We start from the raw sequence: 57,671 nt of genomic DNA on the forward strand, positions 1-57,671 counted from the left end.
GGAAACAAAACTCCTGAAGAAATCCATCAAACCAATCAAAAAACAGATCGATTGTGGAAAAACTATTACCCCAAAAACCGTACACTTGTAAACCAATAAAAGGACTAACAGAAATAGTCAATCAGTATCAGGATTTAAACAATAACCTGTAAACTATTTTTAGGACGAGTCAGTCTGACTTCCAAACTAGGGTCAATTTGAGGTGCACCAAGGTTATTGATATTTTTTTTCACTTGGGCATAGGGGTAAAATCCTTCTGAATTGTCCTATACCTGAAAACTAAACCTGAGACAGTCTGACCAGCCTTTAAATCAGGCTAGTTGGCTGTCAGACTTAAAAATCAAACACTATGAAACGATTATTCATTCTCGTCATCTTCTTTGCCACAGTGCAAGTTGCTTTTGCCCAGCGGGCAGATTCTTTTCGGTTCCAGATGGATTTGGGTGCTGCTGCTCCAGGTGGAGGTGGAATCGGAGCCTTGGTCAATTTGGAGCCCCAGATTTTGGTAAAAGACAATCTGGCTCTCGGGATGCGATTTGCCGCAGTGGGGATGGCCAAAGATGTCACTTACTACGAAATCCCTGATGACTATGACGGGGAGCTTGGCGCCAATTTCTCCTTCTCCGCCACAGCCAATTACTACTTCAATCGGGAGAATTCACGGGTGGCACCCTATGTAGGAGCGGGATTTGGCTACTATGTTTTGAGCAATCTGGATGTGGACAGTCGAGACTCCGATTGGGAGCAGTTGGATGAGTTGAAAGCTTCTTTTGCCTGGGCACCAATGGTCCGAGCCGGGGTAGAGGTGGGTAAGTTTCGGGCGGGTCTGGAATACAACTTTGTTCCCAATTCTGATCTTCAAAACTTTGATGGAGACATTGTAGGTGAAGCCACCAACAGGTATTTTGGCTTTACCTTGGGTTATTTTATTGGAGGAGGAAGATGGGGGAGAAAGGGCTGGAATTAATATTTCCCAAAAGTTTAGAAGGTTTTAATAGTGAAAAAACCTGTATAAATAGTAAAGCTGGTCACCTTGAGCGGAGTCGAAAGGTCCTCGACTCCGCTCGGACTGACCTAATTTTCGTTTTTAAATCAAATAATCGTTTGTAACGGCTAATTTCCGATTAGCCATGAAGTAAATGGGAAAATTGGGTAAAAAGAATTAATGAAGAATCTCAACAATTTTTTACGGCCTTCGAAAGGCTTGGCGGCCCAAGAGCTTCCACTTTCCCTTTTCCTTTACCCAAACCATCATCACTCCCAGTTTGAGGTTATTGAGGGTGCCATTGCTTTCGATGTCCGCATCCACTTCATGCCGGACAATAGCGGTAGTTTTGTTATGAATCACAATAAAGAGGTCTGACATGTCCCATCGCTGATAATCTGCGCTTTTCGAGGAGAATACTTCAAGAAATTCACTTTGGGTCTCAATAGTGCCTCCAGAATGCCCATAGCTCAGCGCCGGGGAAGTAAGCTCTGCTAGAGTAGCTGCATCACTTTCCAGCATAGCTACTTTCATTTTTTGGACAGCCTTTTCAATTTCTTCTGTGGATTGAGCCAAGCCGATTTGGCTAAAGAGTCCCAAAAAAAGGATCAATATGTATTTCATGGTCTCGGTGGTTAAGGTTTATTTTCTTTTTCCCTGAAATGTCCCTGTGGCCATTCCTGCCAAGTCCACCGAACCCTTGATTTCCTGTGCGGTCGCAGTTCCGTCATAGGTGATTTTATTGCCTTGGATCGAAAACTCAAGGTGAAGTACATCGCCTTTGAGAGTTCCAGTTACCGGAGCATCTCCCAAACTTCCGGTGTAGGTTCCGGTAATGTTTTCGCCTTCCTGCTTGAGGACAAAAGTCGGCGCCCCGCTTCCCATATCCGTATTCACATCCACGACCCAAGTGCCTGTCAGGTCGATTTTATCCTGAGCTTGGAGGCTGCCTGTGCCGATCACCAGGATAAAGAGAAAGAAAATAAGATTTTTCATGATTGTATAGAATTAGATTAAAAGGTTAAAACCATGAAAAAGATAGTAAAAAAGAAGAAGCGGTGGATACTTCAGAGCTAAAAGAGCGCGATTTGGTTTTTGTCCGCGGATGCTTTTACTCCTTCCAGAAGCAGCAGTTTTTTCTTGGCATCAAGACCTCCCGCATAGCCGACCAGACTGCCATCCGATCCGATAATTCGGTGGCAGGGGATGATAATCGAAATCGCATTCGCCCCATTGGCAGAAGCCACGGCCCGGATCGCATCCGGATTTCCCAATTGCTGACTGAGTTCCAAATAGGACGCGGTCTTTCCAAAGGGTATCTGAAGCAGGGCCTTCCACACTTGGTTTTGAAAAGGAGTGCCTACCGGAAGGAGAGGCAGGTCAAAGGTTTTTCTTTTTCCCTCAAAATACTCCTTAAGCTGATTGATAGCATCTGCAAATACAGGAGAATCTCCTTCGACAAACTCGGCATTTAACCCTGCCTGAATCCTTGCATCGATGGATTTTCGCATTTTTCTGTACTTCCAGTCGCAGAGGCAAAGCTGATTGTCGAAAGCCCCAAGAATCAGGTCCCCAAAGGGAGTTTTGAAGGTTTGGGTGTGGATTTTTTTCATCTTGAGGAAAGGAAATGCTTTGCTGCTAGTTAGACTATTTTGTCGGTAAAAACCCGAACCTTGGCTTATTCTACGACAGCTTCCGCCTCAATTTCTACCAAATACTCATCTCCGATCAAATCTGCCCTGACCATGGTGTTGGCAGGTTGGATTTCTCCAAACCGCTTCCCGTGAGCTCGTGAAATCGGTTCCCATTGATCTACATTTCGGATAAAAATCCTCGTGCGCACCACATCCTCCATTTTTCCTCCCAAAGAAAGAATCGCACCTTCGATCTTATCCAGAATGAAATTAGTCTGGGCAGCAGGATCTTTTCCTCCAATGGCCCTAGAACCATGCGTGGCCGTGGTGCCGGAGACCAAAATCCGGTTGCCTTTCTTCACTGCCCGGCTAAATCCTGCGATATCTTCCCAAATCGTACCGCTCAGAGCCTTGGTCCTTCCGTCCGAACCTGCCTTGGTAGGATAAGGGACTGGAAAGCTATCCAAATGATGACTCAGATCCCCTGAAGCAGTCAGGAAGGGCGGTTTTCGGTATTCATCTCCGCAATCTCCGGGGATTTTCTGGAGTTCGGTCAAAGCTTTTTGGATAGCGGCCTCCTCGTTTTCACTTAGGGAAAAGGAGAAAAGCTGCTGATTCTCTTCCAGATGTTGACTTTGGCCCAGCCTCGCGCCGATGATTACTCCTCCCACAGCAGGTCGGGTCATGATAAAATGACTCGCCAAGGTGGAAATGCTGACTCCTTTTGCTTTTGCAATGGGCTGGAGAACCTGCAAGAGCTGCTGGTAGCGCTCCCAACCCCCAGCCGAATCAATGTATCGCTTGTTCTTCATCTGAGACCAGGTCAGGGATTCATCCAGCTTGGGTTCGGATTTCCCCAGCCATTTTTCGGACAAAAATCCTCCGGCTAGCGTCCCAAAGGCCAGGAGTTTGACTCCGTGCTTTTGGCAGAGAGCGGTCATCTCTCCGGCAGCCCGCTGATCCAAAAGGGAATAGCAAACCTGATTGGAAACGACTTCAATGCCGGAATTGAGGACGATATTCAGATGAGCTGTGTCAAAATTGGTCAACCCCAAATGCCCGATCAGGCCTTCTTCCTTGAGTTCCTGAAGCCAAAAAAGCGCATCCAGCCAGCCCGGATGGGCATATTGCCAGGCATGAAACTGCATCAAATCGATCCGCTCAGACTGCATTCGGGATAATGCCGTTTGTACGGCTTCCCGAACTTGGGCCTTGCTCAGATTGCCAGGAGAAGGCACCCATTTGGTGAAGTGTTGGGCTAGGTCTTGCCCGTAGGTTTTTCGAAAAACCCCTGAAATTTCCTCTGCTGACCCATAATGATCCGCCATGTCAAAGGTATGAAAGCCGGCATCCACGTAGGATTTCATGGCTTGGGCAGCGGGAACCGGGTCCACTTTTTTGCCATCCCGCTCCATATCTGCGATTTGCCAAAGGCCGATCAATGCTCGGGAAATGCTCAGTCCGGGGGCAAGTTCTATCGTTTTTGAAATTGACATCTTATTCAGGGGGTAATTGGGAAAATTGATTTTTGAGCTCAGGGTTTTGGGAAAATTTGTTTTTCCAGCGGAAAATGAAATACAGGGTGGCCAAGGCCATCACCAAAAGCCAAATCCAGGTGGAGTGAAAGTACCATTCCGAAAGCGGAGTTTGTAAGTCTTTGACGATATGGATGATCAAAAATCCACTCAGGAAGATTACCCCGGCAAAGCCCACCATTCGCTGAAGGAATGGGCTTTTGAGCACAATAATCCGTTCGTACAGAGTGGGGTTCACCTTCGGGAAGAAAAGCAGGGAAAGGCACATCAGTAGGAAATTGACCAGCATGGAGGTGACCATAATGTCTATGCCGAGAAAGAAGTCTCCGGCGAAATGGCTTCCCAAAATCCCCAACGTAGAAACCAGCCCGCTGAGCAAAATGGCCAGATAGGGGCTTTGGTATTTCGGATGAACTGCCGAAAGTCGGGAAGGGAAAATGCCATCCTCTGCCCAGGAAAAGACCAGTCTGGAAACCGAAAGTATCATGGCCGGAAGATCGTTCAAGAGGGCAATGGCTGCTCCCAAAAGGATCAAAACGCCCAAGCCCGAAGGCAAAACATAGCTGAGCAATCCAGCTGCCGTGAGGTCCTTTTTGAGGGATTCCTCCGCCACAAACTGCCAAGGCACGGTATGATACACGGCGTAGGTGAAGGCAAAATAGAATAAGCCCACTCCGAAAATGGCCAAACCAATAGCTCGGGGGAGGTTTTTCTCCGGATTTTTCGCCTCTCCTCCTGCCTGAGCAATGGCATCAAAGCCGATAAAGCTGGAAAAAAGCAAGGCTGCGGCCGAGAGGAAGGTTTTCCAGTGGAAAGTGCCGGGATATAGGTCTTGGGTTTGTTGGTCTTTTTCCTGAAGGGCAAAAAGAAAATCACTTTGCTCGTAAGCCAAACCGCAAACAATCACAATGGCTCCCAGGCCAAACATCAATAGCATCAGAGGGATTAGAGTTTTTTCATAAAACTTGACTCCCAAAATATTGATCCCCACAAAAGCCCAAAGTAGGGCAAGAGAAAGCAAAACCCGGACGCTTCCGATTTCCAGGAAATCCGCAAAATCAGACCATCCCAAGGCCTGCGCCACATCCCGAAAGAAGGGCACTACTACATAAGCGATGACCCCAATGACGATGGACAGCCCAAACCACTGGGAAAAGCTGGCCGCAAAACCAAAATAGGGATGGATTGCCCGGCTGGCATAGAGATAGGATCCTCCCGCTCTGGGCATGGCAGAAGCCAAAATCGTATAGGCCAAGGCCGCAAATACCGCCGGAATCGCTGCAAAGAGAAAGGCAGGAAGCACGTAGGGGCCGATTCCCGGTACATTTCGCTGGATCATAAAGGGCACCACGTAGATCGAGGCTCCGATCATGGAGCAGATTCCTGTTGCAGCCAGGCCCAACAGCCCGAGTTGGCGGGAAAGGTGAGGGGGTGTTTGGTTCATCTTTGGCTAAAATGACAAGAAGCAGGAAACCCTGCAACTGGAAGCTTGAAATTTGGAAGCTTTTCGGGATTTATTCGGATATTTTTCCTTTCAGAACCTGATTTTGATCAGGCTTTTCGGGAGAAGTTTTCCGGACTTTTGTTAGCATAGAGTTCCCAATCAGCTTTTCATTATGACCAACGCAGTTTACCTCACCACTACAGAGCCATTTTCAGGGAAATCCATATTTGCCCTCGGCCTGGTTAACCTTTTGGCTTCCAAAACCGACAAAATCGCCTATTTCAAGCCCATCATCACCGTTCAGAAGGATCATCGGGATCGGCGACTTGAGCTGATCAAGCAGCACTTTAAGCTCGCTCTGCCCTATGAGGATATGTTTGCCTTCACCATCGAAAGGGCTTTCAAGGAGATCAACCGAAAGAATGAGGCAGCGCTGATCGATACGATTATCGACAAGTTTCAGCGCATCCGGGAGAGCTCTGACTTTGTGGTCGTGGAGGGGACGGATTTTGCAGGGATAGCGACCAATCTGGAGTTTGACGGGAACGTGTCGGTAGCCAAAAACCTGGGGATTCCCGCGGTGATTATCGTCAACTGTGCCCACAAGACCGTGATGCAGATCGTCGAGCAGGCCATCGCCACAGTTAATTCCTTCTTGGCCGAAGGGGTGCAGGTGCTGACTTTGGTAGCCAATAAGGTAGAACGCGGAAAAGAAGAAGAAATCAAAGCCCGATTACAGGAGGTTTTGTCCAGAGATATTCTGATCAGCACCATTCCTTCCCATATGGAGCTGAGCAATCCTACCATGGAGGAGATCAAGGATTCCATGGGGGCCAAGGTGATTTTAGGAGAAAAGCTCCTCACCAATCGGGTAGACCATACCATCGTCGGAGCCATGCAGCTGAGGAATTTCCTTCAGCGGGTGGAAAACAATACCTTGGTGATCACTCCGGGTGATCGGGGAGATATCATCATCGGAGCCTTGCAGGCCAATATTTCTAAGAATTTCGGGAAAATATCCGGGCTGATTCTTTCCGGAGGCATGCTTCCCGAGGATTCCATTGTGCAGCTGATTGAGGGTTTGGAGACGGTGGTGCCTATCCTTCAGGTGGAGGAAGCGACCTTTGAGGTGGTCACTGAGGTGAGCAATATCAAGGCAAGAATCGCCGCGGAGGACAAGGAGAAAATCGCCATTGCCGTCCGGCTTTTTGAAGAAGCCATAGATGAAAAGGCGCTAACAGAAAAGCTGATCGGTTTCCATTCAGAGGTGCTTACTCCGAGAATGTTCCAATACCAGTTGGTCAAGCGGGCCAAATCCTCCATCAAGCACATTGTCCTTCCCGAGGGCGAGGATGACCGGATTTTGATGGCGGCAGATCAGTTGATCAAGCAGGGCGTGGTCAAATTGACCCTTTTGGGCAATCGGGAGTCTATCGAGTTGGGAATCAAAAGGCTGAATTTGTCTTTGGACCTGAATTCCATAGCGATCGAAAGTCCCTTGGCTTCCGATCGGTACGAGACCTATGCTCAGACGCTTTTCGAACTGAGGAAAAACAAAGGAATCACGCTGGAGATGGCTCGGGATCTGATGCAGGACGTGTCTTATTTCGGGACCATGATGGTCTTCCGGGGAGATGCAGACGGGATGGTCTCCGGGGCGGTGCATACCACCCAACATACCATCCGTCCGGCCTTGCAGTTTGTGAAGACCAAGCCGGGAGTGAATACGGTTTCCTCGGTCTTTTTTATGTGTTTGCCCAATCGGGTTTCAGTTTTCGGGGATTGTGCAGTCGTGCCCAACCCCACTTCCGAGCAGTTGGCGGATATCGCGATCTCCTCGGCGGAGTCGGCTAGGATGTTTGGCATCGAACCCAAAATCGCCATGCTTTCCTACTCTTCCGGGACTTCGGGAGAAGGGGAGGAAGTGGAAAAAGTCCGAAAAGCCACCGAGTTGGTGAAAGTCCGGCGTCCTGACCTCAAGGTGGAGGGGCCGATCCAATATGATGCGGCCGTAGATCCAATCGTGGGAAAAAGCAAATTGCCCAACTCCGAAGTGGCCGGGCAGGCGAGTGTCCTGATCTTCCCGGATCTGAATACCGGAAACAATACCTACAAAGCCGTGCAGCGGGAAACAGGCGCTATCGCCATCGGTCCGATGCTACAAGGCCTGAATAAACCGGTCAATGACCTAAGCCGGGGTTGCACGGTGATTGATATCTTCAATACGGTGGTGATCACGGCGATACAGGCGCAAGAGCAATGAGCAATGAGCAATTTTCAATTACCAATGAGCAATGACCAAGGCGCAATTACCAATTATCAAAGTATTTACGATTTACGAATTTTGATTTACGAGATTCAATTGAACTCCAACCCTCATTTACAGATTTAAACTTAATAATCTCAAACTATTCACTTACCCTTCATCGGAGACGTAGGCTGCGGCTCACGAAACATTGAACACTTGTGCTGAGCTTGTCGAAGCATCTGACACCGGTCTTCCGTCTCCCGTCTTTTCAACCATGAACATCTTCGTCATCAATTCCGGCTCGAGCTCGATTAAGTACCAACTCATTTCCATGCCTGAAATGCAGGTCAAATGCTCCGGGCTCGTGGATCGGATCGGTTTGGAGGGAGCCAAAGTGGAACACAAAGCCTTTCTGCCGAGCGGAGAAGTGAAAAAGGTACTGGAAATGCCGGTTCCTACGCATGCGGTGGGTTTGCAGCAGGTAGCCCAACTCCTGACTGATTCAGAAGTCGGGGTGATTGACAGCCCTTCAGAAGTGGAAGTCGTAGGGCATCGGGTGGTGCATGGGGGAGAAAAGTTTGCCTCAACCCAAGTGATTACTCCCGAAGTCAAAGCCAAAATCAAAGAACTCTTTCCCTTGGCTCCCCTGCACAATCCGGCCAATTTTCTCGGAATCGAGGTGGCGGAGCAGATTTTTCCCCAAGCCCAACAGGTAGCGGTGTTCGATACAGCCTTTCATCAGACCATGCCTGCGGTGGCCTATCGCATGGCCATTCCGAATGAACTGTATGAAAAGGAAGGAATCCGCTCCTATGGATTTCATGGCACCAGCCACAAGTACGTCTCCGAGCAGGCGATCCAACTGTTGGGAAAGACCCATTCCAAAATCATCACCATTCACTTGGGCAATGGCTGCAGCATGACGGCGATTCAGGATGGGAAATGCGTGGATACCAGCATGGGCTTGGGGCCAATGAATGGGCTGATAATGGGTACCCGGGCCGGAGATATCGACCAAAGCGTGATTTTTCACCTGGTCAAGGAACTGGGCTACACGCTCGATGAAGTGAATACGATTCTCAATAAGAAAAGCGGGATGCTGGGCCTGACCGGATTCAGCGATATGCGGGATATCGGCAAGCGGTACGAAGCGGGCGAACCTGAGGCTATTCTGGCCTACGAACTCTACGCCTATCGGATCAAAAAGTATATCGGTTCCTTCGCTGCGGCGATGAACGGGCTGGATGCGATTGTCTTTACCGGAGGAGTAGGGGAAAATGACCAAAGAACCCGAAGCCTGGTCTGCACCCAACTGGATTTCCTAGGCATCCAACTCGATCCGGAGAAAAACAAACTCCCCAATTCCGGTCCTCGGGCTATCCAATCTCCCGATTCCAAAGTCCAAATCTGGGTGATCCCTACCAATGAGGAATTGGAGATAGCGAAGCAGTGTTTTGGGGTGGTGAAGAAGTAAATGAATTTTATTTTCGGACTCTTTTCCTTACAAACCAGATCAAAACCAAGAAGATGCCGCAGCCTATTGCGAGGTAAATAGCTATGCCATGTAAGGATAGGGGGGTGTTTTCGCCTTGAACAATAAATCCAGCCCAATAATAAGGGTGGGTTCGTAGTCCTTTGTTGTTTTCAAGATACCTAAGCTGGGCCAATTGCAGTGCCTCATCTTTTTCAAGGCCTTTACCCAATTCTTCATAGAAATAATCCATCAGTTCGGAAGTGCTTTGATCATTCACATCCCAAAGACTCATCACCAGACTTTTCACTCCTGCAAAAGAAAAAGCATTGCCTAGACTTTGGACACCTCTTCCGGTCTCGAAGTGTCCAAACCCTGTTTTACAGGCGCTCAATCCCAAGAAGTCCAAGGGGATATGCAGGTTGTAGATTTCGTAGGAATAGAGGTTTTTTGTCGAATCGTTTTGGTCAAAAGCTATCCAAGAGGGTGTTTCCCGTTCCCCCGGATAAAAGGCATGTGTGGCCAGATGAATCACCTTTTCGGATTGAGCAATGCTGATGAATTGTTTTTTTTCTGCTAAAGTGCCTGTGAAGGCATTAATTTTAAACGATTTGGACAAGTTGTCCACCTCAGCGCTAGTTCCAGGGAGGTTGCCTGATTCTCTGCGAGACAAAGCACCTGGATCATTGGAGTAAAAGGGTGCAAATACCTGAAGGGTAGGAGGAAGAATTCGGGTCGTACTCGTACTTTGCTTTAATAGACTTCCGATTGTAGGTTGATATGAAACTCGGTGCTTTGCCACTAAATAATCTCCCTGTGGATTGGAGTTTAGTGCATGAAATGGAATCATCTGAATTTTTCCATAAGGAATGAGCATAAAAGCAGATGCTCCATTCATCAGGTTTCCAATTAGACTTGGATATAGGTTGGCTCCAAGGATCAAATGTTTTCTGTTGTTGTCGGGAGAAGACAAGGCTAGGCTGAAATCAACCAGATTTTGATCAAAATTCTGAATGGGAACCGGGTCGAAAAATATCGTTTCTTCATTCTTTCCAATCCTGTAGATGAACCTTTCGTCATAGAAGTAGGTCAGGAAGTTTCCCTTCCATTGGGTGAGCTTACTCAGATCCTCTTTCCCAAAAGAATATCTAAATCTGTAGTATTCTGGGAATTTCTTTAAAATCATCTGATTCAACGAATCCTGCTGGAAGAATAGCTCCAAAAGAGCAGTCTCGTTTTCTTTGCTTGGGGTACTTTTAAGAATATATTGTTGCAGGAGAATCTTCGACCTTAGTTCTTTTTCTTTTTTGATTATCCTCCTGTCTATACCAAAATCCAATTGACTGGATTCGGGAATGAGTACGGTATTTGATTCAAAAGCTAAATTGAACTCGATCACTTTCAGTGCTGCCACCCAAAATTTTTCATCACGACTTTGATCAAAGGCGGTATGCATTGCCTCAATGCTTAGTGAATTTGCCACTTGGATGAGGTCTTCCATGGGTGGAAGAAAACTTATACCAAGCCGCTGGGAGATATCAACTAGAAAATCATAAAAGTCCATCCATAGTTCCAAGGATTCTTGGGGAGAACCTTGCTTGGCAATCTCCAGTAGCAGCTCAGCCTGACCCCGAGGATCTTTTGGTAGTGGAAGGACTGCTTGATTTAAGATATTCTGGATCACTTCTTTAGCTTCTTTTTCTTTTCCCGATTCCTGAAGTAATGCCAGGTTTGCGGCCAAAAATCCCGGAAAATCGGAAGTGTGGAGTGATTTGGCTAGGATTTGGGAATTGGCCTTTTCCACCCATTTTTGAGCCTCATCCCATTCCCCTAGGTCTGTAGTGATCCTAATCATCGCAGTGTAAGCTTTGATGCGTTCGACCAGATTAATTTGGTTGTCTGATTCCAGGATTTCGATTCGGTTCAGTTGACTACTTTTGGCAGAGGTCAGGTCTCCCCTCTTTGCTGAAAGGTCAGAAATAGAACCTAAAATACTCTGCTCTAAGGCTTTGGGCTTGAAGTCTGGATGGAGCATTTGGAATCCAGTTTGGGACTTTTCCAACCAAGATTTGGCAGGAACAAAAAGTCCGGCAGCTAAGTATACCTGTCCCAGATTTTTCTGTAAAGCGACCTTACGAAACTCAAAATGCTCCTGAGGACCCGGGTAGTTGGTTTTCCGGAGTTCATGGTTTTTGAGTTCTTCATTTGCCAGTTGAATGGCTTTGGTGTACTGTCCGGTTTTGACAGCCAGTAGTCCTGTGACGGTGAGTTCTTTGGTGGAGATCCCCAGTTTGTTCTTCAGTTGCTGTAGCTGATCCAATTGATCCTGAGCTCCCTCGAGATCTCCATATTCATGAAGAAAAACGGCATAATGCATGTAGATTTGTTGCCTTATTTCTTCATCCTGAAGCAATCCGGAATTTTCTTTTTCCTTCAATTCCAGAAAAATTTCGTTCGCTACAGCATAGTTGCCAGCAAATGATTCAATGATCCGCAGATTGAGCATATACTCTGCCCAGACATCAAACCAGCTTTGCCTTTCCGCGATTTCGATGATCTTTTTTAGGTATGCGTTGGATTCTTCAATTTGATTCTGTTGGTATAGCTCATAGCCTATTGAGTCATATTTCAGTAGGAGTAGCGTATCTTCTTCTGCGCTTTGGCCAATTGCTTTTCCACCATTTAGACAAAGAAAAATACCAAACAGAAGGCCGTTTACTTTTCTATACTTTCTCATTTGTTTGGGGCTTCCTTTTCCAATTGTTCCAAAAGCTTACCGGCATTGATGTATTCATAGCCTTGTCGCAGGAATAGGTTTCTGAGTTGCTGCTGAGCTTCTTCCTTTTTTCCAGAATAGAGTAAAGCCAGTGCCAGATACCAATCTTTGACATCTCCAAAGGATCCTTTCTCCTCCGAAGTCCAAGAGTGATTTTCCAGCAGTTTGATTGAATTGTCCCAATCCTGCAATTCCATATTTGACATGGCCTCGTAAAATACCCACTCATCTTTGGACTCAGTTTCATTGAGTTGATCAAAAAGCTCGGCAGCTTTTGCAAATTCTCGGTTTTCATAGGCCATAAATGCCTCCCAAGCCGGGTCTTCTTTTTCCTCTCCTCTTACAAAAGGCAATACCGTATTGGGGTAGGATTCAAAATAGCTAAGGTAGTCTGTAGCTGGCTTCTGAGCGGATTGTGTCCAGAATAGATATCCCAGTCCCAAAAGAAGAGGAATCATGGCAGCTGCTACCCAAGTTTTCCATTTGCTGGAAGCAGTCTCCTGATCAAGATTTCGGACTCGGATGCGAAGCTCCTCTCTTGATTGCCGATGAATCATTCGGCGGAGCCGTTTTTCATCTTCTAGCTGCATTCTCAGCGTTTCGGATTGGGATAAGGCTTGTTCCAATTCCGCCTTGGTTTTTGGGTCCAGTCTTCCCATCAGGTAGTCTGGCAGCATAGCAGCAAAATCAGGTTGACTCATATTATTTCATTTGTTTTTTTAGATGCTGCATGCAGCGATACTTTTGACTTTTTGCTGTTTCAGCATTGGGATAATTCATCTCTTTGCTGATCCTGGCCATGTCCCATCCCAGGTAATAGAAGGCTTGCAGGATTTTTCGGCATTGCTCACCAAGCTTTTCAAAGGCACTTCCGAGCTGTCTTTCCCGCTCATCTTCCTCCTCCAATTCTTCCCATTCCAAGGCTTCTGCATGGATATCAGGATTCCATTCTTCTGTTCGGTGCTGAATAAGCTGCCCGAGTTTACCTGCTACCAGGTGTCGGCAGATCCCGAGAAGGTAGCCATCCAGATCACCGCTTACAGCATCCAGTTTGCCTTTGAGTGCAGCTTCATATAGTCTGACAAAAGCCTCCTGATAGACATCCTGCAGGGAATCTCGATCCAGTTTTCCTCGATATATTTTTAGAAATCGCTCTTTTACAGCTTGGTAAAAAGGTCTGATTCCAGCATCATGATTTGTTTGGAAAGCAAGGATTAACCGTTGGCTAGCATTCATACAAAAAGGGGTACTTAAAAGGGAGAAAAAGTAAACCCTTAAAAAAAGGAAAATTTTTTTCAGTATCAGGGTTTACCTTTTTCTTTTTTGCCCTACCCCCTCCTGAAAGTCGACTTTTTCAAAACCAAATCAATCTCAAAATGAATGCAAATCTGCCTGGCAAAAGTCGGGTAGGGTCATCAAAAATTAAATTTTACTGTCATGAAGAAATACCTAATCATCGGGCTAATTGCCCTATTCCAACTGGGCAATAAACTACATGCCCAGGTTCTGATCAAGGATGAGATCAACTCAAAAGCGCTACAAGCTTTTCAAAAAGACCCGCAAAAGTTTCTGGTAAACTGGGATGAAGGGAACCTAATTGGCTATCGCTTGGAATTTGAAGAAAAAGAATGGGCAAAAAAGTACCCGGAAGGCATCCCGGTGGTCTTGCAGTCCAAAATTCTGAGAAAAGGTGAAGAGGTCTTTGTCTCCAATCCGGTGAAGGACACCCTTTTTCCTGGGAACATTTTCTTCCCGGGCAATATCCTGTTTCCCGGAAACATCTTGGACGGTTTGAGTCCGGGAAGCTATGAGCTGCAGATTCAGATGCAGATCAAGGATGAGAGCCTGAGCGAGTCGCTCAACAAATACCCCAGAGTCATTCCATTCAAATTTCAAATCCGATAACTATGAAAAGGTCTATACTACTGGTAGTCGGAACTGTCTTGCTCATTCACAGCGCTGAAGCCCAGTTTATCAAATCGCTAAAAGAGCGGGTGAAAATGGCTGCTGAAGAGACTGTGCAGCGAAAGACAGAGGAAAAAGTGGTCGAAAAAACCGATCAGGTAGCCGATAAGGTTTTGGATGCCCCATTTGCGCTATTGCGTGGAGGAAACAAAGAATCAAACGGAGACCAAGACCCCATGGCTATGCTGGAAGGCATGATGAGTGGGACTCGGGCCTCTTACGATGAGGAGTATCACTTCCATACCGAGGTTGTCATGGAGTTTAGCAGTACAGATCAGAAGATCGAGCGACAGCAGATGAGCCAGTTTTATGGAGAAAAAGCAATGATGACCACGCTTCCTCAGACATCCAATAAGACAATCGTGGATTTTGAAAATCGGTCTTCTTTGATTTTAAATGAAGAGAATGGATCCGGGATGGCCATTTCGCTGGATTTCATGTCTGGATTGATGAAAGATGCAGCAGAAGAGGATATGGATTCTCAACCCATGACTTTCCAAAAAACGGGAAATACCAAGGAAATTCTTGGGTACACTTGCTATGAGGTGGTTGGGGAAGACGAGGAGATGCAGTTTCAGGCTTGGTACACTCAGGAATTGGATCTGAAAATGAGTGCCTTGGCCGAAAACCTCGGAAACCTTTTTGGAAATACAGATATCCTCAAAGGTATGGGCGATGATGAAAAAGGGATGGCCCTGGAAATCAAAACACGCAGTAAGAAAAAGGGAGATGCCGTCACCATCAAAGTGCTGGACATCCACACTCAGCCTGTCACAGTCTCTACTTCAAATTATTCCTTCCCTTCAATCCAATAAGCCATGAAAAGAATATTTCAACTCACTATCCTGGCACTGCTAGTGCTGGGCTGCACTTCAAAAAATACAGATGATGTTTCCTTTAGTTCGGGGACTGCCAAAGTGGAATCAGGGGAAGATTACTTTACCCTTTCCATTGAGCGACTTTCCGACGGCAAGACCTTCGAAACTACCCGCACAGGGCCTCAGGAATCCGTATTTGCCAGTTTTGCCAATCAGGAAGATGATCAGGGAGTAAAATTCAGGCATGTGCACCTTTCCTTTCCGGTAGGACTAAAGAACTTCAAGATTGCCTTTCATGGGGATCAACCAGGAAACTATTCCATAGGCGAGGTGCGTGGTATCTACAAAAGTCATATCAACATCTCCCAAATGCTCGATGGGGAATTTGCATCGCTTGAAGCCAAAGAAGCAACTATTAATATCACAAGAATCAAAAGCAAAGAAGGGAAGGTAACTCAAGCTACTCTTGGAGTGACCGACGGCTATGTAGATATGGAGGGGAGTTTTGAAGGGGTTTTCACAGATGGCAAGCAGGACTATCACGTCTCCGGAACATTCAAAACCTGGAATAACCTAACCGACTAAATCTCCGAATCATGAAAACATTCACAGTAGTCTGCGGGCTTTGGCTAGCCTGTATGGGGCAAATTTTTGCCCAATCCAATCCTTGGGAAGGTAGCTGGAACACTACTTTTGGTTCCCTTCATCTGCAGCAGGATGGCAATCGCATCTATGGTGACTATGCTAAACTAGGCGTCATAGATGCCGCTGTAGATGGACAGAACAGAATCAGAGGCGAGTTTACCAATCGAGGAAAGATCGGTCAGTTTTCCTTTGTCCTTTCTGCCGATGGCAAATCTTTCACCGGGAAATGGTGGTGGATGGGTCAGGCTCAAAATCAGGGGGAATGGAAAGGCAGCTTGAGTAGTAAGACCAAACCCCAACTGGAAAGTCATTTTTGGACAGGTGAGTATGTCTTCCATATTCCTCAGGCATCTACAGAAAAGGTCAGAACCAGAAAACTCAGCATTAAACAACGGGGCCTGCAGTTGACGGGGACTTTCGAAGATGGGAAGGCATTTTCAGCCCAACTGAAACCTGACCTCAACAGTCTGGCCTCAGGATACTTCTACATCGGGGACAAAAAATTCTCCCTAGATGGCAAAACATCCAACCCCAACAAGAATACCACTTGGACAGGGGAGTATTGGACCAGAGTAGATCAGAAAAACAGCTACATCGTCAACCTGCAGGGCGTCCAAAATCTGGGCAGTTTCAAATCAAAAACTTACTAAAGGATCCTCAGGGGGACAGGCCTTTTTTAGATAAGACTTAAAAAATCCTAGAAACATTTTATTCAAAAATTGATGAAAAATAAATTAATAACTCTATTCATACTGTGCTGGCTATCAGGCAACCTTTTTGCCCAGAATGGGCTTACAGGCACGTATAGCACCTCTTTCGGTGAAATTAAGATTGTTCAGGAAAATGATGTCATCTACGGTGACTATGGAAGTAAAGGAACCCTGCTAGGGGAAGTGACCTACACTCTGGGAAACACAAAAACGGTAAAAGGTACATTCTATAATAACAATGATAAGGGGAGCTTTGAGTGGATCTTCACTGAGGACCGATATTACAAAAGGAAATTTACAGGAAAATATGGCTGGGGTACATCACTCAACAGTGGAGCATGGAATGGAGAGGATAAAAATCGCACCGTGCCGGCAGACCTGAAGAAAGCTCTCTGGTCTGGCAAGTGGAATACTACCTACGGAGAGATTTTTCTCAAACAAGACGGGAATCAAGTCACTGGAACCTACAGAAACATCGGAACGATCAATGCTACGGTCAAAAACGGTGGCATACTCGAAGGTACCTTTACCAATAATGGAAGCAAAGGCACTTTCTCCTTCAAAATAAAAGATGACAGCTTCGAGGGACTTTGGGGCTGGGGTACCACTGTGGGAAAAGAAAAATGGACAGGTACCAAGGCTGTCAAAACCGGGATAGCTCAATCCAGCACCTCTCCTTTATCAGCCACCCAGCTTTCGACAGGGACACACACGGCTAATACGACCAGACGCTACCGATTGAAATTGTTGGATATCGAAGTACATTCGGTAGATGATGGTCCTGAAGGGATCTATGCAGGATATGAGCTTTTTGGAATTGCCTGGTGCCGGGCCTTTGATGCAAGCGGAAAACAAGTCAACCCCTTCGATGTCACCTATTCAGACAGGTATGGACGTTTTTGGGAAATTTTGCCAAAAAACTATATCAAAACCGATATGAAAGTAGGTGTTAGCTATCCGATTGGCAAGCAGATCACCTTTGATATGCCGTTTCCAGCCTCCAGTGCTGAAGCCACTACACTTCGCAATTCCAAAATTGTATTGACAGTGGAGTTGAAAGACTACGATACCATCAGCTCCTCAGATATTTTGGGCAAAGAGACAATCACCATTCCTCTGAATGAGGTGTCAAAGTATGTTCAAGGTGGCAACCCCGGCAAGGGTAAATTGACCTTTACCCATGGCTCTGGTAAGCTCACGGTCACTTTCCAACTTGAAATTTTGTGAATCTGAACGCCAAATTGTCTGCCGGCTAATGCTGGCAGACAGTGAACTATCAAAAACATCCCTATGAAAAAGACATGCTTAATTTTTGTATCATTTCTGATCTCAGGAATGGGCTTAGCTCAGGATATTTCCGGTGCCAAAGATCATCCTCTGATCGAGCGCTTTCCGGACAGCAAAATCATCAATTATTTCCAACGAGATTACAATGAAGTGGAGGCAGCCATCAAGCCAGGAGCTTCAGAAGCACCACCGGCAGAGCGCATGGTGCTCAAAGGAAAACATACCTCCATCGTCTATGAGGCACCCGATAGTAGAACAAGCGTGGAAATCATGCGCAATTTTGAACAGGCGATCTCTGCCATCGGAGGGGAAATCCTCTTTCAGTGTGCAGGGGGGAAGTGTGACGGCACGGATGCTTGGTACAACGCCCGATTCTTTGCTACCCTCTATGGAAATAATGCACGTACCGGTAAAGCGACAGACCATTATTTTCCATTTGAAAGTTTCCATCAGGACCAACGCTACCTTCTGGCAAAATTTCCTACGGAAGAAATGGATTATTACCTGGAGATCGCTATCAATCCTCAGTACGATGCCTATCCGAATAAAATCCTCTTTGAAATAATCGAAAGTAAGCCCATGGAAACGGGTCTAGTCAAAGTAAATGCCACTGTACTGAAAGATCAACTGGATAAAGAAGGGAAGATCGCCCTGTATGGGATCCTTTTTGATATAGGAAAATCCACTATCAAACCTGAATCCGAGGCGGAATTGAAGGCTGTATCAGAATACCTGACTGCTAATCCCAAAGTTAACCTTTACATCGTTGGACATACAGATGATACAGGAGGATTTGAAACCAACATGCAACTCTCGAAGGATAGGGCAGAGGCTGTAGTGTCTTTCTTGGTAGAAAAGTACAGCATCAGCAAAAGTCGCTTATTGCCTTGGGGAGCAGGACCTACTTCACCCAAGACCACGAATATGACCGATAAAGGAAAAGCTGAAAACCGTCGGGTAGAGTTGGTAAGGCGGTTATAGAATGTTACTAGAGGTGCGTTCTTTGAAAAAAAATGGTAGATGTCAGGATAGCCCTCCCCAGTGGGGGGGGACTTCTTGCTTAACAACTGGTTTTTATAGATCGGCTCTTTTTGAGTTATAAATCTTGGCCTCTTTTCAGGTTTTGATTCACCTCAGTACCCTTGAGGTTCGATTTGAGGCTGAGCGTACTTTGCAACTACGCGCTAGTATTCTTACCGTTCCGATAGCTAACGGGATGCAACAGGCTAAATCCCTCTTTTCAGGTTTTGATTTACCTCAGTACCATTGAGGTTCAATTGGGCGCTGAGCGTAGTTTGCAACTACGCTCTTCTATCCTTGCCAATTTTCAATTGGCTAAATTCCTTCATTCCTAGTGTCCTAAGCAAATTATAAATTTGTTTGAATAGAAAGGCAGGATCGAGCGTTAGAAAAGCTTTAGTAAAGCTTTTTAGCGAGAGGCCGGGTTGTAGGGGAGTCAAACTACGCCTAGTCCAATGCAGCTTTTCTACTCCCAGCAGGGGGATGAAGGCTAAAACTCGGTTGGAAATTTCCAATCAAGTTTTAAGTCCGTTGCTTCTTCGTATTCAGCTATTTTTTGCAACATGGATTTTCTATGAGCCACTCCACACATGAAAACAGCTTTGTTAAAATGATTTTCTCTGCAGTAGGAGTAGATGTTTTTGATCATATTGTTTTCATAATCATCAATATGATCTTCTACTTTTTTCTGTTCCTCAGGATTATTAAAAATTTGCTCCTCTAATTTTCTCAATTCATCTTCGAGTTCCATGGCTTGGGGACTGTTTAGAAAGGAAAATCCAAGATCAGATGCTAAAGAATTCAACTTGTTCAAAAGCCTTTGATGTTCAAAATTTTGGCATACGAAATCATATTTCTTTTCAAATTCTTCCGAATGGCCAATATCAAGAACAGGTATGTATTTAAATGTACTTTCTAAGAAATATTTCTGAATTGACATGATCTCCAGTTTTTTGTGAAATATTCCGAAAGAGAGAAATTTCATCCGATCATATTCGGAATAAGTAGATTCCAGAGCCTCCAAGAATACTACCTCAGGACTAAGATTGGATAAAATCTTATGCAATTCATATCCATTGCATTTTCCAATATCCTTATGGACTGTACTTATGAAATAGATTTTTTGCATTATCGGAACTTCAGGAATTAGAGAATTACAAATTCATTTTGATAGAATGGCGTAGTTGCAAACTACGCCTAGTCCTAACATGCTTTTCTACTCCCAGAAGGGGAGAAATAGCAAATTAAATATAATTAGTCTTGCCATGCGGTTACTTTACCATTTTCTAAGTATACATATTTATAATTAGGATATACATATTGTTTTTTCACCAAATTTCTAAGTACAGTTCTGTTGATGTCTATAGGATTTCCCCAACTCTCTAAAAGCATTTCCTCTGTCATACCAATCCAAATACTTTTCTTAAAAATCTTTTCTGCAGCCGACTTTCCGAATCTTTGAGTCAGATTTTCTAATCTTTCTTGGTTTTTGGATTCTATGATTTCTTTTAAATCTTTTTCGTCTATTGCTTTTGCATATTCATAGTATTCTCTGAATTCTGGCGAATAGCTTTTAACAAATGTGTAGCTAATGTACCCTTCAATAGTATCATATCTTACTTTCAGATATTTTTCATAATAATCAATTACCTTTAAATATGCTCCTTTTGGGATTTTCCCAATAATTTCTGAAGCTGGGTCGGGTAATGGTCTAATAGGGGCATTTGTTAAATTACATGCTACTGAATCTGGAAGTTTATCTGGGGTATTTATTTGAGATATTCCAATACTTAGTTTTAAAAAAAGGAAAAGGAGTAAAATCAACTTTTTCATAACTTTAATTTATTTCTTGATTTTAGGTTTTCAATTTAATGTGATTTATTTTGGCTTTAGCTTATTATTAGTTGCTTACTTAGTCAAAACTTGAAATTCTACTCTTAGAAGGGAGCTACGTATAATCCTAACTGTCTTTTCAACTTCCTGAGGGGATCAGTCCTGCCATGCTACTACCTTTCCATTCTCAACATACACATACCTTCCGCCAGAATAAACATATTGTTTTCTTACCAAAGAGGATGTAACCGTTCGATTGATATCATTTGGACTTCCCCAGCTGTCAAGCAGCATCTCCTCAGTCATTCCAATCCAGATAAGTTTATTAAAAACTTTCTCACCGCTAGTTGGTCCATATTTTTTGATTAATTCCTTTTTTCTAGCCTCTCTGTACGCCTTAAGTTTAGCATCTTGGACTTTTAGATTTTCTTGGTAAATGGAATCTTTAATCTCTTGTTCTCGAATTTTTCTTTGCTTTTCCTGCTCTGCGATGAAAATTTTGTACTGGTCAAAATACTCCTTTAATGGCGAAGGTTTATCAATAAATGCCTGGCTGATATATCCAATCTCATTATTGATCCTAACTTTAACATGGTCCTTTTCAATATCCAATAGGCGAGCTTTGGTGCCAATTTTTAAACGAGAAATGACTTCACCTGTAGTATCAGGGGTTTTTCTAAATGGGGAAAAATTAAAATTGACCGTAACTGAGTCAGGAAGGTTCTCTTTTGGAATTTCTTGGGCTTGGAGATTCAAGAAGGAAAAAATAAGTAGACAAAAAATTAATTGTTTCATTCTTTTATAGGGTTTTTTAAATTAGAAATATTTGTATTCAAGTTTATAGTTTACCCAAATTGGGCCAATAATCGTTTCATTATCAATCATTTTTATGTATGAGTTGGGTGAAGTTGCAAACTTCACCTATATATTCTCACCAATTTAAATTTGGCTAAATTCCTTCAATCCTAGTATCCTAAGCAAATTGCAAATTTGTTTGTATATAAAGGTGTAGTTGCAAACTACACCTAGTCCAATGCAGGTTTTCTACTCCCTGTAGGGGTTGCAAACTACACCTAGTCCTAACTGGCTTTTCTACTCCCAGTAGGGGCCGTCTACTCGATTGGTGGCTGGCATTCTATTTATATCGGTATTTTTCTCAGTCATTTAATTCTCTTTGTCATAGTAAATTTTATAGTATTTGCGTCCGTCTTGGTCAATTCCTTGCTCAATCATGTCTCTATTGCCATGAATGTAAATGTGAAAGTTCTTGTCCAACTTTAAAACGCTTTTAAAAACTCTTGTCTGTTTTTTTACTGCTTGTGGTGAAATGTCGAAACTGTCTGTAATTTCTATTTCGTTTTCTTGTCTGTAAGTACTGTCGAAGTTGCGGAATGAATTTATGATGCCTGAATCTTGAAAAACTTCTTCCTCAAATTCTTTCTTGTCAAAGGTTTCGTGTGTCTTGAAATATTCAACAGAACGGTTTAGTAAGTCAATTTTATCGGCTTTGCTTACTTCAAATTCTTCGTCAAGTTGTTTGGTTACAAACTTCTTAGTAATGCCCAAAAATTGGTTTGTTTGATGAAACTCATTTGCAATTGGTTTTAATTTCAAAAAATCATCTTTCCAATATTGTGCTTCTACAGATTTATTTGAATTATCAATGACTAAAACCTTGAAACCCGTTCCCTGATTGGTGTTAAAAATAATGCAGCCTTTATCTACTCCTTTTATCTCAAAACCAAATTCATGATTGATGCTGTAATTTGATTTTCCAATTTTCATTTTCAAAAAAGGAACATCAGTTTCTGACTTGTATATTCCAATTGCATCTACAATTTCATCATCTAAAACAACATTTGTAAAGTAGGCTATATTGAGTTCACCTCCTTTAATTTTCGGGTGCATAGAATTTTCATAAAGTAGTTTTGCCAGGTCTTTAGAATGAGTTATGAATTCCTTTGTCTCATTAAACACATTCTTAACTATTGAATAAACGTCATTCATTTCGAGTTTTATGGTGTGAGTAAACTCATAAAACTCCTCTGATTTAATTGGTAATAAGAAATATCGTAACAAAAAATCTTTTGTTTCATCAGAGTAGGCTGAAGGTTCATCTGTAAGTTTAATATTTTCATCTCTTAGTTTATTGCCAACATGATGAGTAATTAAATTCTGAAGACCTGCTTGAGTAAAATCTAAAGTTGTCATTGAGCTGGAGTATATTGTTTACTAAGATTCTGAAGTTTACACCACTCATATTTTTCTGTTTTGTATTTTTCAAACTCTTTAAATAGTTGAGTGCGAATGGAATGGATAGGGATAGTTGCATATTCCTCTTTAGGATAGATTTTAGGAATGTCAACCATAAACTCAATGTTGCCAATTCGTTTCTTAAAATCGTAACCACTAAAGCCAAATCTAATTATACAACTTCCTTCTACAGATGTTAATTGGAAATCATAAATAACTTCCATTTCTGATAACTCCATATACTTATGCAGGTTCTTATCTTTCAGAAATGGTAATTCATGAAGTTTCTCCCCGTTTATATTAAGTTCTCTAACTTTTGCTAATTCCAGCCACCTTATGTCACTATGCAATGTTTCTGATGGGTCAGGTCCAATGTCAAGAAAAGTAGCCTTTGTGTATGTAAAGACATCATTTCCCTCGGTCATACTAAGTAAAAACTGAATCCGTTCTTCATTGCTGAAATCTCGATTTAGAATCCGTTGAATTTCTTTTTTGGGATTCATATAATTATTTGCCTTGAAATGACTTTCCAAATTTTTGGAGACTTTTTCAGCTATATCGGTTGTTTCTGGTGAAGTGTGTATGATTTGAAGTTGAACTTTATTGTCCTTTGTAGTGACTTTTTCAAGTGTTACACTGCCTTTAAATTCATTCTTGCCTCTGAACCAAGGCTTGCTGTAATTATTGGTTTCGCACTTGAATTCTAAAGATATTTTATTGGGATCCTTGTCAACCATTTTGAAGTTAGGATTACCAATTACCTTATACTTTGGAAAAGTCGTTTTTATTATTTCTTGAACATTAAAATTGTCTGGAATCGCGGAGATGAGAGTTTTCGGAGTTTCCCATTCAAGAGTTCTTGTAATTGTTTTATCTCTATCTTCTTTAGCTTGAAGTCTATCTTTTAAAAATTCAAATTCATTTGGACTCAATAATGAAGTTAGTAGAATTGGAAATGTGCTCTCCTCATCAGAGCTATTTACAAAAATTCCTTTCATTCTTAGAAGTTGTCTCCGCTCTCTATCCTTTATTGAATCATGTTGCAAAATAGCTCTAAGGGATTCGCCAAAAGGTAAGAACCTATTTATATTTTCTTGAATCTTTTCCATCAGTTTCTAAAATTTGGATTGAAATTCTCAACAGTAAGAGTTTTTGTGAAGGATGATTCCTCTACAATTAATTTTGCATTATCTACAAGTTGTTCGTGTTGTAGTCGATTGTAATCAGGGAAGGCTATAATTGTATTTGATTGATAATTTGCTGTGATATTTTTAGCAAGCCCTATAAGCTTTATTAATTCTTCTTCTTCAAAGTTTTCTCTTGAAATAAGAATTAAAGTATTTCTTTCATTTTCTGTTTGAACCCTTATGGGGAGAATGTTTGAACCCAAATATTGAATTGGCATTACACTACCGTTTTTTGGTGTTTCATTATCGTTGTTTAGCCCTGTGCTGAAATAAGTAAAATCTATTTCTTTACCTGGGAATTTGCGTTTTACAAATTCAATGGCATTAAAGAAAAATTCAATCTTTTTGTTGTCTATTAGGAATATTCCATCGTGATTGAAGTCCTTAGGAGCTTCTAATTTTGAAAGTCTTTCAAGCAAATCGAATGAATCATCATCAACATTGTTTAGCCAGAAAATTATACCTCTGTCAAAAACTGCTTCAATATCTGAACGGCTATTAATGTTCTTTGCCCTTAGTTCTGACTTCTTGAATGATTCGATAGCCATTCCTAGGTCCCGATAATGTGATTTAAATTTTTCAACTGGTGCATTAGGATACTTGTCCTTGCTGTATTTTATTGAAATGAGAATATTCTCTAGAGTTTTTGATATAGTCGGACTTTTGTAATGAAAATAAGCATCAATTCCGTGAGAATCTTTTTCATGCTTCTCAGGGTCAATGCTGGGGATGTCAAAATTTCTAACTGGGTTAATCCAGCCGATTAAAGCAAGGAAATCTTTAACGATATCCTCACCAACATCACCTATTCGTTTTGAAAATTCTCCCATATTTTAAAATATTTTACAGTTTGGCATTTTAATCTATTTCTATTGATAACATCGCTTCTTTGTTTTGTTCGTCAATATTTAATAAGGAAACTGACCAAGGAATATTGTGAATACTTTCCGTGGATTTTTCTTCTGACAAAAAAAGAAATTGTGCCTCTTTTTTATCTGGTTCTCTGTCTATACGAATTTGATTGAAATGGATGAGTAATTTAACAGCTCCATATCCAATATGTGGAACCTCGAAATTGAGTTGATAAAAATTTCGGTCTTTTCCTGCTAATTTCTTTTCAAATGATAAAGTTCTTCCTTCTTTTACTTTAAATCGGAAAGTATGTTTGGCAACTGCTTCAAATGTTTTAATTAACTCTTTCTGAAGCTTCATTAATCCTACACTTGATTGATCATAAACTATACAACGAAATTGCCTTAAGTCAAAAGGAATTGTTTCCATGTTTTGAGTTAATATTATAACTTTATCAATATCCTTTGTGCAATGAGCAATACCAAGCTCATAAAATACATTTGGATTTCTGTCTGTCAAGTCGGCAATAATGTATTCTGCTCTCCAAATGCTTTTTAATATCGTCTCGACAATATGTGGTTCTCTAATATCATCCGCTCTATTACAGATAAAATTAAGTTCAGGGGATTGAAGCGTACTTCTAATAGTGTCATTTACGACATTAAATTTAGGGTCAAAAGGCATCATGATAAAACAAGTTGCTCTTTCAACTTTGTTGTTGAGTTCTCTGAAATAGTCTTTCGGATAAATATTTGTCATTTTATACTATCATCTTTTATTTAGTGAATGTCTGTTATGCTTGCCACCAACGTTTGTCTTTGCGAATCCACTTTTGTCAAGCATTCCTATTGGAATACAAGGCGAAACCTGTTGCGGATATTTCCAAATTAGTTTTTGATCTCCCAAGTCCCCTGAGGCTTTTCGGAAAAGCGTGGAATCCAAAAATCCTGGCGGCCTTTTCCCCTTAAAAACTTCTTCAATATAAGGTCTAGACCTATTTGATGGCAAGCCTTTTGAAAAAATAATTCAATTTTTTTTGAGCTATTGGCTTGATGTCCACTGGATTGGCAAATTAACTCCCTTTCAGCTTCTCTCCACGACCGGAAAGCTCGGCTAGCTGTTGGATTCTGGCAGTTCGGGTTTTGTCTGTTTTGGCGAGTTTGAGCCAGCGTAAGACAAAGCGCTTGCTGGAGTCATTGATGCCATGGAAAAAATCACTGGCTCCGGGAACCTTATCCAAAGCCTCCTGAAGGTCTTTGGGTACTTCCAGTCGGTCCACGTCTTCCATAAAGTCCCACAAACCCGCCTGCTTCGAGCGCTCGATGGATTTCAGTCCTACTTCATGCATTCGACCCTCGGCGATCAGTTTGGCTACACGGTCTTTATAGCTTTTCGCCCAATGCTGCACTCGGCGAGGGGAAATCAGCTGCATGGTTTGGCGCTCATCCAGTTTCCTCCGGATCCCATCGATCCAGCCAAAGCAGATCAATTCATCCAAAACCTCCTCCCGGGACAGGTACTTTTCCGGAACTGCCTTCATGTAAGTGACCAACCAAACCGATTCTTCCTGCCGATGATTTTGCTCCAGCCAGCTTCGCAGCTCGGCAGCAGAGGTGACTTCTACTTTCTGAAAGTTATCGGTTTGGATCATGGGGGGTAGACGTACAGGTTGATTTTCTTTGAAACCAACAAAAGGAGCCTATTGTCTGTTTGGGATGGGATTTCTTTTTTCTCCAAAAGTGAAAAAAACAATGAAATCAGGCCGGCTCGATATGAATCAGCACATGTCCGAGTTGAGGGATTTCCCGACGGAGGGTGTCCTTGAGCAGATGGGCGATATCATGCCCCTGCCGGACGGTCAGCTGCCCATCCACCGCAGCATGCAAATCCACATGGTATTTCATCCCGGCTTTTCGGATGAAGCACTTTTCCGTGTCTTTCACCCCCTTGACGGTCAGGGCCACTTGGCGAATTTCTCCGATCAGGTCATCGTGGTTGTTTTCATCCATCACTTCTCCCAAAGCCGGACGGAAAATCCCGTAGCAGTTGTACAAAATAAACCCGCAGGCAATCAGGGCCGCATAGTCATCCGCCACCTCAAAGCCCGGTCCTCCAAATAAGGCAATGGAAATCCCGATAAAAGCCGCCACGGAAGTAATCGCATCCGAACGGTGATGCCAGGCCTCTGCCTTCAGGGCTGAGCTGTTGAGTTTTTTGCTCCGCCTGAGGACGATTTGATAGGAAATTTCCTTCCAGGCGATAATCGCTCCCAAGACCAGCAAGGTCCAACTCTCGGGGAGTTCATGGGGAGTTTGGATATTGGAAATGGCCTGTCGGGCGATGGTGATGGCCGAAAAGATCAGAAAAGCCACCACCAAAAAGGTGATCAGGGGTTCGGCCTTTCCGTGGCCATAGGGATGGTTTTCATCCGCCGGGCGATGGGAGTAGCTCATCCCAAACAGAACCAAAAGAGAGGAAAAGACATCCACCGTGGACTCAATGGCATCCGCAATTAGCGCATAAGAGTTTCCGAATACTCCGGCCAGAAACTTAATGATGGCCAAAGCCACATTGCCCAAAAGGCTAAAAATTACAGTTCGTATGGCGAGTTTGGGAGCGGGCATAAGGTAAAAGTAGGAAATCTGAGGTAAGAAGGATGATGATTGAATTTTTGATTTACGATTTTCGAATTACGAGGGGTAGGGGAACTTCATCCGCCGTATCCAAGAGTTTGCTTTTATGGAATAGGGATATTTAGGAAAAGTTTGGGTTCTTGATCTAAATGAATCAATACCATTTGAAAATGTATCGTGTCTTGATCCCAAATCCGAAATCCGAAATTTGAAATCCGAAATCAAGCTGCTCTTTTTCCCAACCAATACAGCCCGGTACCAATTCCCACCAAAATAGCAGTCAGCCAAACCGAGGTAAAACTCACCTGCAGCATCAGCCATAGACAGGCCAAAATCCCCAAAGTCGGAACCAGATAGCCACCCCGGAGAATAAACCTACCTGCCGAGCGGAATCTTGGACGGAGTTTGGGAACTGCCGCGCAGGTCATGATAAAAAGGAAAAGCCGGGAAAGTACGGTCATCGCCGCCAAAAACCGGAAGGAACCCATCGCACTCAAGGTAAATGCTGCGATCCCGAAGAAAATCACAGAATTGGCCGGAGTCAAAAAGCGTGGATGAACCTCCCCAAACCAGCGGGGAAGGGAGTTTTCCAAAGCCAGGGCATAAGTCACCCGGGTGGCAGAGAACATGGAACTGACCAAATTGGCCAAGACGGAAGTGGCTACGCCGACCATGAGCAGCACAGCTCCTGTTTGTCCAAATAGCTGTGAGGATGCATCGAGAAGGGGGGCATTGGACTCGGCCAAGTTGGGCACGGCAGCCTGGGCCACCAATTGCACCAGAATGTAAATCAGGGCCACAACCCCAAGCCCCAATAAAAGGCCCAAAGGCATATCCCGTTCGGGGCGTTTGGCTTCACCTGCCGGAACGATTGCCCCTTCAAATCCCACAAAGGCATAAATCAGCAGCAAGGCGGCTTTTCCCAAATCCGAACCGGAAGGTATAGGAGCATCGAGATTGGGAAGGACTTCTAACCCCAAACTGGAAAATCCTCCTATCACCAAGCCGATCAGTACACCAAACTTGATAATGGTGAAAAGGGTCATGGATCGGATGGATTCCATGGAACCCAGAATATTGATTCCTGCCAGGAAAAGGCAGGTCAATGCCAAAGAAATCAAGCGGCCCGTTCCGGAATCGGCAATGGGAAAAAAGTAAGCGATGCTGTCTGTGAGCAAAACTGTATTCGCAGAAAAGGAAATCAACCGGGCCAAATAGTACAGCCAACCTCCCTGAAATCCGATAAAAGAGCCAAAAGCTTCTTTCCCGTATCGTATTGGGCCACCTGTACCCCGAAAATAACTCCCGACTTCTGCAAAGGAAAGAATTACCGGAAGCATGAGCAGGGCACAGAAAACGTAAACGAATACACTGTATTCCCCTGCCAAGGCATAGGCTCCGCTGGGAAGACCAAAAATCCCTGCCCCAATCAGGCCATTGACCACCAGCATCCAGACCCCCCAAAGCCCCAGATTTCGGGGTAGTTTTTCTTGCGATTCTTCTGGTTTATTGATTTCGGGCATTTTTCGAGTTTCGGCTAAAATCGGAAGAGTCTCCTACAGATGCCATAGAAATCTACAGATATTTTAAAAAAACTTTGAGCTTCCTTTTTTTAGCTCACAGATGGCACAGATTCCCACAGATGTTTTTCTAAAGAGTCTTTAATCTGTGTTCATCCGTGATATCTGTGAGCTTTTTTCATTTCTCACAGATGTCACAGTTTTCCACAGATGTTTTTCTTATGGATTTTTATCTGTGTTCATCCCTGATATCTGTGAGTTTTTTCATTTCTCACAGAAGGCACAGATTTCCACAGATGTTTTTTTAGGAGGTAATTATCTGTGATCATCCGTGATATCTGTGAGCTTTTTTTAATTCTCACAAATGGCACAGATTTCCACAGATGAATTTGGGGCTTATCCAATCTGTGTTCATCCGTGATATCTGTGAGCTTTTTTCATTTCTCACAGATGGCACAGATTCCCGCAGATGAATTTGAGGCTTATCCAATCTGTGTTCATCCGTGGTATCTTTGAGGTTATTAGTTTCTCACAGATGGCACAGATTCCCACAGATGTATTTTTTGAAGAGTATTTAATCTATGTTACCTCGGAGTAAAAAAGTCAATTAATTATTCGAATTATCGTCTCTTTTTCAATCAATTTGAGGGAATTAAAATTAATTAGAAGCCCAATTTTCTTTTTAGAAAGTCTGAGGTAAGTAAGCAGTTGTTTTTTGTGAACATCGTGAAGAAGTTCCACAGATTTGATTTCTACAATTATCGAGTCCTCAACCAATAAATCAATCCTGAAACCCAGGTCTAACTTTACTTCTTTATAGATAACTGGAAGTGGGACCTGAGTTCTTACGTTCAATCCCATTTTCATCAGTTCGTATGCTAAAGTCGATTCATAAACGCTTTCCAGCAATCCGGGGCCAAGTTCATTGTGTATAGTAAATGCAGCACCTCTTATTTTGAAAGTTAGATCATTTAAATCCATAAAAAAGAAATTGAAAAGTGAATAACTTCTATCTAATAATTGTAGACTCGATTTAAGAAATTTTTCTGGAAAAATAATCTGTGATCATCTGTGTAATCTGTGAGCTTTTTCATTTCTCACAGATGGCACAGATTCCCGCAGATGTTTTTCCTATGCGTTTTTATCTGTGCTTATCTGTGTAATCTGTGAGCATTTTAAAATTTCTTACAGATGGCACAGATTCCCGCGGATGTAATATTTGAGAGTTTTTATCTGTGTTCATCTTTGGTATCTGTGAGCATTTTAAAATTTCTCACAGATGTCACAGATTCCCACAGATGTTTTTCCTATGCGTTTATATCTGTGCTTATCTGTGTAATCTGTGAGCAAACCATCTTCTGATAATTTTCTCCAATTCTACCGCATGAAAGACAATTAAGGCCATACCGAAGGAGAATAGCAATTCCTGTAAATCCAAAGGCTCAGTTCGGAAGATCGGATTCAAAAAAGGAAGATAAATCACCCCCATTTGCAAAAGAAAAGTGGATCCTACCGCGAGAAGCAAGGGTTTATTACTCAGAAAACCCTGTTGAAAAAGGAGGGTTCGGTCACTTCTCACAGCCATGACATGCCCTAGTTGGGAAAAGGCCAAGACCGAAAATACCATGGTCTGCCAGTGCCAACCCTGACGTATTGCCCAGTATTGGGTAAACAGCGTCACCCCAGCCATCAGCATCCCCACCCAAATGATGTGGTAGCCAACTCCATTGGCAAAGAGACTCTGCTTGGGAGGTCGGGGAGGCTGCTTCATGATGTCCTTTTCTGACCGTTCACTCGCCAAAGCCAAAGCCGGCAATCCGTCTGTGACCAGATTGATCCAGAGGATATGGATGGGTAGAAGAGGATTGGGGAAACCCAAAAATGGAGCGAGACCGATGGTCCAGATTTCCGCTCCGTTGCAGGTCATGATGTACTTGATGAACTTGACGATGTTGTCGTAGATTCTTCGGCCTTCCTTGACTGCCCGAACGATGGTGGAGAAGTTGTCATCCAGCAATATCAGGTGAGCGGCTTCCTTGCTCACGTCTGTCCCTGCAATTCCCATGGCTATTCCGATATTGGCGGCTTTGAGGGAAGGCGCATCATTCACTCCATCCCCTGTCATCGCAGCGAAATGCCCCTTTCTCTGTAAAGTCTGAACGATCCGGAGCTTTTGCTCGGGAGCTACCCGGGCGTACACGCTGACATTTTCCACCTGATTGGCAAACCCTTCGTCCGACAAATTTCCCAATTCTGCCCCGGTGAGGACTCCATCTCCTTTTTTCCAGATTCCAACAGCTTCCGCAATTGCCCGCGCTGTGGCCGGATGATCTCCTGTGATCATGACGGGATGAATTCCTGCGGTTCTGCATTCAGAAATGGCCGTTTTTACTTCTTCGCGAGGAGGGTCAATCATGCCCACTTTTCCGTAATAATCCAGTTCGGATTCCAGATTGATCCATTCTTCTTCTTCGGGAAGTTGGTTTAGGATTTTTCCTGCGAAAGCCAAAACCCGTTCCCCCTTTTTTGCCCATTCTTCGGCACTTTCCTGGAGTTGGAGGGCTTGCTCTTTTTCCTTCAAAATCGAAGAAATCGCTTCCGGAGCCCCTTTGCACAGCATCAAAACTTGCTCGCCCACCTGATGAAAAGTACTCATCCGCTTTCTGGAAGAGTCAAATGGCACTTCTCCGATTCGGGGGAAGCTTTGAGTCAGATTTTGGTATTGGGATAAAGTTAGTTCCTGCAGGATTCGCTCCACTAAAGCCACTTCGGTGGATTCCCCTTCCGGTCTGCCTTTTTTGTCCAGATGGACATCGTGACAAAGTCCGAGCCCGAGTTGGAGGTTGGAAAACTCTGAGGAAATGGGCGATTCGTGGAAGGCCTCGGCTTCCGTGACCGTCATTTTGTTTTGGGTAAGGGTGCCGGTTTTGTCGGTGCAGATGTAGGTGACCGAACCCAAACTTTCCACGGCAGGAAGCTTTCGGATCAAGGCTTTCTTTTTGGCCAATCGGCCTGCACCTAATGAAAGTGCGATGGTAATCAGGGCCGGTAGCGCCTCCGGAATCGCTGCTACAGCCAAACTTACAGACAACAAAAGCACCGGGAAAATTTCCTCTCCCCGGGCAATTCCCGCAGCAAAGAGGGCTGCACAGATGCCCAAAATGATCACAGAAATCACCTTTCCAAAGCGCTGCATACGCTGCTGAAGGGGTGTCATGGGTGCTTTTTCCTGAAGAAGGCTGGCGATTTTCCCGATTTCGGTTTGCATCCCTGTAGCCACAACCAAGCCGGTTCCTCGACCATTGGTAACTAGGGTGCCTTTGAAAGCCATGTTGAGTTGATCGCCGGGGTTGAGCTTTTCGGAAGTGATGACTTCGCTGATCTTGTCGATGGGTACCGACTCTCCGGTGAGGGAAGATTCATCGATTTTTAGGGAAAAAGTTTCGATCAGACGAAGGTCAGCCGGAACCATATTTCCCGCTTCCAAGGCTACTACATCTCCGGGCACCAAATCACGGGAAGGAATGGCGACGAGTTGCCCGTCCCGGAAAACCTTGGTTTGAGTTTCCGTCAGTTTTTTGAGGGAATCCATGGCCTTTTCGGCGCGGTATTCCTGAACAAAGCCCAAGACGGCATTGAGCACGATAATGACCAGGATGATGATCGTGTCGGTCAGGTCACCGACAATCCCTGAGATGATGGCTGCCGCTGCCAAAATCAGGATCATAAAATCCTTGAATTGGCCTAAGAAAAGCACCCAGGCCGGTTTTTTCTTCTTTTCCTGCAGGGCGTTCGGGCCAAATTTTTCTAGTCTTTTTTGGGCATCCTGTGAACTCAAGCCAGTCGATTGGGACTCGAGTTGGGAGAAAATTTCTTGTACAGGTTGCTGGTAAAAAGACATTGAAATCGGCCTTTGATCAAACCTAAAAATAGGATTAAAAAAGTAAGCCTTTCTGGATTTACCGCAAAAATCCTTGAGATATTCGGAATGAGTTTTTAATTCTGAGCTATTCGATCTTGCTGATAGACCAGATTGAGCAAGCTCAAAACCTCTCCAAAGGCTTCGGCTGATTTGAGTTGCTCTTCACTTACTTTTTTACCCAAAAGCCTGCAAAGCAAAAGTCCATAGACTCCGTTGAGGCAGATTTGGATTTCATTACCCGGGTTTTCGCCATTGGCAGCCAAGATGGATTCCAGAATGTGCGGCTTGGCTTGGTTATAGGTTTCAAAGTAAGATTTGTCGCTTTTCAGTAGTCGGTAGTGGAGTTGGAGGAGTTGGTTCACGAGAAGGTTGAGCTCCTGAAGGTGCCCTTTTTCCAGGATTTTCTCTTTCTTCATTTTTCCCAAAAGCCCCTCAAACCAAGCGGTGATTTCGGTCTTCTCCTCATCTGAAACCGGATAATGAGCGACCACATACTGCCGGATTTCTTCCATATTTCCCTGGAAGGAGCGGATCAAATCCTCCATTTGGTACATGTAGATCAGGTATTCTCCGATGTTTTGGGACTTTTTCTTTTCGGCAACAGATTGCATGGGAAATGGGTTAATGGGATAGCAAATTTAGGGAAGAGTTGAATTAGGATGGAAATTGGTTGGAAATACAATTGAAATACGCTGGAAATACAATTGAAATAAACCTCGCTGTGCGAGGTAAAATAAGTTTTGCCACCCTCATTTTGAATTTGATTGGCACCCTTATATCGCCGCAGGCGTTTTTCATTTTGCGAAGCAAAAGGTATTTCAATCGTATTTCCATCTTATTTCAGCAAGTGTAAATCCGATTAGTGCCTATTTCAAAATGAGTATCGATCAAACCCTCTTTTTTCCTACTTTTGCGCCACGAAGAGCTTATGAAAAACATTAGAAATTTCTGTATCATCGCCCATATCGATCATGGGAAGAGTACATTGGCGGATCGATTGCTGCAGTTTACCAATACCATTTCGGAGCGGGAAATGCAGAATCAAGTGTTGGACGATATGGATCTGGAGCGGGAGCGAGGCATTACGATCAAGTCTCACGCCATCCAGATGAAGTACACTTACAAAGGAGAGGAATATACCTTCAACTTGATAGATACTCCCGGTCACGTGGATTTTTCTTACGAAGTTTCCCGTTCGATTGCGGCCTGTGAGGGTGCGCTGTTGATTGTGGATGCTTCTCAGGGTATTGAGGCTCAGACGATTTCCAATCTCTATTTGGCCTTGGGTCATGACCTGGAGATCATTCCTGTATTGAACAAAATCGACCTTCCTGGAGCAGATCCTGAAGGACGCGCCGACGAGGTGATTGACCTGATCGGTTGCGATCGTGAGGATATCATTTTGGCCTCCGGCAAAGAAGGAATCGGAATTGAGGATATTTTGAATGCTGTAGTCGAGCGGATTCCCCCTCCAAAAGGAGATCCGGAAGCTCCCCTTCAGGCGATGATTTTTGATTCCCAGTTCAACTCCTTCCGAGGGGTGGAGGTAATCTTCCGAATCTTCAACGGGACCATCAACAAAGGAGACAAGATCAAATTTGTCAACACCGGCAAAGAATATTACGCGGACGAAATCGGTATTCTGGGAATCAATCAGATTCCTCAACAGACCATGAGTGCAGGAAATGTGGGTTATCTGATTTCAGGTATCAAAGTGGCGAAAGAAGTAAAAGTCGGGGATACGATTACCCACGTCAAGAATCCATGCAAGGAAGCGATCAAAGGTTTTGAAAACGTGAAGCCGATGGTTTTTGCGGGGATTTATCCCGTTGACACTACCGAATTTGAGGAATTGAGAGCTTCTATGGAAAAGCTTCAATTGAACGATGCCTCTTTGGTTTGGGAACCTGAAACCTCTGCCGCCTTGGGCTTTGGTTTCCGATGCGGATTCTTGGGCATGCTCCACATGGAAATTGTGCAGGAGCGATTGGAGCGTGAGTTTGATATGACTGTGATCACGACTGTGCCTTCGGTGCAGTTCCGGGCCATCATGACCAATGGTTCCATCCAATTGATCAATGCACCCAGCGATATGCCGGATCCAACCAAAATGGATCATATCGAGGAGCCTTTTGTAAAAGCGTCCATCATTACTGCTTCGGAATACGTTGGACCAGTAATCCAGCTCTGTATGGAGAAGCGGGGACAGATCAAAAATCAGGTTTATCTGACAGCAGATCGCGTAGAATTGCAATTTGACATGCCATTGGCGGAGATTGTATTTGATTTCTTCGACAAGCTGAAGACCATCTCCAGAGGATATGCCTCTTTGGATTATGAACTGAAAGGCTTCCAGCAATCGAACATGGTGCGTCTGGATATCATGCTAAACGGAGAACCGGTAGATGCCCTTTCGGCGGTAGTCCACCGGGATAAGGCTTACGAGTGGGGTAAAAGACTCTGCGAAAAGCTTCGGGAATTGGTTCCAAGACAGATGTTTGAAATCGCCATTCAGGCGGCTATCGGTCAGAAAATCATTGCTCGTGAGACCATCAAAGCTCTTCGTAAAAACGTATTAGCGAAGTGTTACGGTGGTGACATTTCCCGAAAGAGAAAGCTCCTCGAAAAGCAGAAAAAAGGTAAAAAACGAATGAGACAAGTCGGAAACGTCGAGGTGCCTCAGGAGGCGTTTATGGCGGTTCTTAAGTTGGATTAAGCTAATTTTTGATTTTTGATTTAAGATTTACGACTTATAATAGTTCTACAGACTCTATGGAATATGGATAAGTTTGTGATGCAGAGAAGAACCAAAAAGTTTGCATTGGATGTATGGTTTTTATGCTCAAAACTTCCGCATTCTCGAGAATTTAATGGATATGTAAATCAGTTAATTAGGTCTTCAAGTTCAGTAGGAGCCAACTATCGTGCTGCAACTCGAGCAAAATCTACCGCAGATTTTGTTAACAAATTGAAAATTGTTGAGGAGGAGGCAGATGAAAGTCAATATTTCTTGGAACTTATTCAGGAGGTTCAGAAAGACATGACTTTAGTTGAGGAGATTGAACGCCTTCGAAAAGAAGCAGATGAACTCGTCGCAATTCTAGTTTCAAGTATTAAATCTGTGAAGTTTAATTAGGTGTATTGCTTTACCAAAAGGTCGTAAATCGTATATCATAAATCATATATATCATGGTACTCATTGATGGAAAGAAAACATCAGCTGAAATAAAATCTGAAATCGCCACCCGCGTCTCAGAAATCAAAGCCGAAGGCGGAAAAACTCCTCACTTGGCTGCTGTTCTAGTAGGAAACGATGGCGCGAGCCAAACCTATGTGGGAGCAAAAGTAAAGGCCTGTGAGGAAGTGGGATTCAAATCTACTCTAGTTCGGTTGGAGGAAACTGTGTCCGAAGAAGAATTGCTTCAGGTAGTGGAGGATATCAACAACAATCCCGACATCGACGGATTGATCGTGCAGCTTCCCTTGCCCAAGCATATTTCCGTGGATAAAGTCACGAACAAAATCAAACCAGAAAAGGATGTGGACGGATTCACTCCGGCCAATGTGGGTAGAATGACACTAAACTGGCCCGCCTATGTGGCTGCAACTCCTTATGGTATCGTGGAGCTCTTGAAGCGATATAACATTGAAACCTCCGGAAAAAACTGTGTGGTGATCGGTCGTAGCCATATCGTAGGTAGTCCGATGAGCATTTTGATGGCGAGAAACGGCTATCCGGGAAATGCTACGGTGACTTTGACTCACAGCCGAACCAAGAATCTGGCTGAAATCACCAAGACTGCGGATATTTTGATCGTGGCGATCGGAAAGCCGGAATTTGTGACTGCAGATATGGTGAAGCCGGGTGCCGTGGTCATTGATGTAGGAATTCACCGAATTGAAGATTCCAGTAAGAAGTCCGGGTTCCGCTTGATTGGGGATGTGAAGTTTGACGAAGTCGCTCCTTTGGCGTCTGCGATCACTCCTGTTCCGGGTGGTGTTGGGCCGATGACGATTGCTGCTTTGCTCTATAACACGCTTCAATCCGCCGAAAAGAAGGTTTTTGGCTAAAAGCGAAAAAAAGTCAAGAAAAGCTCAGATTGCTGTTGCATGGAATGGGGGAGCTTTCTACTTTTGCAGACCCTAAAACGCGCATGTGGTGAAACTGGTAGACACGCCACTTTGAGGGGGTGGTGCCCGTTCGGGTGTGGAAGTTCGAATCTTCTCATGCGCACTCAAACCCAGTCGATTTCGACTGGGTTTTTTCTTTGAATGGGCTTTTTTTGGGCTGAAAAATCTTTACTTTTCCTTCAAAATCAAATCCATGAAAAGTTCACATTCCACTTTACTGATCTTGTTTTTCCTTTTTGGGATTACGACTGCTTTTGCCCAAACCCCTCAATTTCCCATTGTCAAAGAATACGGAGGGATTTATGAGATTCCGGATGCCTCAGAGCGACCTGACCCAAGTCTGGAGTACAAAGTGATTATAGACCTCACCGGTGCCGCGGATGATCCCAAACAAATTTCCCGCTGGGTGGACAATATTGCCCGTATGATGAATTTGCATGGGCTTGCGGGTGTGCCAAAGGAAAGGCTCAAAGTGAAGGTGGTAGTTCATGGTGGAGCCGTTTTTACTTTGCTCAATGACGAAAACTATTCCAAGCGAAATGAGGTGGACAACCCCAATCTTCCTGTGTATGAAGCACTCAAGGAAGCGGGAGCAGATATTATGGTTTGTGGGCAGTCTTTGGTGGCCAGAAATCTTAAAACTTCAGACCTATGGCCGGGAGTCAGGATTTCTCATTCGGCTATGACTGCCATTACTACCTATGTGCCACAGGGCTACACCTTGCTACGATTCTAAAACTTCTGATTTTCAGGGAGATTTATCAGGAATAAGCTTTCATTTCCCTTCCGAATTTTCTATTTTATGAGAAGGTTTTGGAACTTTTATTCCAAATATTCTTTTAAAAAAGCATTAAATTTGAAGCTCCAATATAACTTTCCCCCTTCCAGATGAGTGACGCCATCAAACATGAATGCGGTATCGCCATGATCCGCCTTCGCAAGCCAACCCAATATTACATCGACAAATACGGGACGGCGTCTTTTGCAGCCAACCGACTGTATGTCCTGATGCAAAAGCAGATCAATAGGGGGCAGGATGGCGCAGGAGTCGCCAACATCAAAATCAACACCAAGCCTGGTACCCGATATATCAGCCGGTACCGTTCCATTGAGCCCTCCGCAGTCAATGATATTTTTGACAAAATCGGAAAGAAGTACAAAAAGGCGAAGAAAATAGGGGGGCACGATGCACTTAGCGACGGGGAATGGCTCAAGGAAAATATCGCCTTCTCAGGGGAAGTTTGGCTGGGACACCTTCGCTACGGAACCCACGGGGAAAACAGCATTGAAACCTGCCATCCTTTCCTCAAACAGAATAACTGGAGAAGCCGAAACTTGGTCATGGCGGGTAATTTCAACATGACCAACAACGAAGAACTTTTTAACCGCCTGGTTCAATTGGGTCAGCACCCCAAGGAAAAAACCGATACCGTCACCGTGATGGAAAAGATCGGGCACTTTTTGGATGAGGAGAATCAGCGGATTTTTGACAAGTACAAGCATCAATACACCAACGAGCAGCTTACGCATATCATTGAAGATGAATTGGATGTGGCAAGAATCCTGAGAAGATCCTGCAGGGACTTTGACGGAGGCTACGCTATGGCAGGAATGATCGGAAATGGTTCTTCTTTCGTGGTAAGAGATCCTTCAGGAATTCGTCCTGCGTTTTATTATGCGGATGATGAAGTGGTGGTCATTGCCTCTGAAAAGCCGGCGATAAAATCTGCTTTTAATATCGACTTCAAGGCCATCAAGGAAATCAAACCCGGTCATGCGATTGTGATCAACAAGGATGGTTCTTTCGCTGAGGAAGAGATTTTGCCTGCCAGAGAAAAGAAATCCTGTTCCTTTGAACGGATCTATTTTTCCAGAGGAACGGACCCGAATATCTATCAGGAAAGAAAGAATTTGGGTAAGGCTTTGATTCCTCAAATCCTGAAAGCGATCGACTTTGACCTGAAGAATACCGTCTTCTCTTACATTCCAAATACGGCCGAAACCGCCTTTTTGGGCATGATCGAGGGTTTGGATGAGTATCTGGTGACCAAAAGAAAAGAAGTTCTGCTAGACGGAAAACCTCATGTGGGAGACTTGGATGAGTTGCTTAGCTTTAGGCCACGGGTGGAAAAGTTGGTCAGCAAGGATGTCAAGCTCCGGACTTTCATTACCAATGATGAGGATCGGGACAGCATGGTGGCAAGTGTGTATGATACTACCTATGAAGTCATCCGCCCGGGAGTCGATACCTTGGTGGTGATCGATGACAGTATTGTTCGTGGGACGACTTTGGAGAAAAGCATTTTGACCACCTTGGACAAGCTGAATCCCAAGAAAATTGTGATCGTGTCTTCAGCCCCACAGATTCGCTATCCGGATTGCTACGGGATCGATATGTCCCGAATGAAAGAGTTTATCGCTTTCCGTGCTGCCATTGCATTGATCAAGGAGAGGAAGATGGAGAATGTGCTCGATGAAGTGTATGAACAGTGTGTGGCTAATCCCAATTCACCCGAAAACTTTGTGAAGGGAGTGTACAGCAACTTTACCGACGAGGAAATCTCGGATAAAGTAGCTGAAATTGTAACTACCCCGGAGATCAAGGCTGAAGTAAAAGTGATCTTTCAGACCGTAGACAATCTGCATAAATGCATTCCAAATCATTTGGGAGACTGGTATTTCACAGGAGATTATCCGACCACCGGAGGGATGCGTGTAGTGAATCGGGCCTTTGCCAATTACATGGAGGGTAAGGCGGTAAGAGCGTATTGATTTGAAATCAAAAATTTGAAATTTTAAAAGCCTCTGGATTTATGGATTCAGAGGCTTTTTTGTTGGATGGACTATAATCCCGAAAGGATTAAATCCGCGGAGTGGTAATGGCCCTGGGTGCAACCCGGGGGATTGAAATGAGAGCTTTTTTCAGGGAGTTCAACCCTGAAGGGGTTGAATTTATTCTAAAAACCTTGGATCAAATTCAATCCCATGCTCTTGAAGCAGTTGAGTGAACTCTTCCATGAAACTAACTTTCTTATGATGCACTTCCTGATTTTTGATGTAATTAACCAAAGTATCCAAAGATGAATAATTGTGTGTAAAGGCAGAATACCCATTTTGCCAGCCATCAAAGCCTTCAAAAAGTTTGGTTGTTTGGATCATTTGTCCGCTGGCTAATTTGATATCCTTTACAAGAGAAGCAAGAGATATTGATGGGTGAACTGAGGTTGCGATATGCAGATGATCTTCTACTCCATTAATCCGGTAAACATGGCATTTTTTGTTTTTTAGGATGCCATAGATATAGTTGAATAAATCTCTCCTCTTGGCTTTGGTCATGATTGGCTTCCTTTTGTAGGGAGTCCAAATGATGTGATAAACAATTGAGGTATAGGTGCTCATGGTTGAAAAATGTTTTGTTCAAAAAAAACCTTACCCTTTAATTTAAAAAAATGGTTTCATCGAAGAAACAAGGATGGTACTTTTTAAGCTTAGGAATTCATTAAAATTCAACCCCATTCGGGGTTGTGGCATCGTGAAATTCCTTTTCTTTATTTTTCCGGATTGTCATCCGGAGCCAATAACCCAAAGGTATTAAATCCCTTCGGGATTGTAATTTGAACCTGCTTCATCTGATTTTAATAAATCAAGCCCACTTGCTAAGATTCAGTGAAATACAAAACAGACTTCTGATTTCCCTTTTTCTCTGCTTGTACTATGGCTTTATACGCAATTGACTTAATTTCAGGATTGAAAAAAACGCATTAATACTTTATGGAAATAAACGTCCCCCTTCTTAAGCAACTCTGTGAGATTCCCGGTGCTCCGGGATTTGAAAAACGGGTTAGAGACCTTGTGATTGACTTGGTTAAGCCTCATGCGGATGAAGTCAGTACCGACAATCTGGGCAATGTGGTGGCTATCAAGCGAGGCAAAAGAAACCCGGACGGAAAGCGGGTGATGGTGGCTGCGCACTTGGATGAGATCGGTTTTATTGTCACCCATATCGATGATCAGGGATTTTTGAGGTTTCATACTTTGGGTGGCTTTGATCCAAAAACCCTGACTGCTCAGCGGGTTATTGTCCATGGTAAAAAAGACCTGATCGGTGTCATGGGTAGCAAACCTATCCATGTGATGAGTCAGGAGGAGCGAAATAAGCTTCCAAAAACAATCGACTTTTTTATCGATCTGGGAATGCCTAAGGAAGAAGTGGAAAAATACATTTCCATCGGAGATCCGGTGACCCGGGATCGGGAACTGATCGAAATGGGTGACTGCGTCAACTGCAAGTCCATCGACAACCGGGTGGCAGTATTTATTTTGATCGAAGCCTTGAAAAAGCTGGAAAATCCTGCCTATGATGTCTATGCCACTTTTACTGTGCAGGAGGAAGTTGGAATTCGGGGAGCCAATGTGGCCGCTCACAGCATCAATCCGGACTTTGGGATTGCCTTGGATACGACGATTGCTTTTGATGTACCGGGAGCGGCTGCACATGAGAAAGTCACCGAACTCGGAAAAGGAACTGCCATCAAAATCATGGATGCCATGACCATTTGCGACTACCGCATGGTAGAATTCATGAAGCAAACTGCTGATAAGGAAGCCATTTCCTGGCAGCCTGAAATCCTCACCGCAGGAGGAACTGATACCGCCGGAGTACAGCGCATGGGCAAGCAGGGAGCGATTGCCGGAGCGATTTCCATCCCAACCCGTCACTTGCACCAAGTCATTGAAATGGCGCATAAAAAAGATATTGCCGGTTCGATTTCACTTTTGGTTGCCTGTCTCGAGCAGATCGACGGTTATGATTGGAGTCATTGATTGATCCCAACTTCGACATTCACCATTTAGCGTTCGGTGTTCGATATTTTGAAGTTTTGAATATCGAACATCGAATAAAGAATATCGAATTTCGAAGTTATAAATCCCCCTAGTCCACTATTTCAACCGAGGCCTATGAAATCAATCCTTTCTCTATTTTTCTTCCTCTGTCTTATTTCTTGCCAAAAAGCCGAAAAACAAGAAATCATCACTGAATCTTCTGAATCAGAATGGCAGGTTCTTTTCAACGGAAAAGACCTGAGCGGCTGGACTCCAAAGATTCATCATCATGAAGTGGGAGACAATTATGCGAATACCTTTCGGGTAAAAGATGGGGCAATTGAAGTAAACTATGATGGATATGGGGATTTTGAAGATCGCTTTGGACACTTGTTTTACGAAAAGCCATTTTCCAGCTTTCATCTGGCTTGGGAGTATCGGTTTACCGATCAGTTTCTGGAATCTGCTCCAAGCTACACCTTTCGCAATTCAGGGGTGATGTTTCATTCTCAGGCTCCGGAGACGATTTTGAAGGAGCAGGATTGGCCGATTTCGGTGGAGTATCAGATGCTTGCCGAGGAAAAGGAAGGTGAACCCAGACCCACCGGAAATATGTGCAGCCCTGGAACTGATATCGTTTTTGAAGGAATAATCGATGAGCGCCACTGCATCAATTCCAGTTCGCCGACTTTCCGATGGGATGAATGGGTCAAGGCAGAATTGATCGTCTTTGGAGATTCGATCGTGCATCACTTGGTTAATGGAGATACAGTTTTGACATACAGCTTTCCCCAAATCGGTGGGGGAGTAGCTAATCGTTTTGACCCGGAGATTAAAGTGGATGGCACCCCGCTCAAGTCAGGCTATATCGGCCTGCAAAGTGAGGGGCAAGGTGTTCTTTTCAAAAACATTCAAATCCGGGAGCTTTGATTTCAGGGGTTGACCGGATTAGTTTTTTTCTTGAAGAAAGTCTTTCCAATTCTATTGATATGAGCAAGAAGGTCTTGGCTGGATTGAATAAAGTGAAAAGTAGAAAGGTCAATCTGATAAGGAAGAAGCAAATCATCCAATTCATTCTCAATCCGGAGTAATTCTGTAAAGTCGACCTTTTCTCCTTGGATTACCAAATCAATATCTGAGCTGGGCTTGTAGTTTCCTTTTGCCCTAGATCCGTAGATGATCACCTTTTCCACATGGGGATGAAGTTCAAAAATCCCCTGAATTTGCTGAATAACCTTTGCGGAAAGACCAAACTTATCCATGATCCTTCTTTTTGAGTTTGGAAAGTTTTTCTTCCAAATCTTTCAAGAGCCCAAAGTAATTAGACTTGATTTGGTTGGCAATTTGCCCGGCTACTTCTTCATTGTAGGTATGGGAAGATTGGTTTCTGCTTTTGATCATTTCCATCCAACCTTCTCCATCTTGGACAAGGCCTTTTCTGAATGCCACCCTTGTCGCGTCCCTAGAACCGGTAATGCTGGAATTGCCTTGATGGACAAAGAAATCCTTCAATACATTCCATGCCAATTCGTGGGTGAATTCAAAAGCCTGGATCAATCCCTGTTCTTCCAAGGAACTCAATTCTCTCTTTTTCGAAAGTGCTACAGCCTGCTCTAGTTGTGCCAGAGCTTTAGAAAAATGACTGAGCCTTTGATGCCATCGAATATCTTCCTCCATAGGGGGAATTTAAGAAATCTCCTCCGCTTGGCAATTTTGTCTCCAAAAGAAAGCGATTCGAGTAAATGAAATATTGAATAACTTGTGCTATGGAAAATATCCTTTCTTTCTTGTTTTTGTACAGGAATCTTTAGGAAAAATTAAAGACTTTTCTCCTTTAAAAATTGAAGAAACCTCTGAAATAAAATGAAAAAAAGCCTTTTGATTACATGCATTGCGCTAATTGGACTGATCAGTTGCTCCAAAGAAGAATCCCACTACCAGTTTCAGGTCTCAGACTTGGAACCCAATCTGATCAAACTCGCTTCCGATGAATTTCAGGGAAGAAGGCCCTTTACCGAAGGAGAGGAAATTACGGTGAAGTTTCTGGAGGATGAATTCAAAAAAATGGGACTGGAGCCCGGAAATGTGGATTCTTATTATCAGGATGTTCCCATGGTTTCTATTGTTAGCAATTCCGCGGAAATGATGGAGCTCAAAAATTCCAGTTCTGGTGTTTCCCTTACAGGTTTTCAGGATTATGTGATCTGGACGCAAAAGACAGATTCTCTGGTGAAGATTCAAGATGCTGAGGTGGTATTTGCCGGCTTTGGGATTGTGGCGCCGGAGTATGGCTGGAATGATTACGAAGGACTGGATGTCAAAGGCAAAATCGTGGTGGTATTGGTGAATGATCCGGGATTTGGAACGGAAGACGCCTCTTTTTTCAAGGGAAATACCATGACGTATTATGGACGCTGGACCTACAAGTATGAGGAGGCGGCCCGGCAAGGCGCTTTGGGTTGTCTGATTGTACACAATACTATTCCAGCAGGCTATGGATTTAATGTGGTGCAGGGAAAGCATCATCAGCCGATTTTGTATTTGGATGATCGAGGAAAAGAAAACTACAAAATGGGCTTTGAGGGTTGGTTGACTTTGCCTTCAGCCAAAAAGCTCTTTGAACTGGCCGGGAAGAACGATTCAGAACTTTTGGCAGCTGCCAGAAAGCCTGATTTCCAAGGTATGTCTCTGGGCGTGAATCTTTCTACTTCCATTCAGGTGGAGGCCGAATACAATGTTTCCAAAAATGTGGTAGGTAAGCTTACCGGAAAAACCAAGCCGGAGGAATACATCATCTACTCTGCCCATTGGGATCACTTTGGGATAGGAAAACCGGACGAAACTGGAGACAGCATCTATAATGGCGCTTTAGATAATGCATCCGGAACGGCAGCACTTTTGGCTTTGGCCAAGGCATTCACTACTGATCAGACTCCGGATCGATCTGTGATTTTCTTGGCGGTGACGGCCGAGGAACAGGGACTTTGGGGTTCAGCCTACTATGCGGAAAACCCGATTTATCCTAAGGAAAAGACCGTTGCCAATATCAATATGGATGGCATCAATCCATACGGCAAAATGAAAGATGTGTCCATCATAGGTTCGGGCCAATCGGAGATGGAAGATTTGCTGAATGTGGAACTGGAAAAATTGGGTCGCTACAGTGCACCCGAACCCAATCCTGTGGCGGGCTACTACTTCCGTTCCGACCACTTCAATTTTGCCAAAATCGGGATTCCGGCCTTATACTTTGGAACAGGTATTGATCATTTCGAAAAAGGAAAGGAATATGGAAAATCCCTTCAGGACGAGTACGTGGCGGTCTATTACCACAAACCCTCCGACGAATACGATACTAGCCGCTGGAATCTGGATGGTGCCGTGGACGACGTTCAGGTGCTTTACAATGTCGGAAAAAGCCTGGCCAACTCCGACAAATGGCCTAACTGGAAAGATGGCTCCGAGTTTAAAGCGGTGAGGGATGGGTATATGAAGAGGTGAGCAATTACCAATAATAAATTTTCGATGATCTAGGACTTTTATTTGGATTTATAATCAGACTACTCAATAAAAGTTGGTTTTTGCGATTAAAATGAGGGATAGGAAGCCCACATCATCGCTTCTGGATTGCTTATCTTTGAAAAAAAATAATTGTCAATGAGTTTTGAAATATTGACTTACTCCAGGTACTTCTGCTAGGTCAATTTCCAATTCAGTCCCATCATAATCGGCATATGCCCCAACAGTAAATGAACCGAAGGCAATTAATTCAAGGGTTGCAACACCATTTTTTACTTTTACTAATCTAACCTTAGGATGAAATGTAGGGTGAAGAGCAAATATAACGATGTTACCATCTTCCAGTGGCGACTGGGAATCTACAGACTGGACATTAATTTTGATTTGATATAAACCTTCATATAGTTCGTTTATTTCAGCATTTATTATTTTATTATTATTTTGAGACAATCCACCCCATTTTCCCTTTTGTGTATCATCTGGATAAATATTATTTACCTTATCTGTTTTTTCGAACGCTTTTAATTTTAATAGTTCAATTTTTTGACTTATCTCGGTGTTCAAATTTTTTATTTCATTAATTTCGTTTTCACTTTTCACTGATGATTTAAGTGCTGCTTCTACAAGATTAGTTTTTGTTTCTAATTTTTCTACAGCCTCTTTTTTTGCATCAATTTCTTGCTTTAATTTGTCAATTTCTTTAACCATTTCATTATCTACATCTCTATATTTTAATGATAAGAAAATTCTCATATAGTTGTAGCCAAAGTAAAGCCCTAAAAAGGAATAATATATAATTAAAGAAATGCTTATGATTTTTAAAGAGGTTATGTTTTTTAATTGGGTTGTTATTTCAATGTAATTTCCAATTTTGACTAGGTACGGAGGGATATTCTGTAAATTCACCAAGCTTAAACCAACAATTATCTTTGTAAGCCATTCTGAAATCTCGACCAAGCTGTTGTTAAGTGTGTAATTATCTGAATCATTATCTTTTCTTTTTGGCATTCCAAATAATATTCCTACGAAAAAGCTAATACTAAACGCTGCTAATGAAATCATTAAGCAAATAAAAAAAAGTTTTGACTCCTTAAATGAAATTGAATAACCCAAAATCCCCAACACTCCAAGAATTATTGAAATGAAGAATGTTATTTGTAAATAATCCTTTTTTTCGTATGCCGTTTGACTATTGCTATTTATAGTATTCATAAGGAGCTTAAGTTTGTGGTGATTTCATGTATCCTTTATTTATTATATTCCGTAATTCTTTTATTAGTATATGCTAATTTATATAAATCTAGATGATTTAATTTCAAATTAATAGGGTTATAGTTTGTTTTGCATTCCTTTATTTTCCAGAATACTGATTCATGAAGGTATGAGCTATCAGGTATATTTCTTATCATAGGATTAATTTTCCAATGTGTTGTTTTTTCAAACGTTTTTTCTCCACATTCATTCTTACCAAAAACAATTTCAGTTCTTGGTAAGAATTGAAGTAATCTAAATTTTAAATCCATTGAATCATGAATTTTTAATGATTTGTCAGGTTTTTGATAATTTGAACCTCTTCCGTAAACATAATGTTTAATGTGGTCAAAATTTAGTAGAATCCCATTTTCTAAGGCTTCTCCAAGCATCCATTCCAGGGCTATTTTAGATAAGCCTTCTTTTTCGTATGAACCCCCTATATCAGAATGAACGCCTGCAAAATATACTTCCAATAGATCTGAATGATTCTGCTCAACTAAATAAGGGAGGAATAATTTCCTTTTTTCATCTATGGATACAGCATGGCGCACTGTTTTTACATTCTTAAGATTTTTTGTAAATGGATATCCGAAATCAGGCTTTAGTGGATTTCCAATTGAGCTTACAGTGTCCCAAATGCCTACAAATCGAATAGGTTCTATTGTTCTGGTTATTGATTTCTTCACGTTGGAACTTAACTTGAAATCAAAATTTTTTGATGTGTATAACTGATACAAATATTTGGCTTTATCGAGATTTCCTTTTTCAGCTAGCCCATACATTTCGATAAAGCCGCAAATAACTCTAGCAGTATACGCACCTCTACTGAAGCCGAAAAGGTAAATTTGATCACCTGGTAAATAATTATCCATTAAAAATTGATATGCACTATGTACATTTTTTTCCAAAGATAAGCCAAAGATCTGATCTTTTAATTTATGAAGTTTTTGTTTGTTGTCCTTTTTCCAATCTGGAACTAAAGTCCCTATGCCTGGTGTATAATATACAATTTGGTTTGAATTTTTTTGGAGACATCTGAATAAGTGTACCACATTAGAATTTTCATTTACTGTGATTTTATTGTCTGTTCCATCAAGACATAAAACTATATTTCGACCCATTGTTAAAAATATTTTTGATTTTATAAATTATTTACCAATAAACTTCCTTTTATTAAATTTAACTATTTGAAATTTGAAAGGGTAAACTCATATGCATTCTTCCAAGCAATTTTCTCGATTACCTCTTCAGGAGTATATGGATTTCCATTTAATCCATATTTCTCTTTTTCTTGTTGGGATATTTTATTAAATGATTCAAGCAACATTGAAAAAAAATATTCAAATCTTTCAGCTGTCCCAAATGGATTTACAACATCTATGAACCCATCAAAATCAGTTCCTAAACTTATACAATTCCAAATTTTATATTCATTATTTAAATCACTTTTAGAGCATGATTGAATAAAACCTAGAATATTATTCCTGAAAAATTCAATCCACTCTGCTGATGTATCCTGCCCTTTTTTGAATAAATTGCCTTTTTCCTTCTTCTTTAGGCTATTACCTTTTTCTAGGTCAACACCAATTATTCTCTGGTCAAAGCACAATCCAATAATTCCTCCTGAAGCTACAATTATTCTTATGTCTTCATCACATAAATTTATACTCCACTGGAGGAATCCATCTTTAAATGAATTATCCTTCTCCTCATCCTGACACTTTATAAGATCATCTAATGATTTTATATTTGCATATCCCATATGACTTGCAATAACCGGAATTTTGTCATTAGGATTTTCTTCGTTGTATGATTTTATAAAATCATAATATTCTTTTCTGGCTTTTGGTGCCATGTGTTTTACATCAATTAGGATTCTTCTTCCAAGAGAATTATCTCTTGAATTCTCCTTTCCTACACTTACTAATTCTCGTATCGCTTTCATCCCATCGGCACTGATTTCATCAATCCCTCTATTTTTTAATGGTTCTTGGTCTGAAATTTCTTGAAGTAGCTGAGGTAAGCTTCTCGCATGACCAGCTAATTCATTGCTATAGTGGTGGCAAAATGTTATAAAAAAAACATTCCAACTTTTTATGGTATGAATACGGCGTTTTAATTCATCCCATCCTACGTATACCAATTTATTTTTTTCACTTTTTTGTGATAATGTATTTATACCTTCTAGTGTTAGAATAATTGAAATGTGGTCTGTTGAATTAAGTACCTCATTTAGGTGATTATTATCTTTGATTAATTGATAAGTATTCACTTCGGTTTCTTTTGGTGGAATTTTATTGTCTCCATATTTATATAGATTATATTCAAAAGTAGCTTCTCTAAAATAATCATATTTATTGCTTTGAATGTAGTCTATTCTTGGTCGAGAAAATCTCATCAATGATTTTTGAAGGCAATCTCGTCCCAATCCTTTATTGTTGATAAGAATATTTGCAAGAGGATCTGCTTTTCTAAGAACTGTTTGAATAATAATCAGTAAGATCTTTTCAAAATTACCAGAAATCTGTTTAGACTTAATGATAAGTCTGGATATAAGGGAGGTTAGAGATTTTGCTGAAATTCCTTTTTTCTTATTGCCCAAGAAAAATCCTTTTTCTAAAGGGTATATAGCAGCAAAAACTATTCTAGTATTTGAATCGGTTAAGCTCTTTATATCACATTGGGGGAAATTGGCCATGTCACCAGTAAACCCTTTTTCAAGCTGTTTTTTTTTCTTCTTGGTGTCTTCTGGGGTTTGGTGCCAAAGAGTTTGTTCGATTAAGAGGTTCTCTAAAACTACATTATCCTCGTTAAAATCTTTAAATGGATCGTTTTTTGATTGCCTTAGTGAATTAAAAATTCGATTAGAGGGATGGCAATGAAGGTCTGCGAACATTTTGGAATAATTAAATTGGTTCTGTTGAAAAATTAAGACTAGAAAATTCCTTTTACTGCTGTTCTCAGTAAAACACTGTTATAATATCTATTTAAAATTTTGTAAACCCAAAAAATATTTTAAGAAATTTAAAAAATTGAAATTTTTTTTTCTTCCAAATCATCTACCCCACTCTAATCCCCCACTTCCCCAACAACCCCGGCAAGCCCTCCAAGTCAAATCTTGCTCCTTTGACCTTGTTGATCTCGGGGTCAAGTCGGTAATTCACCGCTTCCCGGAAGTCGGCTTTTTCCAGATTGGTGCGGTCAAAGACGGTTCCGCTGAGGTCCGAACCCATAAAACTAGCCCCGCTTAGATCCGCTTGAGAGAAGTCTACTTCTAGCATCCGGCAGTGAAGGAATTGAGACTTTTTGAGTTGGAGATTGAAAAAGTAGCAGTAGTCAAGCTGGCAGTGGTCAAACTTAAACTCTAACAAAAAAGGATTGGCAGTATTGAAATGCACACCCAAAATCTTGCATCGGAGAAACTTCACCTGCTGAAAAGTCACTTTATACACTTTGGCATTGCTCAGGTCGCAGTCTTGAAAAGTACAGTTTTCAAAGCTTGACCCATGGAAGTTAAGATTGGAAAAGTTGCAGCCGATAAAGCTGCAAGAATCGTATTCTCCAATCTGAAAATCAGAAGCGGAGAGGTTTTGAAAGGTTTGGTCTGAGTGGTTGGTCATACAATCAAGTAGGAGAAAAAAGGAGTGATTTCGAAATAAACGGTTCAAAGTTCGATGTTCAAAGTTGTAAAATTTGGAACGCAGAACATGGAACTTTGAACTAATGAACCTCGAACCCTAGAGCCCCGCCAAATCCCATTTCCGAATCGTCTCCCTTATCAGTCCAGCCACCTTGGCGTTGACTTTTTCGAAGTATTCTTTCGCTTGTTTTTCATCAAAGTTGGGATAGCCCTGACCTTCCTGATACAGTCCGATGGAAGAGGGAAAGGGAACTGCTGACCAGGTATTGGGTTTTGGATAAGCGGTGGCTTGATCGGCATTGTATCGCTCCTTGTGCACCAAGGTGGGGTCAATGGCTTGGATATAGGCGGTCTCATTTAATCCGGCATGGCCTCCATCTTCTTTAAATACCTCCAAAGTCACGTCAGAAGCATAGGACCACCAGTTGATCACCAGCGTCCGAACTCCGAGTTCATTGGCAACTTCGGCCGCTACTTTTTGCAGGACTGCGGTTTGACCACCTCCATGACCATTCAGAATGATGATGTTTTTGAATTTGTTTTTCGCCAAGCCTTTCAGAATATCCCGTATAAAAGGGGCATACGCTTCCTCGGTAATCTGAAATGCTCCCGGATAAGCGGCCATGCTTCCGGTAATTCCATAATTCAAAGTAGGCGCGATCATCGCATTCAAATCTTCTGCAATAGCCTTTGCCATAGCAAAAGGAGCGGTGTTGTCAGCCCCGTTATTGATCACTCCATGAGGTTCTAGAGTTCCTGTGGGCAAAAGGACGGTGTTGATTTTTCCAGGTACGAATTCCGCAAATTCCATCCAGTTGATCCGATCCATTTCACGGGTGGAGGGAGATTGGGAAAAAGCAGGAGTCCAAATGAGGAAAAAGAAAACGGCTAAAATTGATTTCATAGAAAATGACTTTGGATTTAATGTCAAACTTACACTTGTTTTTCAAAGCCTATTATTTACTTAATGAAATATGGTAGAGTGCGCAGGATTGAATATCAGGACGATCTGCCAGATCCGGGAAATCAAATACTTTCCAAAACTCCATCCCTACCTTTTTCATGATCTGAATAGAGGCAAGATTGCCGACCGATGCCATGGCAACAACTTGAGAAATGCCTTTTTGCCTGGCAAATCCAAGACAGGCCTGAGCTCCTTCAGTTGCCAGACCTTTATTCCACCATTTCTTTCCAATTCTCCAGCCAATGTCCACACAGGGAGTAAAGTCTGATTCAAAGGTTTTCCAGCCCAAACCGATAGCCCCGATCAATTCCTTGGTTTCCAGCAGGTCAACGGCAAAATAACAATAGCCTTTTTCCTCGTACATTTTGTTCATCCGGTTCATAAAGGCTAGGGTGTCTTCCTGGGTGAAGGTTTTCGCAAAAAAGCGCATCACCTCAGGATCAGCATTTATAGGAGAGAAATGTTCCAGATCAAAGTTTTGCCAGGTACGAAAACCAAGTCGAGGACTGCTGAAAAGGTAAGTTGACATCGGAGTGGGTGAATTTCAAAAAATAAGCGTTTCAAGATTTATTCCCAAGGTATGTCTTGGATATATTAGGAATGATTCTGCATGTCTAATGACTGGCTTGACGTTTGAAAATCCGAAAACCTGCACTCAAGTGGTATCTCCTCCTTCCGTGAGGCTGTCTCAAAATCAAATTCGTCCTTGCTAGCACATGAGTGACGAGAGTCTCGAAGTCGAAGGGTCAGGCTGACAACAAAACGATTTAAGAGACAACCTCACTTCTAAGCAATAGATTTCTCACTCTTGCTCAAAAGATGCAATATCAGCCTTGAAGGCCTCTATCTCTTTTTTGGCGGTATCCCATCTTTTCCAAGCCCAAAAACCAGCTCCAGCCCCAAGTAGGGTATATACCGTACCCGCTCCACCCAAAAGTCCGGCTATCAGAAGGATTCCTGAAACTGCCATCAGACCTAGTTGAAGCCACCATTTGATGAAGTATTTTCTCAAAAGATCATCCCGATAAAACTCCTCGTCCGTACTGTGATTTTTGACTGCGAAATAATATCCCGTTTTATCCCCGGATTTGATTCCCCAAAATACCGTCAATTGGTTTCCTTTCCGAGCTGCAAGATGGAAGTCCTGAAGTTGAAATGATTTTTCCTTTCCTTCTTTATTTACCAGAAAAACCTGGTCATGGACAATGGTTCGGGAGGTGATAGTCACAGGGGCAGTTCCTCCAGTACCCTGATAGGTGGCCCCTCCGCCACCACCTCCAGATACTTTTGTTTCCATATTTTTTCCGGATTCCTCGACCATTCCGCTAAAAGAATAAAGTTCAAATGCTACCTGATGGGTGGGTCTGTACGTTTTCATGGTTTTGGTTTTATCCAAAAGCTAAATCAAGCCATTAAGGGATTCAAGACCGATTTATTATCTGCTGACTTTTGAAGAAGGGGTGGGCCAATTGATTGATTTTCTGCTCAAAATTCCTCGAAGCGATGGGGCAGAAAACCTCCTTTGTATGGGGTCTGTGGCCCCACAGACCACTTCTTGTTTAAGATGATACTTCTTAGTATTAAAAAGCTTTGAAGGTTGATGAGGTAGACCGAAATTTCCGAATCTGGCAAAGAGATCCTTTGGCAATTCCTTTGAATTCAGGTGAAAAACTGGAATTGAAGCTTTACTCCATGTATTTAAATCCCCTTCAATCTCACGGGAATTTGGTAAAGGATCCTCTGGATTTTTTTTGGTCTTCTGCTCGGTTCTATGAAAAAGTAACCGATGAGTTTGGGTTTCTAACTCCTCACAGGGATCAATTTTGAATTGGAATAGCTGATTTCGGTCTGGGGTGACAAAGACCGAGGTAAGGAATACCCTACATCTTGACTCATTAAATCCGAAAACTTGTACCCTTGTGATACTTTCGTGAGGTTTAGCTTGTACTTTTCCGTTCTATTGACTTGACTATGAAGAAGATTTTGGTAGTAGAAGATGATCCAAACATCAATCAACTCCTCCAACTCCACCTCCAGGATGAGAGCTATGAAGTGGAGGTTTGTGACCATGGAGGTAAGGGCTTTGAGCGTGCCAGTAAGGGGGATTTTGACCTGATAGTGCTGGATGTGATGCTTCCCGAGATGAATGGCATACAGATTTGCCAGCGGCTCCGCTTACTGGAGATTTTTACTCCCATCCTGATGCTCACTGCCAAAACAGAGGAAATCGACAAAGTCATCGGTTTGGAATCAGGAGCGGATGATTACCTGACCAAGCCATTTAAGATCCGGGAATTCCTTGCCCGGGTGAAAGCCATACTGAGAAGACAGGAGCTTCATCTTTTGGCACTGAAAAAGGAAAAGACCTGGATTAGCTACGGCAATCTGGAGATTGATATCGAGAAGAGGAAGGTTCAGTATGAGGGAAAAAGAGTAGAACTGACCCCGAAAGAATTTGACCTGCTTCATCTCATGGCCAAAAGTCCGGGACGAAGCTACTCCCGGGCTCAGTTGCTGGAGCTGATTTGGGGATATGACTTTAGCGGATACGAGCATACGGTCAACGCTCATATCAACCGTCTTCGCTCCAAAATCGAATCTGACCCCAACAATCCCACCTATATTCTCACCACTTGGGGCGTAGGCTATCGCTTCAATGATGAACTCTAACCTGACCCTATTATGAAAAGCCTCTATTGGAGAATATCTCTATCTTTCATCTTGGTCTTACTCTTGGTGGGGACTTCCTATATTTTAATCACCACACGAAATGCGCAACGCTATTTCCTGGAGACCACTCAAAAGCTTAACTCTGAAGTTGCCTCTTATTTGATCAAAGAAGTAAATCCTTTTCAGGATGGAAAAGTAAACGAAGAGGCATTGGGTGTGATCATGCATTCCATGATGGCTGTCAATCCCGGTATCGAGGTCTATTTGCTCAATCCAGAAGGGGAAATTCTTTCCTATGTGGTCTTGGATCAGCTGGTCAAGCTCAAGGCAGTCGATATTGAACCGGTTAAAAGTTTTGTAGCTCAAGGCGGAAGTGAGTTTGTGCTAGGAGATGATCCAAGGAATCCGGGTTCCACCTCCGTCTTTTCTGCTGCCCCGGTCTTTGAAAATGATCAATTGCTCGGCTATGTCTACATCACCTTGGAAAGTGAAAAGTTCGATACCATCAGTGCGGATTTACTTGGATCCTATTGGATGGGGCTGACTTTCAATTCTATCCTGATCACGTTGATCGTCGGTCTGTTGATTGGCTTGGTGCTGATTGCCTGGCTTACCAGGCACCTGAATAAAGTGGTACTTGCCGTGGAGGCTTTTAAGGAGGGAGATTTTCATGCCCGGGTACCTGAGTCAGACTCTCAGTCGGATTTGGCCCTTTTGGGAAAAACCTTCAATTCTATGGCCGATACCATTTTGAGCAATATCGATGAGCTGAAGAATGTGGATTCTCTGCGAAGGGAGTTGATTGCCAATGTCTCTCACGACCTTCGCAATCCTTTGGCCATTATCAATGGCTATGTGGAGACTTTGCAGATCAGGGATGAAAAGCTGACCACTGAAGAGAGAAGAAAATATTACAAAATCATCCTCAATTCAGTGGATAAGCTCACCAAGCTGGTCACAGACTTGTTTGATCTGTCCAAACTGGAATCCGGGCAGATGCAAGTGCGAAAGGAAAAGCTGAAAATTCAGGAATTGCTTTATGATTCCAGTTTGAAGTATGAGTTGCTGGCAAAAGCTAAAGACATCGAAATTACCTCTACCATCTGTCCTCAGCTTCCTCCTGTACAGGCGGACCTTTATCTATTGGATCGGGTGATCCAAAACTTGCTGGACAATGCGGTGAAATATACTCCTGAGCATGGTGAGATTGAGTTGGAGGCTTGTGCTGTCCCCGGTGGTGTTAAAGTTCGGGTGAAAAACTCCGGAGAGGGAATTCCCAAGGAGGACTTGGAATCTATTTTTGACCGATATTACAAAGTGGAAAAAGACTCCAAAGGCATCGAAGGGTCTGGACTTGGATTGGCCATCGTAAAGAAAATCCTGGAGATTCATGATGCGAAAATCGGGATATCCTCCGACTCGAAGTCCTACACTGAGTTTGAATTTGTGCTACCAGTTGAATAGGTTTTTGCGGTTGAGATTGATTTTCCATTTGTGAAGCCTTCATCAAGCCGGAGAATCATGAAAAAGGCCTCGGGAATTATTCCCGAGGCCTTTTTTTGAAGAATTCCTTGGCCTTGAATCAGTTCAAAGGAGCGAAACCAAAAGGAATTCCCGCAGCTCCACACCAAATGATTCCATGGGTAAATTTGTCGTCAGGTTTGCCCGGAAGTGCGAAAAAATGCTCTCCAGCCTTTCCTACGATGGAAATCAACTGAAATGATCCTTGAGAATTGAGGTTCAGGGTTTGACCTGTCGAGAGGTAGACGGTCACCGTACCTGTGCTGAACTTGGTGGTAAAGGTGTCTGACAGTCGGACAAAATACTTGTTTTGCTGATCCTTTACTATTTCCACCATTCCTCGGGTATTGGTGGAGCTTTGTGCAGTGAGCGGACCTCCTTTGATCAATTGAACCGTGCCGGTGACTTCCTGAGTATTGTCAGGAATCGAGGGGTCGTTGTCTCCTGAGGATTCACTTCCGCAGGAGATCAAAATGAAAGAAAGAAGCAATCCTGTAATTAAAGCGTAGGTTTTCATGGTATAGATAGTTTGTTGATAGTTTAGATTTAAAGGCTGTCCAAATTCCGAAAGAGAATTCGTCCACGGCTGTAGTTGATTTTATTCTGAGACTTCAGGCTGGATAATACCATGGTCACGGTCTGCCTGCTGGTATCGGTGAGCATGGCTATTTCTTCATGGGTCAGGGGAAGTTTGAGAAGTGTCTCATCTCCGAACTTTTTACCCAATCGGTAGCCCAAGTCTTTGATAACTTGGATGATTCGCTCCTCTGCACCGATATATAGCATGCGTTCGAGCCGCATTCTGGCAGAGAATATTTCCTCTTGCAGAGTTCTGAGAATGCGGTCCAGTTTGTGAGAGGGATCTTCCTCCCAGCTGATCATTTCTATCCAGGTATTGTCTTCCAGGGCGTAGGCAGAGTAGGAGGATTTTTGGCACCCTTCTTCCTCATAGAATTCTCCCAAAAACTCCCCCTGATTTTTGATAGAAAGCAATCTGGAGGTTCCTTTTTTTTGGTTCCGGACTGTCTTGACCAAACCGGATTTGATCAGGAAATAGCCACCGAATAAGTCGTCTTGGGTCAGTATGCGTTCTCCTTTTCCAAATTTCAAAAGAGAAGGAAACTGTTTGGGAAGGGTTTGATGGCAAGAGTTATTCATTTGTTTTTCTTTTGGATTGATAAAAGACTCCCAGGGAAAAGGTACCTGCCGAATAGAGGTTTTTCCTCGAAAAGAGGAAATCAGCATAGTTCCGGTAGTTGAGAGACAGATGAAAGTTTTTGTAGACTGGCACTGATGCACCAAAGCTGTAGCTGGTAAATTCGGTGCCGTCTCCGCGGACAAAATCAGTTACCACAGGCACATCATCGACAGAAGTTAGTCCCTGAAGTCGGCCATTTACCCAGACTTTGCCGGCAATCTGATATCCAAGCTCCAGGCCTAGGGCCACTTGGTCAGAGAAGCTGATATCCTCGTATTGTGTACGGTAGTTGTACGAACCGAAAATGCTTCCATAAAACGGCGCATTGGGAAGGGCAAAGGAAGTAGAAAGGGTAGTCCATACATTGAACTCCCCGTCACCTGAAGGGAGATTGATGGATTCGAAGTCATTTTGAGTGCTTTGTGCAAAATTGTTTGCTCTGCCAATAGGGATCTCAGGAGCCACTGAGATGGCCAGCGGCAGATACTTTTTGAGAATTGCATGCTTGAATTCCAATCTTAAATCCCCCAGACCATTGACCGTCTCCGTGGTGCTAAACCCATTCCATACCTGAAGAGGAAGATTGGCAATCAGGGTAAATCGGTCAGTCACTCCATATTCACCGTAGAAAACCAAGGAGTTTTGGGTAAAAGCATTCGTGTTCAGCAGCTCCCCATCTAGCGTGTAATAATCCGATGAACTGAAGCGATTGAAGCTCAACTGGTAAAAGCCTTCTCCCTTTTCCTTGGTCCAACCGCTTTGCCCATACGAAAGGGCAGAAATCAAGGTAAAACCTACTCCAATCCAAAAGGATCGGAATAGGCTGTTTTTTTGAATACTCATGGCTTAATTGAGCGGGGCAAAGCCAAAAGGAACACCAACTGATCCACACCAGAGAATCACATGGGTGTATTTCGCGGTGGAGGAACCGGTAGGAATAGCGAAGAAGTTTTCGCCTGCATTGCGCACAGGGCCTAGCGGGAGCAGATTGGGATTGCCATTAGCCGGATCAGCCATGAATTCCTGAGAAGTAGAAAGGAATACAGTGACTGTACCTGTGGCCAAAGCAGTATTAAATGCTCCGTCAAATCTTAGAAATTCCTTTCCCTGAGTGTCTGTTCCCAATCCGGCCATTCCGCGCGAGCCTGCTCCGTTTTGGTCAGTAAAGCTTCCCGACCTGAGGATGTTCAGTGCACCTGTCGGACGTGTAGA

54 protein-coding genes and 1 tRNA gene (1 of these 55 running past the window's edge) are annotated in these 57,671 nt (G+C 43.0%); 20 read left to right on the forward strand and 35 right to left on the reverse strand.

The window, feature by feature from the left end:
- Positions 1-349: 349 nt before the first annotated feature.
- Positions 350-967, forward strand: a complete 618-nt coding sequence (locus AAA938_RS02150; RefSeq protein WP_338226973.1) for an OmpW family outer membrane protein — start codon at positions 350-352, stop codon at positions 965-967.
- 219 nt (positions 968-1,186) lie between these two features.
- Here the strand turns inward: AAA938_RS02150 and AAA938_RS02155 are convergent, their stop codons facing one another.
- From AAA938_RS02155 to AAA938_RS02175, 5 genes are all read right to left on the reverse strand, one after another.
- On the reverse strand, positions 1,187-1,609 hold the full coding sequence (locus AAA938_RS02155; RefSeq protein WP_338226974.1) for a nuclear transport factor 2 family protein: 423 nt from the start codon (positions 1,607-1,609) through the stop codon (positions 1,187-1,189).
- Positions 1,610-1,627: 18 nt separating this feature from the next.
- Positions 1,628-1,981, reverse strand: a complete 354-nt coding sequence (locus AAA938_RS02160; RefSeq protein ID WP_338226975.1) for a lipocalin/fatty acid-binding family protein — start codon at positions 1,979-1,981, stop codon at positions 1,628-1,630.
- A gap of 77 nt (positions 1,982-2,058) precedes the next feature.
- Complete coding sequence (locus AAA938_RS02165) at positions 2,059-2,598, reverse strand: methylated-DNA--[protein]-cysteine S-methyltransferase (RefSeq protein ID WP_338226976.1); 540 nt, start codon at positions 2,596-2,598, stop codon at positions 2,059-2,061.
- A 65-nt stretch (positions 2,599-2,663) separates the two neighbouring features.
- Positions 2,664-4,115 carry an aldo/keto reductase gene (locus tag AAA938_RS02170; protein ID WP_338226977.1) on the reverse strand — a complete coding sequence of 484 codons (1,452 nt, stop codon included), beginning with the start codon at positions 4,113-4,115 and terminating at the stop codon, positions 2,664-2,666.
- A 1-nt stretch (position 4,116) separates the two neighbouring features.
- Complete coding sequence (locus AAA938_RS02175; RefSeq protein ID WP_338226978.1) at positions 4,117-5,598, reverse strand: APC family permease; 1,482 nt, start codon at positions 5,596-5,598, stop codon at positions 4,117-4,119.
- Between the two features lie 172 nt (positions 5,599-5,770).
- On the opposite strand from AAA938_RS02175, the gene pta reads away from it, so the two are divergent.
- Positions 5,771-7,861 (forward strand): phosphate acetyltransferase, encoded by a 2,091-nt coding sequence (pta, locus tag AAA938_RS02180; protein ID WP_338226979.1) that lies wholly within the window; start codon positions 5,771-5,773, stop codon positions 7,859-7,861.
- Between the two features lie 259 nt (positions 7,862-8,120).
- Complete coding sequence (locus AAA938_RS02185) at positions 8,121-9,320, forward strand: acetate/propionate family kinase (protein ID WP_338226980.1); 1,200 nt, start codon at positions 8,121-8,123, stop codon at positions 9,318-9,320.
- Between the two features lie 7 nt (positions 9,321-9,327).
- Here AAA938_RS02185 and AAA938_RS02190 read toward each other — a convergent pair whose 3' ends face one another.
- From AAA938_RS02190 to AAA938_RS02200, 3 genes are read right to left on the reverse strand one after another with little or no spacing between them, the layout of a single operon-like run.
- Positions 9,328-12,054, reverse strand: a complete 2,727-nt coding sequence (locus AAA938_RS02190) for a CHAT domain-containing protein (RefSeq protein WP_338226981.1) — start codon at positions 12,052-12,054, stop codon at positions 9,328-9,330.
- Positions 12,051-12,794 (reverse strand): hypothetical protein, encoded by a 744-nt coding sequence (locus tag AAA938_RS02195; RefSeq protein WP_338226982.1) that lies wholly within the window; start codon positions 12,792-12,794, stop codon positions 12,051-12,053. Before AAA938_RS02195 ends, AAA938_RS02190 begins: the two co-directional genes overlap by 4 nt.
- A gap of 1 nt (position 12,795) precedes the next feature.
- Entirely contained in the window at positions 12,796-13,329 is a 534-nt protein-coding gene (locus AAA938_RS02200; RefSeq protein WP_338226983.1) for an RNA polymerase sigma factor, read from the reverse strand.
- Positions 13,330-13,530: 201 nt separating this feature from the next.
- Here AAA938_RS02200 and AAA938_RS02205 point away from each other — a divergent pair, with 201 nt between their 5' ends.
- From AAA938_RS02205 to AAA938_RS02230, 6 genes are all read left to right on the forward strand, one after another.
- Positions 13,531-13,998 carry a hypothetical protein gene (locus AAA938_RS02205; RefSeq protein WP_338226984.1) on the forward strand — a complete coding sequence of 156 codons (468 nt, stop codon included), beginning with the start codon at positions 13,531-13,533 and terminating at the stop codon, positions 13,996-13,998.
- Between the two features lie 2 nt (positions 13,999-14,000).
- Positions 14,001-14,873, forward strand: a complete 873-nt coding sequence (locus AAA938_RS02210; RefSeq protein WP_338226985.1) for a DUF4412 domain-containing protein — start codon at positions 14,001-14,003, stop codon at positions 14,871-14,873.
- A 3-nt stretch (positions 14,874-14,876) separates the two neighbouring features.
- Positions 14,877-15,461, forward strand: coding sequence for a hypothetical protein (locus AAA938_RS02215; protein WP_338226986.1), 585 nt, complete (start codon positions 14,877-14,879; stop codon positions 15,459-15,461).
- Between the two features lie 11 nt (positions 15,462-15,472).
- Positions 15,473-16,171: a hypothetical protein gene (locus tag AAA938_RS02220; protein ID WP_338226987.1), complete on the forward strand. Its 699-nt coding sequence runs from the start codon at positions 15,473-15,475 to the stop codon at positions 16,169-16,171.
- Positions 16,172-16,243: 72 nt separating this feature from the next.
- A complete protein-coding gene (locus AAA938_RS02225) occupies positions 16,244-17,458 on the forward strand; it encodes a hypothetical protein (RefSeq protein WP_338226988.1) in 1,215 nt (404 codons plus the stop codon).
- Positions 17,459-17,521: 63 nt separating this feature from the next.
- On the forward strand, positions 17,522-18,499 hold the full coding sequence (locus AAA938_RS02230) for an OmpA family protein (RefSeq protein WP_338226989.1): 978 nt from the start codon (positions 17,522-17,524) through the stop codon (positions 18,497-18,499).
- A 529-nt stretch (positions 18,500-19,028) separates the two neighbouring features.
- Here the strand turns inward: AAA938_RS02230 and AAA938_RS02235 are convergent.
- The 13 genes from AAA938_RS02235 to AAA938_RS02295 all read right to left on the reverse strand — a co-directional run bounded on the left by AAA938_RS02235 (position 19,029) and on the right by AAA938_RS02295 (position 33,349).
- A complete protein-coding gene (locus tag AAA938_RS02235; protein ID WP_338226990.1) occupies positions 19,029-19,478 on the reverse strand; it encodes a hypothetical protein in 450 nt (149 codons plus the stop codon).
- Between the two features lie 314 nt (positions 19,479-19,792).
- A complete protein-coding gene (locus tag AAA938_RS02240) occupies positions 19,793-20,371 on the reverse strand; it encodes an SH3 domain-containing protein (protein ID WP_338226991.1) in 579 nt (192 codons plus the stop codon).
- Between the two features lie 156 nt (positions 20,372-20,527).
- Positions 20,528-21,166, reverse strand: coding sequence for an SH3 domain-containing protein (locus AAA938_RS02245; protein WP_338226992.1), 639 nt, complete (start codon positions 21,164-21,166; stop codon positions 20,528-20,530).
- Positions 21,167-21,535: 369 nt separating this feature from the next.
- The gene (locus tag AAA938_RS02250) at positions 21,536-22,582 is read right to left on the reverse strand and encodes a nucleoid-associated protein (protein ID WP_338226993.1); all 1,047 of its coding nucleotides are present in this window, start codon (positions 22,580-22,582) and stop codon (positions 21,536-21,538) included.
- Positions 22,579-23,733 carry a GapS4b family protein gene (gapS4b, locus tag AAA938_RS02255; protein WP_338226994.1) on the reverse strand — a complete coding sequence of 385 codons (1,155 nt, stop codon included), beginning with the start codon at positions 23,731-23,733 and terminating at the stop codon, positions 22,579-22,581. Before gapS4b ends, AAA938_RS02250 begins: the two co-directional genes overlap by 4 nt.
- The gene (gapS4a, locus tag AAA938_RS02260) at positions 23,733-24,641 is read right to left on the reverse strand and encodes a GapS4a family protein (protein WP_338226995.1); all 909 of its coding nucleotides are present in this window, start codon (positions 24,639-24,641) and stop codon (positions 23,733-23,735) included. Before gapS4a ends, gapS4b begins: the two co-directional genes overlap by 1 nt.
- Before the next feature lie 28 nt (positions 24,642-24,669).
- Positions 24,670-25,422, reverse strand: coding sequence for a hypothetical protein (locus AAA938_RS02265; RefSeq protein ID WP_338226996.1), 753 nt, complete (start codon positions 25,420-25,422; stop codon positions 24,670-24,672).
- Between the two features lie 313 nt (positions 25,423-25,735).
- Entirely contained in the window at positions 25,736-26,314 is a 579-nt protein-coding gene (locus AAA938_RS02270) for a YdeI/OmpD-associated family protein (protein WP_338226997.1), read from the reverse strand.
- Between the two features lie 106 nt (positions 26,315-26,420).
- The gene (locus AAA938_RS02275; protein ID WP_338226998.1) at positions 26,421-27,287 is read right to left on the reverse strand and encodes a cation diffusion facilitator family transporter; all 867 of its coding nucleotides are present in this window, start codon (positions 27,285-27,287) and stop codon (positions 26,421-26,423) included.
- 230 nt (positions 27,288-27,517) lie between these two features.
- Positions 27,518-28,819 carry an APC family permease gene (locus AAA938_RS02280; protein WP_338226999.1) on the reverse strand — a complete coding sequence of 434 codons (1,302 nt, stop codon included), beginning with the start codon at positions 28,817-28,819 and terminating at the stop codon, positions 27,518-27,520.
- Between the two features lie 600 nt (positions 28,820-29,419).
- Positions 29,420-29,797, reverse strand: coding sequence for a GxxExxY protein (locus AAA938_RS02285; RefSeq protein WP_338227000.1), 378 nt, complete (start codon positions 29,795-29,797; stop codon positions 29,420-29,422).
- 346 nt (positions 29,798-30,143) lie between these two features.
- Complete coding sequence (locus AAA938_RS02290) at positions 30,144-32,717, reverse strand: cation-translocating P-type ATPase (RefSeq protein ID WP_338227001.1); 2,574 nt, start codon at positions 32,715-32,717, stop codon at positions 30,144-30,146.
- 95 nt (positions 32,718-32,812) lie between these two features.
- Positions 32,813-33,349, reverse strand: coding sequence for a DUF4924 family protein (locus AAA938_RS02295; RefSeq protein ID WP_338227002.1), 537 nt, complete (start codon positions 33,347-33,349; stop codon positions 32,813-32,815).
- A gap of 317 nt (positions 33,350-33,666) precedes the next feature.
- Between AAA938_RS02295 and lepA the strand changes: the two genes are divergently transcribed.
- The 6 genes from lepA to AAA938_RS02325 all read left to right on the forward strand — a co-directional run bounded on the left by lepA (position 33,667) and on the right by AAA938_RS02325 (position 39,641).
- Positions 33,667-35,454, forward strand: coding sequence for a translation elongation factor 4 (gene lepA / locus AAA938_RS02300; RefSeq protein WP_338227003.1), 1,788 nt, complete (start codon positions 33,667-33,669; stop codon positions 35,452-35,454).
- Positions 35,455-35,517: 63 nt separating this feature from the next.
- Entirely contained in the window at positions 35,518-35,874 is a 357-nt protein-coding gene (locus tag AAA938_RS02305) for a four helix bundle protein (RefSeq protein ID WP_338227004.1), read from the forward strand.
- Between the two features lie 50 nt (positions 35,875-35,924).
- On the forward strand, positions 35,925-36,809 hold the full coding sequence (folD, locus tag AAA938_RS02310; protein ID WP_338227414.1) for a bifunctional methylenetetrahydrofolate dehydrogenase/methenyltetrahydrofolate cyclohydrolase FolD: 885 nt from the start codon (positions 35,925-35,927) through the stop codon (positions 36,807-36,809).
- Between the two features lie 79 nt (positions 36,810-36,888).
- A tRNA-Leu gene (locus AAA938_RS02315) sits at positions 36,889-36,972 on the forward strand.
- Positions 36,973-37,062: 90 nt separating this feature from the next.
- Entirely contained in the window at positions 37,063-37,605 is a 543-nt protein-coding gene (locus AAA938_RS02320) for a DsrE family protein (protein WP_338227005.1), read from the forward strand.
- 152 nt (positions 37,606-37,757) lie between these two features.
- The gene (locus AAA938_RS02325) at positions 37,758-39,641 is read left to right on the forward strand and encodes an amidophosphoribosyltransferase (protein WP_338227006.1); all 1,884 of its coding nucleotides are present in this window, start codon (positions 37,758-37,760) and stop codon (positions 39,639-39,641) included.
- Positions 39,642-39,821: 180 nt separating this feature from the next.
- Here AAA938_RS02325 and tnpA read toward each other — a convergent pair whose 3' ends face one another.
- Complete coding sequence (gene tnpA / locus AAA938_RS02330; protein WP_338227007.1) at positions 39,822-40,268, reverse strand: IS200/IS605 family transposase; 447 nt, start codon at positions 40,266-40,268, stop codon at positions 39,822-39,824.
- 372 nt (positions 40,269-40,640) lie between these two features.
- Here tnpA and AAA938_RS02335 point away from each other — a divergent pair, with 372 nt between their 5' ends.
- Together AAA938_RS02335 and AAA938_RS02340 are read left to right on the forward strand one after the other, a co-directional pair.
- Positions 40,641-41,693 carry a M42 family metallopeptidase gene (locus AAA938_RS02335; RefSeq protein ID WP_338227008.1) on the forward strand — a complete coding sequence of 351 codons (1,053 nt, stop codon included), beginning with the start codon at positions 40,641-40,643 and terminating at the stop codon, positions 41,691-41,693.
- 135 nt (positions 41,694-41,828) lie between these two features.
- Positions 41,829-42,623 (forward strand): 3-keto-disaccharide hydrolase, encoded by a 795-nt coding sequence (locus AAA938_RS02340; RefSeq protein WP_338227009.1) that lies wholly within the window; start codon positions 41,829-41,831, stop codon positions 42,621-42,623.
- Positions 42,624-42,625: 2 nt separating this feature from the next.
- Here the strand turns inward: AAA938_RS02340 and AAA938_RS02345 are convergent, their stop codons facing one another.
- Positions 42,626-42,955 carry a nucleotidyltransferase domain-containing protein gene (locus AAA938_RS02345; protein ID WP_338227010.1) on the reverse strand — a complete coding sequence of 110 codons (330 nt, stop codon included), beginning with the start codon at positions 42,953-42,955 and terminating at the stop codon, positions 42,626-42,628.
- A complete protein-coding gene (locus AAA938_RS02350) occupies positions 42,948-43,370 on the reverse strand; it encodes a nucleotidyltransferase substrate binding protein (RefSeq protein ID WP_338227011.1) in 423 nt (140 codons plus the stop codon). Before AAA938_RS02350 ends, AAA938_RS02345 begins: the two co-directional genes overlap by 8 nt.
- Positions 43,371-43,556: 186 nt before the next feature.
- Between AAA938_RS02350 and AAA938_RS02355 the strand changes: the two genes are divergently transcribed.
- A complete protein-coding gene (locus tag AAA938_RS02355; RefSeq protein WP_338227012.1) occupies positions 43,557-45,194 on the forward strand; it encodes a M28 family metallopeptidase in 1,638 nt (545 codons plus the stop codon).
- A gap of 153 nt (positions 45,195-45,347) precedes the next feature.
- Here AAA938_RS02355 and AAA938_RS02360 read toward each other — a convergent pair whose 3' ends face one another.
- The 7 genes from AAA938_RS02360 to AAA938_RS02390 all read right to left on the reverse strand — a co-directional run bounded on the left by AAA938_RS02360 (position 45,348) and on the right by AAA938_RS02390 (position 52,448).
- The gene (locus AAA938_RS02360) at positions 45,348-46,424 is read right to left on the reverse strand and encodes a pYEATS domain-containing protein (RefSeq protein WP_338227013.1); all 1,077 of its coding nucleotides are present in this window, start codon (positions 46,422-46,424) and stop codon (positions 45,348-45,350) included.
- 35 nt (positions 46,425-46,459) lie between these two features.
- Positions 46,460-47,587 carry a DUF2235 domain-containing protein gene (locus AAA938_RS02365; protein ID WP_338227014.1) on the reverse strand — a complete coding sequence of 376 codons (1,128 nt, stop codon included), beginning with the start codon at positions 47,585-47,587 and terminating at the stop codon, positions 46,460-46,462.
- 62 nt (positions 47,588-47,649) lie between these two features.
- Positions 47,650-49,362 (reverse strand): amidohydrolase family protein, encoded by a 1,713-nt coding sequence (locus AAA938_RS02370; protein ID WP_338227015.1) that lies wholly within the window; start codon positions 49,360-49,362, stop codon positions 47,650-47,652.
- 163 nt (positions 49,363-49,525) lie between these two features.
- Positions 49,526-50,086, reverse strand: a complete 561-nt coding sequence (locus tag AAA938_RS02375; protein ID WP_338227016.1) for a pentapeptide repeat-containing protein — start codon at positions 50,084-50,086, stop codon at positions 49,526-49,528.
- Between the two features lie 117 nt (positions 50,087-50,203).
- Positions 50,204-51,010: a creatininase family protein gene (locus tag AAA938_RS02380; RefSeq protein ID WP_338227017.1), complete on the reverse strand. Its 807-nt coding sequence runs from the start codon at positions 51,008-51,010 to the stop codon at positions 50,204-50,206.
- 52 nt (positions 51,011-51,062) lie between these two features.
- Positions 51,063-51,599: a GNAT family N-acetyltransferase gene (locus AAA938_RS02385; protein ID WP_338227018.1), complete on the reverse strand. Its 537-nt coding sequence runs from the start codon at positions 51,597-51,599 to the stop codon at positions 51,063-51,065.
- Positions 51,600-51,872: 273 nt separating this feature from the next.
- Positions 51,873-52,448, reverse strand: a complete 576-nt coding sequence (locus tag AAA938_RS02390) for a hypothetical protein (protein WP_338227019.1) — start codon at positions 52,446-52,448, stop codon at positions 51,873-51,875.
- A gap of 593 nt (positions 52,449-53,041) precedes the next feature.
- On the opposite strand from AAA938_RS02390, the gene AAA938_RS02395 reads away from it, so the two are divergent.
- Positions 53,042-53,740, forward strand: a complete 699-nt coding sequence (locus AAA938_RS02395; RefSeq protein ID WP_338227020.1) for a response regulator — start codon at positions 53,042-53,044, stop codon at positions 53,738-53,740.
- 12 nt (positions 53,741-53,752) lie between these two features.
- A complete protein-coding gene (locus AAA938_RS02400) occupies positions 53,753-55,204 on the forward strand; it encodes a sensor histidine kinase (RefSeq protein WP_338227021.1) in 1,452 nt (483 codons plus the stop codon).
- A 118-nt stretch (positions 55,205-55,322) separates the two neighbouring features.
- Here the strand turns inward: AAA938_RS02400 and AAA938_RS02405 are convergent, their stop codons facing one another.
- The 4 genes in view from AAA938_RS02405 to AAA938_RS02420 are tightly spaced (at most 29 nt apart) and all read right to left on the reverse strand, a layout consistent with a single transcriptional unit that may run on beyond the window.
- Positions 55,323-55,778 (reverse strand): hypothetical protein, encoded by a 456-nt coding sequence (locus AAA938_RS02405; RefSeq protein WP_338227022.1) that lies wholly within the window; start codon positions 55,776-55,778, stop codon positions 55,323-55,325.
- A 29-nt stretch (positions 55,779-55,807) separates the two neighbouring features.
- Positions 55,808-56,419: a Crp/Fnr family transcriptional regulator gene (locus AAA938_RS02410; protein ID WP_338227023.1), complete on the reverse strand. Its 612-nt coding sequence runs from the start codon at positions 56,417-56,419 to the stop codon at positions 55,808-55,810.
- Complete coding sequence (locus AAA938_RS02415; RefSeq protein ID WP_338227024.1) at positions 56,412-57,302, reverse strand: hypothetical protein; 891 nt, start codon at positions 57,300-57,302, stop codon at positions 56,412-56,414. The genes AAA938_RS02410 and AAA938_RS02415 overlap by 8 nt, the downstream gene beginning before the upstream one ends.
- 3 nt (positions 57,303-57,305) lie before the next feature.
- Positions 57,306-57,671, reverse strand: the 3' portion of a protein-coding gene (locus AAA938_RS02420; protein WP_338227025.1) for a DM13 domain-containing protein. The gene runs 90 nt beyond the window's last position; only the last 366 of its 456 coding nucleotides appear in the window; its start codon lies off the right edge, out of view; it ends in the stop codon at positions 57,306-57,308.

The sequence above is a fragment of the Algoriphagus taiwanensis genome, from assembly GCF_036245645.1.
Taxonomy (GTDB): Bacteria; Bacteroidota; Bacteroidia; order Cytophagales; family Cyclobacteriaceae; genus Algoriphagus; species Algoriphagus taiwanensis.

Bases quoted from the DNA above. Each gene is read 5' to 3' on its own strand.
- AAA938_RS02220 (WP_338226987.1), top strand. From the start codon at position 15,473: ATGAAAACATTCACAGTAGTCTGCGGGCTTTGGCTAGCCTGTATGGGG.
- AAA938_RS02175 (WP_338226978.1), bottom strand. From the start codon at position 5,598: ATGAACCAAACACCCCCTCACCTTTCCCGCCAACTCGGGCTGTTGGGC.
- AAA938_RS02370 (WP_338227015.1), bottom strand. From the start codon at position 49,362: ATGTTCGCAGACCTTCATTGCCATCCCTCTAATCGAATTTTTAATTCA.
- AAA938_RS02295 (WP_338227002.1), bottom strand. From the start codon at position 33,349: ATGCAATCTGTTGCCGAAAAGAAAAAGTCCCAAAACATCGGAGAATAC.
- AAA938_RS02195 (WP_338226982.1), bottom strand. From the start codon at position 12,794: ATGAGTCAACCTGATTTTGCTGCTATGCTGCCAGACTACCTGATGGGA.
- AAA938_RS02290 (WP_338227001.1), bottom strand. From the start codon at position 32,717: ATGTCTTTTTACCAGCAACCTGTACAAGAAATTTTCTCCCAACTCGAG.
- AAA938_RS02170 (WP_338226977.1), bottom strand. From the start codon at position 4,115: ATGTCAATTTCAAAAACGATAGAACTTGCCCCCGGACTGAGCATTTCC.
- AAA938_RS02265 (WP_338226996.1), bottom strand. From the start codon at position 25,422: ATGACAAATATTTATCCGAAAGACTATTTCAGAGAACTCAACAACAAA.
- AAA938_RS02385 (WP_338227018.1), bottom strand. From the start codon at position 51,599: ATGTCAACTTACCTTTTCAGCAGTCCTCGACTTGGTTTTCGTACCTGG.
- AAA938_RS02390 (WP_338227019.1), bottom strand. From the start codon at position 52,448: ATGAAAACGTACAGACCCACCCATCAGGTAGCATTTGAACTTTATTCT.
- AAA938_RS02365 (WP_338227014.1), bottom strand. From the start codon at position 47,587: ATGGGTCGAAATATAGTTTTATGTCTTGATGGAACAGACAATAAAATC.
- AAA938_RS02320 (WP_338227005.1), top strand. From the start codon at position 37,063: ATGAAAAGTTCACATTCCACTTTACTGATCTTGTTTTTCCTTTTTGGG.
- AAA938_RS02405 (WP_338227022.1), bottom strand. From the start codon at position 55,778: ATGAAAACCTACGCTTTAATTACAGGATTGCTTCTTTCTTTCATTTTG.
- lepA (WP_338227003.1), top strand. From the start codon at position 33,667: ATGAAAAACATTAGAAATTTCTGTATCATCGCCCATATCGATCATGGG.
- AAA938_RS02280 (WP_338226999.1), bottom strand. From the start codon at position 28,819: ATGCCCGAAATCAATAAACCAGAAGAATCGCAAGAAAAACTACCCCGA.
- AAA938_RS02210 (WP_338226985.1), top strand. From the start codon at position 14,001: ATGAAAAGGTCTATACTACTGGTAGTCGGAACTGTCTTGCTCATTCAC.
- pta (WP_338226979.1), top strand. From the start codon at position 5,771: ATGACCAACGCAGTTTACCTCACCACTACAGAGCCATTTTCAGGGAAA.
- AAA938_RS02375 (WP_338227016.1), bottom strand. From the start codon at position 50,086: ATGACCAACCACTCAGACCAAACCTTTCAAAACCTCTCCGCTTCTGAT.
- AAA938_RS02200 (WP_338226983.1), bottom strand. From the start codon at position 13,329: ATGAATGCTAGCCAACGGTTAATCCTTGCTTTCCAAACAAATCATGAT.
- AAA938_RS02185 (WP_338226980.1), top strand. From the start codon at position 8,121: ATGAACATCTTCGTCATCAATTCCGGCTCGAGCTCGATTAAGTACCAA.
- AAA938_RS02225 (WP_338226988.1), top strand. From the start codon at position 16,244: ATGAAAAATAAATTAATAACTCTATTCATACTGTGCTGGCTATCAGGC.
- AAA938_RS02415 (WP_338227024.1), bottom strand. From the start codon at position 57,302: ATGAGTATTCAAAAAAACAGCCTATTCCGATCCTTTTGGATTGGAGTA.
- tnpA (WP_338227007.1), bottom strand. From the start codon at position 40,268: ATGAGCACCTATACCTCAATTGTTTATCACATCATTTGGACTCCCTAC.
- AAA938_RS02400 (WP_338227021.1), top strand. From the start codon at position 53,753: ATGAAAAGCCTCTATTGGAGAATATCTCTATCTTTCATCTTGGTCTTA.
- AAA938_RS02380 (WP_338227017.1), bottom strand. From the start codon at position 51,010: ATGAAATCAATTTTAGCCGTTTTCTTTTTCCTCATTTGGACTCCTGCT.
- AAA938_RS02250 (WP_338226993.1), bottom strand. From the start codon at position 22,582: ATGACAACTTTAGATTTTACTCAAGCAGGTCTTCAGAATTTAATTACT.
- AAA938_RS02350 (WP_338227011.1), bottom strand. From the start codon at position 43,370: ATGGAGGAAGATATTCGATGGCATCAAAGGCTCAGTCATTTTTCTAAA.
- AAA938_RS02275 (WP_338226998.1), bottom strand. From the start codon at position 27,287: ATGCCCGCTCCCAAACTCGCCATACGAACTGTAATTTTTAGCCTTTTG.
- AAA938_RS02160 (WP_338226975.1), bottom strand. From the start codon at position 1,981: ATGAAAAATCTTATTTTCTTTCTCTTTATCCTGGTGATCGGCACAGGC.
- AAA938_RS02355 (WP_338227012.1), top strand. From the start codon at position 43,557: ATGAAAAAAAGCCTTTTGATTACATGCATTGCGCTAATTGGACTGATC.
- AAA938_RS02285 (WP_338227000.1), bottom strand. From the start codon at position 29,797: ATGGATTTAAATGATCTAACTTTCAAAATAAGAGGTGCTGCATTTACT.
- AAA938_RS02270 (WP_338226997.1), bottom strand. From the start codon at position 26,314: ATGATCCAAACCGATAACTTTCAGAAAGTAGAAGTCACCTCTGCTGCC.
- AAA938_RS02230 (WP_338226989.1), top strand. From the start codon at position 17,522: ATGAAAAAGACATGCTTAATTTTTGTATCATTTCTGATCTCAGGAATG.
- AAA938_RS02360 (WP_338227013.1), bottom strand. From the start codon at position 46,424: ATGAATACTATAAATAGCAATAGTCAAACGGCATACGAAAAAAAGGAT.
- AAA938_RS02340 (WP_338227009.1), top strand. From the start codon at position 41,829: ATGAAATCAATCCTTTCTCTATTTTTCTTCCTCTGTCTTATTTCTTGC.
- AAA938_RS02305 (WP_338227004.1), top strand. From the start codon at position 35,518: ATGGATAAGTTTGTGATGCAGAGAAGAACCAAAAAGTTTGCATTGGAT.
- AAA938_RS02345 (WP_338227010.1), bottom strand. From the start codon at position 42,955: ATGGATAAGTTTGGTCTTTCCGCAAAGGTTATTCAGCAAATTCAGGGG.
- AAA938_RS02155 (WP_338226974.1), bottom strand. From the start codon at position 1,609: ATGAAATACATATTGATCCTTTTTTTGGGACTCTTTAGCCAAATCGGC.
- AAA938_RS02335 (WP_338227008.1), top strand. From the start codon at position 40,641: ATGGAAATAAACGTCCCCCTTCTTAAGCAACTCTGTGAGATTCCCGGT.
- AAA938_RS02395 (WP_338227020.1), top strand. From the start codon at position 53,042: ATGAAGAAGATTTTGGTAGTAGAAGATGATCCAAACATCAATCAACTC.
- gapS4b (WP_338226994.1), bottom strand. From the start codon at position 23,733: ATGGAAAAGATTCAAGAAAATATAAATAGGTTCTTACCTTTTGGCGAA.
- AAA938_RS02205 (WP_338226984.1), top strand. From the start codon at position 13,531: ATGAAGAAATACCTAATCATCGGGCTAATTGCCCTATTCCAACTGGGC.
- AAA938_RS02410 (WP_338227023.1), bottom strand. From the start codon at position 56,419: ATGAATAACTCTTGCCATCAAACCCTTCCCAAACAGTTTCCTTCTCTT.
- AAA938_RS02215 (WP_338226986.1), top strand. From the start codon at position 14,877: ATGAAAAGAATATTTCAACTCACTATCCTGGCACTGCTAGTGCTGGGC.
- AAA938_RS02245 (WP_338226992.1), bottom strand. From the start codon at position 21,166: ATGAAACAATTAATTTTTTGTCTACTTATTTTTTCCTTCTTGAATCTC.
- AAA938_RS02235 (WP_338226990.1), bottom strand. From the start codon at position 19,478: ATGTCAATTCAGAAATATTTCTTAGAAAGTACATTTAAATACATACCT.
- AAA938_RS02150 (WP_338226973.1), top strand. From the start codon at position 350: ATGAAACGATTATTCATTCTCGTCATCTTCTTTGCCACAGTGCAAGTT.
- gapS4a (WP_338226995.1), bottom strand. From the start codon at position 24,641: ATGGGAGAATTTTCAAAACGAATAGGTGATGTTGGTGAGGATATCGTT.
- AAA938_RS02165 (WP_338226976.1), bottom strand. From the start codon at position 2,598: ATGAAAAAAATCCACACCCAAACCTTCAAAACTCCCTTTGGGGACCTG.
- AAA938_RS02190 (WP_338226981.1), bottom strand. From the start codon at position 12,054: ATGAGAAAGTATAGAAAAGTAAACGGCCTTCTGTTTGGTATTTTTCTT.
- AAA938_RS02325 (WP_338227006.1), top strand. From the start codon at position 37,758: ATGAGTGACGCCATCAAACATGAATGCGGTATCGCCATGATCCGCCTT.
- AAA938_RS02240 (WP_338226991.1), bottom strand. From the start codon at position 20,371: ATGAAAAAGTTGATTTTACTCCTTTTCCTTTTTTTAAAACTAAGTATT.